The following is a 55,381-nucleotide window of genomic DNA, read 5'->3' as shown; positions in this document are numbered from 1 at the left end:
CTGCGCTGGCTGCCGGAGGACGGCCACGACGCCGGCCCGGCGGCCGCCGGCACGGGCGCTCGCGTGCTGGTCGCCGACGACAACGCCGACATGCGCGACTACCTCGTCCGGCTGCTGCGCGACGACTACGCGGTGACCGCGGTGCACGACGGCGTCGAGGCGTTCGCCGCCGCGTGCGCCGAGCCACCCGACCTGATCGTCAGTGACGTGATGATGCCCCGGCTGGACGGCCTCGGCCTGCTCGCCGAGCTGCGCGGCGACCCGCGCACCGCCGCCGTGCCCGTGCTGCTGCTGTCCGCGCGGGCCGGCCACGAGGCCGCCGTCGACGGGCTGGCCGCCGGCGCCGACGACTACCTCGTGAAGCCGTTCTCGGCGCGGGAGCTGCTCGCCCGCGTCCGCACGACCATCCAGCTCGCCCGGCTGCGGACGCAGCACTCCCGCTGGCGCGCGGCGATGATCGAGTCCCTGCAGGAGGGCTTCTTCGTCTGCGACGGCGACGGCCGGGTCGTGGAGATCAACACCGCGTTCACCGAACTGCTGGGCTTCGGCACCGACGGGCTGCCCTACACCCCGCCGTTCCCCTGGTCGCCGGGCCGGGCCGCCGACCCCGTCGCCCACCGGCAGGTCGCCGACGCACTGGGCCGCGCGCGGGAGGAGCCCGCCGGCAGCTTCGTGCTACCGCTGCGGCACCAGGACGGGCACCGGGTGTGGGCCGCGATCGCCTACAACGAGCTGTACGACGACGAGGGCCGCCGCCGGCTCGTCGGCACGGTCCGCGACGTCACCGCCGAGCGCTACACCGTGCAACGCGAGAGCGCGCTGGCCTCGATGAACCAGCGCCTCGCGGGGATCAGCGGGGTCCCCGACGTGCTGCGCACGGCGCTGAACCTGCTCTGCGAGCTGTGGCAGGCCGAGCGCGTCCTCGCGGTGACCTGGCCGCACGACGGCGAGCCGGCGCTCACCTCGACCCACGCCGGCGACCGGACCTGGACGGACCTCCCCGCCCCGCTGCGCGCCACGCTCGACCGGGTGCGCTCGCTGCCGGCGTTGCACGCGACACCGGCCGGCGACGGGGCCGGCACGACCCTCGACCACCCCGGCGGCCGGCTGACGCTCTGGGTCGAGCCCGCGCCGGGCCGTCCGCTCGGCACCGAGGACCGGACGCTGCTGGCGCTGCTGGCCGGGACGCTCGCCCACGCCCTGCGCCGCGCCCACCGCGACAACCGGCAGCGGGAGGTCGCCCTCGCGCTGCAGCGCTCGATCCTCGGCCCGGCCCTGCTCCCCGACGGCTTCGCGGTGCGCTACGAGCCGGCGAACCCGCCCCTGGAGGTCGGCGGCGACTGGTACGACGTGATTGCGCTGGCGGGTGACCGGATCGGCATCGTCGTCGGCGACTGCGTCGGCCGGGGGCTCGCGGCGGCCGCGGTGATGGGCCAGCTGCGCAGCGCCTGCCGCGCGCTGCTGCTCGAGGCCAACAGCCCGGCGCACACCCTGACCGCGCTCGACCGCTTCGCCGGCCGGTTGCCGGGTGCTTTGTGCACCACCGTCTTCTGCGGCGTCCTCGATCCCGCCACCGGCTCGCTCACCTACAGCAGCGCCGGGCACCCGCCGGCCACCCTCGTGCACCACGACGGCACGGCGGAGTTCCTCGACGCGGGAGGCAGCGTGCCGCTCGCGGTCCGCGTCCCGGCCGGCCGCCCCGAGGCGACGGCGGTCGTCCCGATCGGCTCGCTGCTGATGCTCTACACCGACGGGCTCGTCGAGCGCCGCCGCGAATCGCTGGACGAGGGCATCGACCGGGCCACCGAGGTCGCCCACGGTGCGCGGGACGCCGACCTGACCGACCTCGCGGCCACCCTGATGGGCAGGCTCCGGCCGGCCGACGGCTACGAGGACGACGTCGCGCTGCTGCTCTACCGCCGGTCGGTGCCGCCGCTGACGCTGGAGTTCCCGGCGCACCCGGACAGCCTCGCGTCGATCCGCCACTGGCTGCGGGCGTGGCTGGGCACCGCGGCGCTCGAGGAGGACCTCGCGCAGGACGTGCTCGTCGCGGTGGGCGAAGCCTGCGCGAACGCCGTCGAGCACGCGTACGCCGGCGGCTCCGAGGCGGACTCGCACCTGGCGGCCCGCTTCACCGGCGGGCACCTGGTCGTCACCGTCACCGACCACGGCCGCTGGAAGCAGCCGCCGCCGGACAACCACGTGCTGCGCGGCCGCGGCGTGCCGATGATGGAGGCGCTGGCCGACGCGGTCACCCTCCGGCACGACACGGCAGGCACCACCGTCACGCTGGAATGGAGGATCGGTTCGTGACGACGGTACTCACGCTGGTCGCCGGCCCGGACGGCGACGGGGGCGGCGGCCGCCTCCTCGTCGCGACGGGCGAGATCGACATGGGCAACGCCGCCGAGTTCGGCGCGGCACTGGACGGCGAACTCGCGCCGGGAACCGCGGTCACGGTGGACCTGACCGGGGTCACCTACCTCGACAGCGCGGGCATCGCCGTCCTCTTCGACCGGGCCGGCTCCCACGACCTGCGGCTGGTCGCGCCGCGCCTGCTCGACCGGGTTCTGCGCATCTCCGGGCTCGCCGAGGTGGCCAAAGTGATGATCCGTTAAGGGTTGGCTCCGACCTCACGGGGTAAGCGGGCCGCAGCGACGGTCGCCGGGTGGGTTGTGCTGCCGGCTGTCGTCAGGTGGCCCCGGCGTCAACCCACGACGTTCAGCAGCGAGCGCCGGGCCGGTGCCACCGTCCCGGGTGTTGCGGAATGCGCGACGGACACGAGTAAAGTTCTGCCGTTCCGTTGAAGCCGCAGCGGGCCGACATCCGCCGCAGCCCGTCCGGGACGGAGACGACCAGTGACCGGTGAGCCGATCCTGCCCGAGCACATCGACGAGCTGACCGCCGCCATGGCGGACCTCGCCGGTGCCCTGGAGACCGAACCCGCCGAGGCGGAGATCCTCGAAGCCGTCTGCGCCGAAGCCGTCCGCGCCGTGCCCGGGGCCGACATGGCCAGCATCACCGCGATCCGGGACGGCGAGCCGGAGACCGCCGCCTCCACCGACGAACGCGCCGTCGAAATCGACCGCGCCCAGTACGCGGCGGGCGCCGGCCCGTGCCTGCGGGCCGCGGACACCGGCGAGATCGTCCGGGTTCCCCTCGTCCGGGCCGGCGAGGAGTGGCCCGAGTTCACCAAGCACGCCCGCGCCCTCGGGGTCGGCAGCTACCTCGCCGCGCCGCTGCGCGTCGACGAGAAGCTCTCCGGGGCGCTCAACCTCTTCGGCTACGGCGACCACGGGTTCGCCGAGACCGACTCGCGGCTGCTGCAGCTCTACACCACGGTCGTCTCGTTCGGGCTGCGCACCACGCGGCGCTACCACCAGGCCCGGCAGCGGGCCACCGACCTCGAGGCGGCGATGCGGTCCCGGGCGGTGATCGAGCAGGCCAAGGGCATCCTGATGGCCGTGCACCGGATCTCCGCCGACGACGCCATGAAGCGCCTCGTCGCGGAATCGCAGCACACGAACGTGAAGCTCCGGGACGTCGCCACGCGGTTCGTCGAGGGTCTGTCGTCGGACGCCCGCCCCTGACCGGGGGCTCAGGCGCTGCGGCGGACCGGGAACGGCCAGGTGAGCGTGATGACCGTGCCGTCGTCGGTCGAGCGCAGGTCGAGCCCGTCGACCAGGGCCTGGATGAGGCGCAGCCCGCGGCCGCCGTCGGCGCGCTCGGCCACCGACGTCCAGCGGCCCTGGTCGGCGACGGTGACGATCAGGACGTCCTCGTCGATCCGGGCGCGGACGTCGATCAGCCCCGGCCGGCCGTGGTAGGCGTGGTCCAGCACGTTGGCCATCGCCTCCCAGCAGGCCAGGACGACGTCGTCGGCCTGGCGCCCGACCTCGTCGCCGGCGCGTCGCCGCAGCCAGGACACGAGATGACGGCGCAGGCTCGGCAGGGTCCGCGGCGAAATCGTGCCGCGGTACCGCCAGCCGTCCGATCCGAGCTCTTCCACGTTCACCTCCCCGGGGGACTGTCGGTTTGCTACCCACGTCGCCGGATTCTCAATCACCGGTAACGGCGCGGTGCTGCCGTTCGGACCTGGTGCGCCCGGGGCCGGTCGTGATCGGATGGCGGGATGAGGTCGATGTCGTCCCTGGTGCTCTGCGCGGTGCTGGCCGCGACCCTGCTCCCCGGTCCCGCGGCGCAGGGGGCCACCACCGCCGCCGATCCGGGTCCGGGCGCCGTCTCGCACTTCGGCCTGGCCCGCAAGGACTGCCTGGGCACCGCGCGGAACACGACGAGCAAGGCGTGGTTCACCGTGGCGAACGGCGTGCTCTCGGACGTCTACGCGCCGGTGATCGACAACACGAACGTCGAGACGCTGCAGTTCGCCGTCACCGACGGCCGCAGCTTCACCGACCTCCAGGCGCGCGACATGACCTACACCGTCCGCACGAGCGCGGGTGGGATGGCGTGCGAAGTGACGTCGACCCCGCGCAGCGGCCGGTACCGGCTGGTCACCGAGTACCTGGCCGACCCGGCCCGGACCGGCGTGCTGCTCCGCACGCGCCTGGAACCGCTGCAGGGTTCCGGCCGGGACCTGAAGGTCTACGTGCGGTTCGACGCGAGCGTGAACGGCAACGGCGGGGGCGGCCCGGCGAACGGCGGCGGCGACACCGCCACGGTCGACGCCGCGACGAGCGCGCTGGTCAGCGCCGACGCGAACACGGCGTCGAGCGCGCCGGCCCGCGACTACGGCACCCCGCTGGCCGCCGCCCTGCGCGCCGACCGCCGGTTCCTCGGCACGTCCAGCGGCTTCGTGGGCACAGCGGGCGACGGGCTGGCCCAGCTCGACCGCGACCACCGGCTCACCGGCACGACGTCGCCGGCCGTGAACGGCAACGTCGTGCAGACCGCGCAGCTGGACCTCGAGCCCCGCCGTCCCGCCGTGCTGGCGCTCGGGTTCGGCGCGGACGCGCGTGCGGCCGTGCAGACCGCGGGCGCGAGCCTGCGCACGCCGTTCGACCAGAGCTACCGCCAGTACGCCCGCGAGTGGCGCGGCTACGACGACGGGCTGATCCCGGTGCGAGGCCGGGATTCCGACGCTTACTTCCAGTCGGTCAACGTGCTGAAGGCCAGTGAGGACAAGACTTTCCCCGGCGCGGTCGTCGCATCGCTCGGCAGCCCGTGGGGGCAGGCGGTCTCCGCGGGCGACGCGCCCGGCGGCAAACCCGTGTACTTCGGCTCCTACCGCGAGATCTTCGCCCGCGACCTCTACGAGAGCTTCTCCGGCCTGCTCGCCGCCGGCGACCGCGAGACGGCGCGGGCGAGCGTGCGCTGGCTGTTCACGCGCCAGCAGCAACCGGACGGCCGGTTCCCGCGCAACTCCCTGCTCAACGGCAAGAAGGCGCCCGACTCCGGTGGTGACCAGCTCGACGAGAGCGCGTACCCGGTCCTGATGGCGCTGCAGGCCGGCCTCGACCGCGACCGCACGCTCTACACCGACCACATCCGCGCGGCCGCGGACTTCGTCGTCGCGCACGGCCCGGCGTTCGGGTCGGAACGCTGGGAGGAACAGGGCGGCTACTCCCCCTCGACGATCGCCGCCGAGATCGCCGGGCTCGTCGCCGCCGGCGTGATCGCCGACCGCAACGGCGATCCGGCGCGCGCCCGCGTCTACCGGGCCACCGCCGACCACTTCCAGCGCAGCACCAAGGGCTGGACCGTGACGTCGAACGGGCCGTACGGCGGCCGGTACTTCCTGCGGCTGACGAAAAACGGCGACCCGGACTCGGAGTGGTCCTACAACCTCGGCAACGGCTCGGTCGACGCCGACCAGCGCGCGGTCGTCGACGCCGGGTTCCTCGAGCTGACCCGGCTCGGCGTGCTGCCCGCGGACGACCCGGACGTCGCCGCGTCGCTCGGCGTCGTGGACCGCGTGATCAAGCGGGACACCCCGGCCGGGCCGGGCTGGTACCGCTACGGGACTTCGGCGCCGGGCAGCGAGGACGGCTACGGCGACTGCTACGAGCCCGACCCGACGAACTGCGCCCCGACGGGGGCGCCCTGGCCGTCGACGAACAGCGGGTCCGGGCACCTGTGGCCGGTGCTCGCCGGCGAACGCGGAGAGCAGGCCGTGCAGACCGGCGACCGGGCGGGCGCGGCCGCGTTGCTGCGGGCCATGCGGGCCCAAACCGGCGGCACCGGGCTGATCCCCGAGCAGATCTGGGAAAACCCGGCCGTGCCCGCGTCGCCGTACGGCACCGACCCGCGCACGGCGTCGATCGGCTTCACCCCCGGGCAGTCCGTCGGCTCGGTCGCGCCGCTGAGCTGGGCGCAGTCGCAGTCGGTGCGGCTGGCCAGGGCCCTCGACGACGGCCGGCTGCCCGAGCAGCCCGCCGAGGTGCGCTCGCGGTACGTCTCGCACGCCCCGCCCGCGGCGCTGGCGGTGACGCTCGACGCCCCCGCGTCCGTGTCCACCGCGACGGCCGCGGTCACCGGCACCGCGCCTCCCGGCAGCCGGGTCGACCTCGCCGTCTCCGCCACCGACGCGGGAACCACGACCGTGCTCTCGGTCCGGGCGTCGGCGGCGGGGACGTTCGGCGCCACGGTCCCGACGCCGCTCGGCGCGAACGTCGTCACGGCGACCGCGACCGGCGCGGGCACCGGCTACGCGCAGCGGACGATCAGCTCGGACTTCGTCACCGGGACCGTGCTGCTCGACACCACCGACCCGGACGGCGACGACCACGGCCCCGGCACGTACACCTACCCGACGGCCGGCGACTTCCACGCCGGCGCGTTCGACCTGCAGCGGTTCCAGGTCATCGACTCGGGCACGCAGCTGGTGTTCCGCGCGCAGGTCCGCGACCTGTCGCCGACGTTCGGCTCGCCGCTGGGCGCCCAGCTGCTGACGATCTACGCGCACGACCCGGCCGCGACGACGACGTCGACCGCGCCGCCGTTCCCGAGCCGGGCGTACACGATCGCGCCGGAAGACGCGTGGAGCCGCCGCGTCGAAGTCCAGGGCTTCGCCGAACCGGCGCTCGTCGACGCTTCGGGGGCCACGCTGGCGACGCCGTCCGTGCAGGCTTCGCAGGCGACCCGGTACATCACCGTGAGCGTCGCGAAGCAGGCGTTCGGGACGCCGGGGGCCGGCTGGACGTTCGCCGTGGTGCTCACCGGGCAGGACGGCAACTCCCCCGACCAGGCGCGGCCGTTCACGCCGACGGCCGGGCCGTACACGTTCGGCCTGTGCGCGGCCGGCGGCACCGCGCCCCTCTGCACCGCGGACCCGGCGACCGCGCCGAAGGCGGTGGACGTGCTGACGCCGTCCGGCGTGGACCAGGCCGTGGAGCTGGACCCGGCCCGCGGGCCGGTCGCGGTGCGCGGCGTGCCGGTGGGCTGATCTGGCACGCTGGACGTCGTGATCGACGACTTCGCTAAGCAGTACCTGCACGACGATCTGCAGGAGGCCCGCGAGGCGGTGCTGGGGAAGCTCGAGGGCTTGAGCGAGTACGACGTCCGCCGTCCCCTGACCGCGACCGGCACCAACCTGCTGGGCCTGGTGAAGCACCTGGCGCTGTGGGAGTCCCGGTACCTGGGCGAAGTGTTCGGCCGGCCGTTCCCCGAGCCGCTGCCCCGGTGGGACGACCTCGAGGCCCGCGGCACCGACCTGTGGGCGACCGAGCACGAGACGCGCGCGGAGATCGTCGACCGGTTCCGCCGCGCCGCCGGCCACGCCGACGCGACGATCACCGCCCTCGCCGTCGACGCACCCGGTCACGTCCCGTGGTGGCCCCGCCCGGACGTGCTGCTGTTCAACGTCATGGTGCACGTGCTCACCGAGACGAACCGGCACGCCGGGCACGCGGACATCCTGCGGGAGCAGCTCGACGGCGCGTCGAACGCCCCGGCCGGGGACAGCGGCTTCTGGACGGCCCGGTGCGCGGAGATCGAACGCGCCGCACGGGCCGCCGCCGGCCGCTGAGGTCCACTGTGGACCTCAGGCGGGCAGCCCCGCGTTGAGCCGCGCCAGGATGCCGTGCGGGAACGGCAGTTCCGGCGCGCTCACCTCGGTCAGCCGGTCGAGCTGGGCGCTGGACAGGTCGAGGGCGAGCGCGCCGAGCGTGTCGTCGAGCTGCTCCGGTGACCGCGCCCCGATCAGCGGCGCGGGCATCGACGGGCGGCGCGTCACCCAGTGCAGCGCCACCTGGGCCGGGGTCGCGCCCACCTCGGCCGCGACCTCGCGCACCGCGTCCAGCACGGCCCAGCGGGTCTCGGGCAGCGCGCGGAACGCCGCGGCGTCCGGGCCCGCGAGCCGGCCGGTGCCGCCGCCGTCGCGGGTGTACTTGCCGCTGAGGAACCCGCCGCCGATCGCGCCCCACGGCTGGACCGCGATGCCGAACTCCCGCGCCAGCGGCACGTGTTCCGCCTCGATCGCGCGCTCGACCAGGGAGTACTCCAGCTGCAACGCCGTCACCGGCGGCCCGCCGAGCATCGCGGCCTTCGTCGCGTACCAGGCGGGGACGTCGCTGAGGCCGACGGCGCGGACCTTCCCCGCGCGCACCAGGTCGCCGAAGGCCTCCATCACCTCCTCGGCGGGCGTGAAGCCGTCCCAGATGTGCAGCCAGTAGAGGTCGACGTGGTCGACGCGCAGCCGCCGCAGCGACGCCTCCAGCGACGCGATCATGTTCTTGCGCCCGTTGCTGCGGTGGCGGGGGTCCGACCGCGGCGTGCCGGCGGAGAAGTCGGGCCCGGAGTACTTGGTGGCGAGCACGACGTCGTCGCGGTCGACGTCGCGCAGGAACTCGCCGACCAGTTCCTCGCTGCGGCCGTTGCTGTAGTTGTCCGCCGTGTCGACGAAGTTGCCGCCGCGCTCGGTGTAGGCGCGGAAGATCTTGCGGGCGGTGCCGTCGTCGGCGCAGAAGGATCCGGTGCCGAAGGTCATCGCGCCCAGTGCGAGCGGGGACACCCGCAGCCCGGAGCGGCCCAGCGGCCGGTAGTCGTCCAGTTCGGTCATGCCCCGATCCTGCAACCCGGAGCGCGGTCCGGGTCAAACCCGATCGAGGGCATTCGCGGGCAACATCGGGGAGTCATCCAGGCATACCGCGCATGAGTACCGGATGAATGTCCGGTGTGCGCTAATCTGGCGCGATCATGGTCGGCCGACACCGCATCCCGGCGTGTCGAGGAGTCGAATTCGTGCAACCGAACCTGGGGCCAGGTGAAGATTTCCAGCTCCTGCTCGAGCGGCAGGTCCGGGACATGCAGGCGAAGGCCGCGGCGCTGAACGAAGCGCTTTCCGCGGCCGGCGCGACGGTCCGGACCCGCGACGGCGCGGTCACCGTGACCCTCGCGCCGAACGGCGCGCTGACGAACCTCGAGCTCGGGCACCGGGCGTGCGAGCTGGGGCCGGCGCGGCTGACCGCGGCGATCATGGGCGCGGTGCGCGACGCGCAGCGCCAGACCGCCCGCAGCGTCGCGGACTCCTTCGCCGCCATCAACGGCGACAGCGAGTCGACCGACATGGTCCGGTCGTTCCTGCCGCCGGACCCGCCCGCCGAGGATTTCGCGGCGCCGGAGAACGCCGAGCCCGAGCGGACCCCGCCGCCGGCCGCGGCACCGCCCGCGCCGCCGCGTCCGGCCGCGCCGCCGTCCCCGCCGTCCGCACCGCGTCGCCGTCCCGCGGCCGACGACCACTCCGACGACGAATCGAACCCCTGGTGAGCGGCGGCGGTTTCCGGGTCGACGCGGGCCCGCTGGAGAAGTTCGGCCGGCACCTCGACGAGCTGCAGAGCAACCTGCAGAGCACCGCCGACCTCGTCGGCGGCATGGTCTGCGACCCCGGCATGTTCGGCATCAACCCGGCGTGCCAGCTGATGGCCGCCGGGGCGAGCACCTGGACCGACAAGGCGCACCACCAGTTCGGCGACTACGCCAAGACCATCGGCGAGTTCGCCGACAAGGTCGCCGAGGCCGCGAAGCGGTACAAGTCCGGCGAGGACGACGCCGTCGACTCGATCGTGAGGTTCGAATAGTGGCCGAGGACTACCAGAGCAAGGACGTCAGCCTCCACGGCTCCGAGCTCTTCAACGAAGACAACCGGTCGGCCGGCGCGGGCTTCTTCGAAGCGGCGGTGGGCCTGGACAAGGCCGTCAAGGAAAACGACCAGGTCGCGATCGGCATCGGCGCGGCGGGCATGGCGCTGGAGACCATCGGTCTCGTGCTGGACCCGATCGGCAGCCTGCTGACCGCCGGGATCGGCTGGCTCATCGAGCACATCACGATCCTGCGGTGGCCGCTGGACATCCTGATGGGCGACCCGATCGGCATCGCGGCGGCCAGTGAAGCGCTCACGGCCGAGAAGAAGAAGCTCGAAGAGTGGTCCACGGGTCACCAGCAGGCGCTCGACACGCTCATGAAGGACTGGTCCGGCAACGCCGCCGACCAGTTCAAGAAGGACATGGACGCGGTCACCGAGCAGCTGGGCGCCCTCGGCGGGTACCTCGACCAGGCCGGCAAGAACATGAAGATCGCCGGCGGCATCGTCGGCGCCTTCCGCGGCATCCTCCGCGACCTGATCGCGATGCTCCTGGCGACGATCATCAAGGGCGCCCTGATCGCGGCGGCGCTGGCCCCGGTGACGTTCGGCGCGTCGATCGCGCTGTTCATCACGACGACGATCGGCACGGTCGCGACGGCACTGGGCAAGATCGGCGCGAAGCTGGCCCAGCTGGGCAAGAAGCTGGCCGACCTCGTCCAGGCCCTGGCGAAGATGGGCAAGGCGGGCGACAACCTGGCGGGCGCGAAGCCGCCGTCGAGCAGCCTCACCCCGACGCCCACCCCGAAGCCGGACCCGACCCCGGCACCGCCGAAGCCGGAACCCAAGCCGGACACCACACCGTCCTCGGCCACCCCGGAACCCAAGCCCGACACCACTCCCGAGCCGAAGCCCGACACCACACCGTCCTCGGCCACCCCGGAACCCAAGCCCGACACCACCCCCGAGCCCAAGCCGGAACCCAAGCCCGACACCACACCGTCCTCGGCCACCCCGGAACCCAAGCCCGAACCCAAGCCCGACACCACCCCCGAGCCCAAGCCGGAACCCAAGCCCGAACCCGCGCCGTCGTCTTCCTCGGCGACCCCGGAACCCAAGCCCGAACCGAAGCCCGACACCACCCCCGAACCCAAGCCGGAACCCAAGCCCGAACCCGCGCCGTCGTCTTCCTCGGCGACCCCGGAACCCAAGCCGGAGCCCAAGCCGGACACCACTCCCGAGCCCAAGCCGGATCCCAAGCCCGAGCCCGCGCCGTCCTCGTCGTCGACCACCCCGGAACCGAAGCCGGACACCACGCCGGCCCCGGAGCCCAAGCCGCACAAGCCGTTCACCGACCAGATGACGAACGTCATCAAGGACAAGCTGTCCAAGATGGACGGTGTGACGCCGGAGATCATGCAGAAGTTCGACAAGATCAGCAACTTCTCCGTGCACGAGCTCGGCAAGGTCTTCGGCAAGGAGGGCGCCGAGAAGTTCGAGTCGGCCATCAAGGTCATGACCGACCCGTGGTTCGGCAAGTCGGGGCTGGCCGGCAAGACCGTCGTCGACATGATCAAGGGCGTCCCCGCCAGCGTCGGCAACGTCACCGGTGGCGACGACGAGTAGTCACTCGTCCGAGAGGATCACCGCCCGCGAGGCGAGGTGCAGCGCCAGGCGTTCGTCCGGCCGGGACAGGTCCACGCCCAGCAGCTGCTCGATCCGCGCGACCCGCGCGGCCACGGTGTTGCGGTGCACGCCCAGGACCGTGGCCGTCTCGGCGATCGACGACTCGGCGTCGAGGTAGGCCGCCAGCGTCCGCACCAGGTCGCCCGGTGCCGTCCGCAGCGGCGCGACCAGGGAGCGGGCCGCGGGCTCGAACGTGTCCGTGCGGGTCCATTCGAGCAGCAGCTGGGCCATGCCGAGCTGGTCGACGTGCAGGAAGTGGCCCGTTTCCGGCCGGGTCGCGGCGAGCCGGGCCGCGTCGCGCGCCTCCGCGACCGTCGCGGCGAGGCCCTCCGGACGCGGGTGCGGCCGCCCGACCCCCATGTGCGCGCCCAGGCGCAGCGCCCGGTGGGCGGCCTGCAGCCGGGTCGCCAGCGACCGCACCCGGGCGGCCGTCGGCTCGTGGTCGAAGGTGACCCAGCCGGCCCAGCCGTCGCCGTGCTCGACCACGACCGCCTCGACGTCCTCGGCCCGCAGCGCGCGCACGACCTCCTGCGTGCGCGCCACCGTGTCGACCGCCGCCGGGACGCCGATGTGCAGGCCGACGTGCCAGCCGCCGAGCCGCCAGCCCGCGTCGGCGACCCGGCGGCGCAGGTCCGCGCCCGGCTCGGTGTCCATGCGCAGCAGGTCGCCGAGCAACGCCGTGCGCGAGCGCGCGTCCCGTTCCAGCTCGAGCCGGTTGGCCAGCAGCCAGCGCTGCAGCGCCCCGGCGGCCACGGCGAGCGCGGGCGGGACGACGTCGGCCCGCGCGGCCTCCGTCCCCCGCAGCTCGGCCGCCAGCCACATCGCCGGCCGCTGCAACAGGACCGGGTGGGCCAGCAGGACGCCGCCGTCCAGCTCGGTCCGCTGCGGCACCGCCTCGTCCAGCCGGACGCGCCCGGCGACCTCCCCGGCCAGCGGCGCCCCGCGGTCGTCGAGCACCGCGACCGGTGCGCGCAGCAGCCGCCGCAGCACCGCGACAACCTCTTCGGGCGGGCGCAGCCGGTCGCCGAGCGCGCGGTGCGTGGCCAGCAGCAGGTCCGCCCGGTCCAGTCCGGGGGCGGCGAGCAGCAGCCTCGCCTCGACGAGCAGGTCCAGCGGCGGCGCACCGGTGGTCAGCAGCGGCACGGCCAGGCGGTCGGCGAGCAGGCGGGACGCGGTGAGGGGCTCGGTGCCCGGCAGCAGCACCCCGGTCGCCCCGGCGTCGGCGCAGCGGCGCAGCAGGGCGTCGATCTGCCAGTCGGTCCCGGCGACCGGCCGGACGACGACGGTCAGCTCACCGGCCGCCGGGGCGTGCGAAGCGTCCAATGTGGCCTGTACCGTCGTGAGTGGACGGTCCAGCCCGGTCGCGCCGGCGAGCAACCGGACGTCCTCCGCCCAGCCCGGCAGCGCGAGCACCCGCCGCAGGGTCACGGGAGCCCCACCGGGTCGCAGTCGATGCCGTACGCCCGCGGCCGCACCACCGGCAGCCACCGCGGGTCGGTCCAGAACGGCGCCGCGGCCAGGCGCACCACGTCGACCTCCACGCCGGCGCGGATCGCGTCGCACGAGACCGGCACGCCGGTGCGGTGGTCGAGCACCGACAGCACGTCCGGGGTGGAGGCGACCGGCTCGCCGTCGCGCAGGGCCAGCAGGTACTCGTTCTCCATCTCCAGCCGCAGCAGCTCGCCGCCGCGGTGGTCGGCGAGGGTGACGCTGCCGCGGCCGAACCCGGGGCTGCCGTGCTGCCCCGGTCCGGGGTGCCGCGCCACCTCCAGCACCCGGCCGCGGGCCAGCACCGAGCCGTCCAACGCGGCTTCGAGGGCCGGCCGCGACGGGCTCTCCCCCGCGGCCAGCACCCGGCGGCCGAGGGCCAGGGCGGCGCTGGTGGTGCCCAGTACCGCGCAGCCGCTCAGCTCCGCGGCGGGGATCGGCGCGAGCGCGATCGCCGCCCAGCCGCCCGAGCCGGTGAGGAACGCCCGGGCGCCGCGCTCGATCGTGCCGTCCGAACCGGACGCCAGCACGACGACCTGCCCGCCGGGATCGGCCAGCGCGGCCGGCGCCACCCCGCGGCCGGTCGCGGCGACCGAGAACTGGTCGAGCCGGGGCAGGCCCCGGCCGGAGAGGTCGGCGTCGACGTAGGCCAGTCCGAGCTGGTCGGCCACGACCAGCGGCAGCAGCCCGTTGAGCCCGCCGATCTCGATGGACATCAGCGCGTCGGCGCGTTCGCCGGTCCAGCGTTCGACGGCGCCCACCGCGGCCGCGAACTCGTCGCCGCCGGGCAGCTTCTCGGTGAACGCGGCGGTCGCGCCGACGACGCCGATCGGCACGACCCGCGACGACGGCGCCAGGCCGGCCACCGGCGAAACCCCCAGCGAGCGGCCGTCTTCGAGGAGCCGGCGCAGCAGCACGGCGGCGGTGACGGTGTCCCCGCCACCGCCGGACCCGAGCAGGGCCACCCCGCGTTCGAGGGCGGCCACGTCACCGGCCGTGATGCGCATGGGTGACCACAGTAGACGACGTCAGCGCGGAACGAGCTCTTCCACCGGCACGAACGGGTGGGGCAGCTCGAACGCCTGCGGGCCGAAGGTGTCCAGGGCTTCCGGTGTCCGCATCAAGGGCGGTGTCGAGATGCCGACGACGGTGACGCGCTGGCCGTACCGCAGGGTCTCGGTGGTGATCGGCTCCGCCGTCGCCGCCTCGAGGACGCAGATCAGGTCCGGGACGAGGCACCGCACCTCGCCGTCCACGAAGGCGACCAGGTTCTCGTTCTGGAACACGATCTCCAGCTTGTGCGCGCCGTCGAACGACACCGCCGCCGCGCGGCCGCGCGCGAAGCCCGCCTCCGTGCGCCGCTCCACATCGGACACCTTGCCGCGGAACAGCACCCGGAGGTGCTGGTACGGCGTCTCGACCAGTGCGGCGGCCAGTCGTGAAACCGGGTCTTCGGTGCGCGCGCGGGCTTCGCGGATCGTCCGGCCGACGGTGAGTGCGAGCGAAAGCGTTTGCGGCACCGCGGTCCGCTTCACGTCGGCGCCGCTCATCGCGTACTCGGCGATGTGCGCCACCCCGCCGAGCCGGACGGTGACGCCGCGGGCCAGCCACTCCATCCGCCGGTTGTCCGCACCGGTGTCGATCACCGTCGTCTCGCCGCGTTCGCCGCCGATCGCCATCGGCGAGCCGGGCACGCCGTAGACGCCGAACGTCTCCATCTGCAGCTCCGGGAACGCCCGGCCCATGCCGTCGGCGTCGACCACCGGCAGCCCGAGCCGCGCCCCGACCAGCAGCGGGATCATCGAGTTGATGCCCCCGCACTCGATCGGCATGGTCGCGTCCGCGCGTGTCCCGAGGTGCTTCTCCAGCGTCCGCAGCGCCAGCACGGGCTCCGAGCCGTTGGGCAGCTTCTCGTGCACCACGGTCGGCGCGCCCATCTGCGCGGTCGGGATCACCAGCGCGTCGTCGTCCACTTCGGACGGGTCGAGGATCGTGACCGGCCCGTGCTTCCGGATCGCCTCGCGCACGAGCAGCCGCCCGACGTACGGGTCGCCGCCCCCGCCGGTGCCGAGCACGGCGGCGCCGCGGGCGAGGTCGGGCAGTTCGTCCTCGGTCAGCGTCCAGCTCACCCGGCCACCCCGATCGGGTCGATGTCGTAGCCGAAGTACCGCGGCCCGGCGAGCGCGAGGCCCTCCGGGGTGTGCCACCGCGGGTCGGCGGGCGCGGCGATCACCGTGACGCGCTGGCCGTACCGCAGGCCTTCGGTGGTCACCGCCTCGCCGGACTCGCGTTCGAGCGTGCAGATCAGGTCCGGCACCGACGCGCTCACGACGCCGTCGCGCTCGGCCACCAGGTGCTCGTTCTGGAAGCGCAGCACCAGCTCCGCGCCGGTGTCCCCGTCCATTCCGGACAGCCGGGCCTCGCCGCGGGCGAACCCGGTGACCGTCCGGCGGGCGACGTCGACGACCTTGCCGGTGAACAGCCGCCGCCCGCCGAGCCGTTCGACGACCCGCGCGACCGGATCGGCGTGGTCCGACCGAGCCGCCCGGACCAGCGCGCCCAGCTCGGCGCACAGGCTGAGCGTGCCCGGCACCAGCGACTCCCGCGCCTGGGCGCCGGACATCGCGTAGTTGCTGATCATCGCCGAGCAGCCCATGTCGATGGTGGCCGACCGGGCCAGCCGCTCGGCCCAGTGGTTGTCCACTGTGTCCAGTACCCCGCGGTTGCCCTTCTCGTCCGCGATGGACATCGGCGTCGCGCGGATGCCGTACAACGTCGGCAGCACCATCTGCAGCTCCGGGAACGCGCGGCCCATGCCGTCGGCGTCGACCAGCGGCAGGCCCAGCTGCGCGGCCGCCACGACCGGGATCAGCGAGTTGACCCCGCCCGCCTCGGCGCAGGCGATGTGCGTCAGCTCCTTGCCGAGGTAGCCGGCGAGCGTGCGGGCCGCCAGCCCGACCTGCCCGGCCGAGGGCAGCTTCTCCACCATCACCGTCGGCGCGCCCATCATCGCCACGGGGAGCACGACGGCGTCGTCGCCCAGGTCTTCCAGCGGGACGAGGGGGACCGGGCCGTGCTCCCGCACCGCCGAAGCCGCCAGCAGGCGGCCGATGTACGGGTCGCCCCCGCCGCCGGTGCCCAGGATCGCCGCGCCGCGCGCGATGTCGTCCAGGTCGTTCGCCGTGATCTCGCGCATCACGCCCCCAGCTGCAGGTCGCCGACGGCCTTCGCGCGGATGCGCGTGGCGTTGCCGGGCAGGTACGGGATGGGCACCTCGTCGAAGTCGACGATGCCGACCGAAGCCGGCGACGCGCCGGCCGCGACCGCACGATCGATCGCCTCCTGCTTCGCCTCGTCGACGACGGCCTCGCGGCGGCCGGGTTCGATCACGTAGACGCGGTCGACCTCACCGCCGATCTGGGCGATGGCGGCGCCGATCGCGTTGGCCACGGCGTAGTTCTCCGGCCGGTGCACCGCGCCGCACCCGGCGAGTTCGTCCGGCAGGAGCACCGAACCACCGCCGACGGCGACGACCGGCAGCGGCTCGGCCGACGTCCGCATCCGTTCGACCACATCGGACACGTCCGCGGCGATCTTCTCCAGCGCCGCCCGGACCAGCCCCTTGTCCAGATGGGCCACCAGGGACGCGTCCCCGATGTCCGCGCGACCGGCGGCCACCGCGATGTCGGTCGCGGTGAGCGTGTCCCCGCCGAAGACGAGCGCCTTCGACGTCAGTTCGTAGCCGACCGAGTCCGGGCCGACCGTGACGTTCCCGCGCACCCGGCTGCCGCCGCCGATCCCGATCGACAGCACGTCCGGCATCCGGAAGTTGGTCCGGATGCCGGCGACGCTGACGTCCGTGGTCGCCTCGCGCGGGAAGCCCTGCCGCAGCACGCCGACGTCGCTCGTCGTGCCGCCGACGTCGACGACCGCGCAGGTGTCCAAGCCGGACAGCACGGCCGCGCCCCGCATGGAGTTCGTCGGGCCGGAGGCGAAGGTGGCCACCGGGTAGCGGCGCGCGAAGTCGACGTCCATCAGCGTGCCGTCGTTCTGGCTCAGGTACAGGGGCGCGGTGATGCCCGCGCCGGTGACCGACACGGCCAGCCCGTCGACGATGTGCGCGGCCAGCTCCCGCAGCGCCGCGTTGATCACCGTGGCGTTTTCCCGTTCCAGCAGCCCGATCCGGCCGATCTCGTGGGACAGCGAGATCGCGACGTCCGGCAGCTGGGCGGCGATGATCTCCGCCGCGCGGGTCTCGAACTCGGCGTTGACCGGGGAGAAGACCGAGGTGATCGCGACGCTGCGCACCCCGGCCTCCCCCATGTCGTCGGCGGCCTTGCGCAGCTCGCTCTCGTCGAGCTCCGCGATGTGGCGGCCGTCGAACTCGTGGCCGCCGTGGACGAGGTAGCTGCGCCCCGACACCGCGTCGACGAGCCGCTGCGGCCAGTCGACCATCGGCGGCAGCGACGCTCCTGCCGGCAGGCTCAGCCGCACGGCCGCGGTCGGCGCGAGCCGGTGGGCTTCGACGAGGGCGTTGATGAAGTGCGTGGTGCCGATCATCACCGCCCGCACCGCCGCCGGGTCGAACGCGCGTTGCCGCTGCAGGCCGTCGATCGCGGCGACGATGCCCGAGGTGACGTCCGCGGTCGTGCTGGTCTTGACCGAGGCGAGCACCTGACGGCCGTCGAGCAGGACGGCGTCGGTGTTGGTGCCGCCGACGTCGATGCCGATGCGCACGAGGATTCTCCTTTGTGGACTAGACGGCGGGAGCGGGCTCGGCGGAGTCGGCGGTCCGGCTGCTGCCGATCCCCCGCACCAGGCCGAGCTTCCCGGCGGCGACGTACAGGACGAAGGCCACGACGAGCGAGTTGATGCTCGGCAGGCCCCACTCGACGAACTCGCCGAACAGGGCCGCGGCGACCCAGACGACGATCGTGGCGGGCACCCACACCGGGGCGTCTTCGGGCACGGTGCCCCGCGCGCGAGCCGCTTCCAGGTCCCCGCGCCACTTCTTCACGACGAAGTACTCGGCGACCATGATCCCGGCGATCGGCGGGAACGCGACCCCCAGCACGGTGAGGAAGTCGGTGAACTTCGCCAGGATCCCGGCCGCGGCGAGCACGCTGCCCGCCAGGCCGAGCACGGCGGTGACCAGGCCGCGGTGCGCCTTCCGGCCGGAGACCGTGCCGATGAAGTTCACGACACCCAGGCCCGACGAGTACAGGTTCCAGTCGTTGATCTTGATCGTGCCGGCGATGACGATCAGCAGCCCGACCCAGCCGACCGAGGACGTCACGATGGTGGTGATGCCGGCGCTGCCGACGGCGTGGGCGAGCAGGACGCCGGACAGGCCGATGACGTACTCGCCGAGCGTGATCCCGACGAGTGTCTGCTTGACGACGTCGCCGGTGGTGCGGTTGAAGCGGGTCATGTCCGGCGTGATCACCGCGCCGACGATGAAGCCGCCCGCGACGAGCGTGGTGCCCTGCAGGAGGCTCAGCGACGGCCCGGGCGGCGCCGACGAGACGAGCGTGCCGAGGTCGTGGCGGGTCAGTTCGGAGACGACCGACCAGCCGACCAGGACCAGGAAGGCCGGCACGGTCAGGTACGCCGTCCAGGCCATGGAGTGGAAGCCGCGGACGACGATCGCGGTGACGACCAGGCCGAACACGAGCGCCCAGCCCCACTCCGGCAGGCCGCCGATGAGCGAGACGAGCCCCTGCGCGGACACCGCGGACTGGATGCCGAACCAGCCGATGAGGCTGATCCCGATGGCGAGCCCGATGAGCGCCGAGCCGCCGCGGCCGAAGCCGGTCCAGCGGGCGATCATGGACGTCGAGAGGCCCTCGCGGACGCCGATGACGCCGACGAGGATGGTGATGAGCTCCAGGATGACCGAGCCGAGGGTGAAGGCCAGCACCGCCGTCCAGAAGCTCATGCCGAAGCCGACGGTGGCTCCGAGCAGGAACTGGGACAGGGCGGACACCTGGCCGAACCGCTGGACGGCGACCGACCACCACGAGTACCGGGCGTGGTCCGGCACTCTGGTGAGGGCATAGTCATCGACACCGACTGTTGAGGCCACGCCGACCTCCTAATCCGGGAAGGGAAACGGTTCCCCGCACCGTAGGCAGCGGTTCCGGCGGCGTCACCGTGCGATGTGCACATCAGCGGCGTCGTCGCTGTGCACTCAGCCCAGCGGGTCCACTCCGGTCAGCGTGACACTTTCCGCCCACAGGCGCCCGGCGGCCGCGTCGCCGGTCAGGTTCGCCCAGCGCTCTTCGAGCTTCGGCCGGCCGCGCAGCCCGAACACGCGCGGGCCCCACAACTGGCCTCCGGTGACGTCGGGGCCGAGGACCGCGCGGACGGCGGGCCGGGCGCCGGCGTCCTTGCCGTGGAGCACTGCCCGGGCGGGCAGGCCCTTGAGCCACTGCCCGGCGGTGCGGATGTGCACCGGCGGGCGCGACGGCGTCAGCGAGTCGAGCGCACCGCCGGGGTGGGCGAGGACGCTCAGCCGCTTCGAGCCGGTTTCACGCAGCCGCCGGTCGAGCTCGAGCGCGAAGAGCATCTGGGCCAGCTTCGAGCGCTCGTACGCGCGCTTCGGGACGTAGTCGCGTTCGCTCTGGAGGTCGGCGAAGTCGAGCTTCGCGGACTTCGCCGCGAAGCTGCCGGTGGTGACGATGCGAGCGTCCGGCGCCAGCACCGGCATCAGCCGGGCGACCAGCGCGAAGTGGCCGAGGTGGTTGGTGCCGAACATCAGCTCGTGGCCGGCTTCGGTTTCCCTTCGCGGCGGGCGGTCGAGCATCACCCCGGCGTTGCAGACGACGGCGTCGAGCGGCCCGGGCTCGACCGTGGCGACCTGGGTGAGGTCGGCGAGGTCGAGCCGGACGTGGGTGACGCGCGCGCCGGCGACCCGCGACCGGATCGCCGTGCCGGCGACCTCCGCCTTCGCCGGGTCACGGCTGCCGATCACCACCTCCGCCCCGGCCGAAGCCAGCTGCTCCGCGACGAAATAGCCGATCCCCGCGTTGCCGCCGGTCACCAGCACCCGCATCGACGTCCCCTCCCCGTGCCAAGCTGTCCCGCGTGGACAACGCTACCGGCGACCGGGCCGGCTACCGGCGATCGACGGGGTCACCCCGGGGTGAAGCACGCCGGCGGGAGCTGCTGGCGAAGATCACCGACGACGTCGCCGAGAACGGGCTCGTGGACTTCTCGCTGCGGCGCGCCGCCCGCGCGGCCGGGACGACGCACAAGGTGCTGCTCTACCACTTCGAGGGCGCCGAAGACCTGCTCCGGCAGGTGGTCTTCGCACTGCGGGAGCGGCGGATCGGCAACGCGCTGGCGGCGACCGCTGCTTCGTCCGCCACCTTGGCCGACCGCGTCCGCGCCGCGTGGGTGAGCCTCCGCGACGAGGAGACGCAGCTGCGGCGAGTGCTCGATCAGGCGATGGGCCTGGCGATGTACGACCCCGGCCGGTACGCGGCGCTCGGCCACGGCGCGTCCCAGCAGTACCTGCCGACGCTGGTGTCGTTCTGCCCGGCGGACTGGCCGGAGCGGCGGAAGTTCGAAGTCGCGTCGATGATCCTCGCGACCCTGCGCGGCTTCCTCGTCGACCTGCTGACCAGTTCGGACGGCTCGGGCGCGGAGGCGGGGTTCGAAGCGCTGCTGCGGGCGGTCGAGCGGGAGGAAGCTCTCGACACGTTGTGAACCGCGTGGTTCACTTCCGGCATGGAGATCGAGCTGGGGGCGGGAACCGTCGAGTACACCGACACGGGCGGGCCGGGCCCCGTGGTCGTCTTCGTCCACGGCCTGCTGATGGACGGCACGCTGTGGGACAACGTGGTCGCGTCGCTGGCGGGCTGCCGGTGCGTCGTCCCGACGCTGCCGCTGGGCGCGCACCGGCAGCCGATGCGCCCCGAGGCCGACCTTTCGCTGCCCGGGATCGCCGCCCTGCTCACGGAGTTCCTCGAGCGCCTGGACCTGCGCGAGGTGACTTTGGCCGGCGTCGACACGGGCGGGGCGCTGGTGCAGCTGCTGATGGTGGACGGCGGTTCGGGTTCGCGGGTGGGCCGGGTCGTGCTGGCCTCCTGCGACGCGTTCGACAACTTCCCGCCCGGGCTCACCGGCAAGACGCTGTTCCTGACGGGAAAGCTGCCGCCAGGGCTGTTCGGGGTGTTCATGCAGCAGATGCGGCTGCGCGCGGTCCGCCGGCTCCCGATCGCGTTCGGCTGGCTGACCAAGCGCGGCGACGCGGTTTCCGCGGGCTGGCTCCGGCCACTGCTGAGCCAGGCGGGCATCCGCCGCGACACGGTCCGCGTGCTGCGTGCTTTCGCAGCGACCCCAGGGGTTCTGCTGGAGGCGGCCGACCGGCTCCCGGCGTTCGACCGGCCGGCCCTGGTGGTCTGGGCGAGCGAGGACCGCGTGATGCCGTTGCCGCACGGCAAGCGGCTGGCGGCGTTGCTGCCCAAGGGAAAGCTCGTCGAAGTGGCCGACAGCTACACGCTGCTCCCGCTGGACCAGCCCGCGGAGTTCGCCCGGCTGGTCCGGGAGTTCACAGCCGGCTGAGGCCGTGGAGAATGCGCTTCATCAGGTCGAGGCTGGGCCGGTTCCCCGACCCCATCTTCGCGGTGTGCACGGCAACGAGCCCCCGGTCGGCGAGGTCGGAGAGCAGAACCCGCGCAACCCCCAGCGGCAGCCGCCGCCGCGCGGCGACCTCGGCGACGGACTGCGAAGTCCGGCACAGCACGCAGATTTCCGATTCTTCCGGCGAGCTCCCCCGCACCACGGCCCGGCCGCGCGCGGTGGTCGAGACGAGCGTCTCGACCGGAAGGTCACGCGTCGGCCGGGTCCGGCCGTGGGTGCGGAAGTACGGACGGACGAGCCCCGCCGCCCCTCCGTCGTCGAGCGCGGTCCCCCAGTGCACAGCCAGCTCCTCACGGCGATTATTCCTTGTCGGCGATTATTCGACACGGTGATCGACTCACCCGCAATCGACCGAACAGAGCAACACCGGAGAAGTCGCAGGTCAGGACGGTGACACCGAAAGGGTTCATCCTCCTGGGGGACGGAGGACAGACCCCTGTCATAGGGGTAGTTGTCAGGGTTCTGACAACAAACTCAGAGCCGGATGGGCTTCTTGTTCATGAGGTCTCCAGGCGATTGGCGGGCTTGGGTCGCGACTGGGCGCCGTCCCGAACCCTTCCACTAGGCCCGCTGAGCCTGGTCGCGCCGAGGCGCCTGGCCGTTCAGACGACAGCCTGGCTCCCCGCCGCCTCCTGTGCCATCTGGCCGCCTTCCTCGTCCCCGCCGCCCCCGATCGTGGTCTCATCCGGCGTAACATTGATCGATTGGGCGGCATCTCGGGGAGGCAGGGGGCGAGTGGATCAACCAACCCGCGGTGGCGCGCATACACGGCCGGCTGTCAGCGGGCCACCCGGCGTCCGGAGCGGAGCAGCAGGGCGTCCGTGTCGCACGGAGGCGAGCCCGGCGCGCGTCACCCACTGAACGAGGAGCCAGTCATTGCTTTCGCCGCAAGATGCCCGCGACTTCTGCATTGTCGCCGCGCAAGTTGTACCCACACTTCTCATCGCCCTATTTGTCGTAAATCGAGTGGTTCCCCCTCGCGACAAACAGAGCGAAAGAGTCCACACCGAGTCCTCCGATCTATTGAATGAAATCAACAGCAACAAAGAGTCGATCCAAGAGACTCTTGAGGAAGCGATTGCGCTCCTAGGCACGACAACCGACCTTCGTGAACGAATCGAGATACAAAAGCGGATAACCAGAGCTCTCGAAATGAAGGACAGCATCACAAAGCTCGCGATTGCGGCTCAAGCAAACAAGGACGATGCAGAGAAGCTGGCAGCTGGATCTCAGACTGAGACGCGTCGAACACTCCTGGTGATGAGCATCTATACTGCGGTCGCCTTTGCGGCGGGCATCGCGGCAGAGTGGTGCGCCATCGCCGGAATACTGAAAGTAGTAGACATTCGGACGGCGGCAATATTCGCAGCCGGAACCACCGTGCTGATAACCTGCAATTTAGCAATGGAATCCTGGCGAGCCCTGCTCCTGAACAACCAAAGTTCAGCGGTGAACACGAGAACAGTCAAAATAATATTGGACGGCATCAGCCTGATCATTGCATGCTCACCAGCCGTGTTGATACCACTCTTGACCTATTCATTATGACATCTTGCGTGTTCAAGCCCCGCCGCCCGCCGCAGACGGCCCAGGACTCCGAGACGGCCTGACGACGGCCTGGCGAGGCCAAAAGCAACAAAACAGCAGGTCAGAGGCGTATCGGTTTCTTGTTCATGAACTCCTCGATGCCCAGCGCACCCAGCTCCCGCCCGATTCCCGAGCGCTTGATCCCGCCGAACGGCAGGTCCGCCTCCGAACCGCCTGACTTGTTGAGGTACACCATCCCCGCCTCGATGCGGCGCGCCACGCGCGTTGCCCTCTCCCGGTCCGTGCCGAACACGCTCGCCCCCAGGCCGAACGGTGTGTCGTTCGCCAGGGCGATCGCCTCCTCCTCCGTTTCCGCGCGGAACACCAGGACCACCGGGCCGAAGATCTCCTCGTGGTAGGCCGCCATTTCCGGGGTCACGTCCGTCAGCACCGTCGCCTCCAGGTAGGCGCCCGGCCCGGGGACGCGGTGGCCGCCCGCGCGCAGCGTTGCTCCTTCGCGGATCGCCGTCTGCACCTGGGCCGCCACCTCGTCCGCCGCGGCGATCGAGGCCAGCGGGGGCAACGTCGTCGCCGGGTCCGCCGGGTCGCCCGGGACGTAGTACTCGGTGACGCGCTTGGCCAGCCGGTCGACGAACTCGTCGTACAGCTCGCCCAGCACGATCATCCGCTTGGGCGCGTTGCACGACTGGCCGCAGTTGCGCATCCGGGCGGTCGCGGTGACCTTGACCGTTTCGTCGAGGTCGTCGGTGTCCAGCACGATCAGCGGGTCGGACCCGCCGAGCTCCAGGACGCACTTCTTCAGGTTCCGCCCGGCTTCGGCCGCGACGGAGATGCCGGCCTGCTCGCTGCCGGTCAGGGAGACGCCGGCGATGCGCGGGTCGGCGAGCATCGACGGGACCTGCCGGCTGGACGCGAACACGTTGACGAAAGCGTCCGCAGGCACGCCGGCGTCCCGCAGCACGCTCTCGATGGCGACCGCCGAGCGCGGGCAGATCGACGCGTGCTTGAGCAGGATCGTGTTGCCCAGCACGAGGTTCGGCGCGACGAACCGGGCGACCTGGTAGCACGGGAAGTTCCACGGCATGACGCCCAGCAGCGGCCCGATCGGCTCCTTGGTCAGCACGGCCTCGCCGCCGCGGATCGGGATCGGCTCGTCGGCCAGGAGGGCCGGGCCGCGTTCGCCGTAGTAGCGGAAGATGTCGACGACGACGCCGACCTCGCCCCGGCCTTCGTTGATCCGCTTCCCCATCTCGAGGGTCATGATTTCGGCGAGCTCGCCGGCGCGTTCGGCGAACAGCTCGGCGGCCCGCAGCACGATCGCGGCGCGCTCGGCGACCGGCCGGTCCCGCCAGGCGGCGTACCCCCGCTGCACCCGGCCGATCGCGGCGCGGACCTCGTCGTCGGTCGCGTTCGGGATCTCCTCCACCAGTTCACCGGTCGCGGGGTTGGTGACTGAGTACATGGCGGCCTCCTTTGCCCACGATAGCCTACTGCATACTGTATACACCATTGGATCAGTGATCGACACCCGCGCGGCGGTACCCCTGGCCGCGTGATCGACTATCGTTCCCCCATGACGCTGGAGATCACCGGCGGATCCGATTTCGCCGCGCTGGCAACGAAAAAACCCCGCTGGACCCGTCGCTACGCGCGCGGGACGGTCACTTTCGGCTGCCCGGCCCGCACCGGCGACCGCACGCCCCGCGTGTGGAGCGGCCGCGGTCTCGGCCTGCCGGAAGACGAACTGCCGGGGTTCGCCGCGCAGCTCCGACGCGTCATGAAGCACGAGGCTTACTGGCTCGCGAGGGCGGAATGTCCGGATCACCACGCGGGCGCCGCCGCCCGCTGGTCGCCGGGCCGCTACGACGACGAAGACGGCTTCGTCTACTTCGCGGGACCATGCACGCACGGCGACCCGTGGCCCGGGTATCGACCCACGGCCGCGTTCACGATCGCGCTTCCCCACGTCCGCGGCCTGCGGATCCGGGTGGCCGCCTACCTGGCGGCGGAGTCCGGGCGGACGTGAAGGAGACGTCATCGGCGCGAGGCCGGGCCGCCCGTGCCGCAACCGTGGTGAGCGGCCTACCCTTCACCGCCCACGCCGCCGCGCTCGGCGGCCTTCCCTCCACCGCCCGCGCTGGAGCCATCGCCGCCATCGTGAGCGGCCTACCCTCCACCGCCCACGCCCTGCTCACCGGCCGGGACCTCCTCGCGGCCACCCGCGCCGCGGGGACCCTGATCCCAGGACGGCGCGACCGGCCCGGCGTCGCCGCCGGGCTGGTCGCGCACGTTCTCGTGTCGGCCGGGTGGACCTGGGTGCTCGCGGCCGTGAACCGCCGTCGCCGGCTCGGGGCCGGGGGCGGTGCGGTGGCCGGGCTGGCCATCGCGGCCCTCGACCTCGGGATCGCGGCCCGCGCCTACCCCGCCGTGCGGGCGTTGCCGCGCGGGCCGCAGATCCTGGACCACCTGGTCTTCGGCGCCGTCACCGGCGCGCTCCTCAACCGTCCACAACGGACGGATCAGGGCACGACCTCGACGACGTCACCCGGGCTCAGCGAGTTGTAGAACTTCACCGCGGCCGCGTGCGAAAGGTGCACGCACCCGTGGGACTTCGCCTTCAGGCTGCCCTGGTGGAACGCAACCCCGGTGGTGGTGAAGAACACCGAGTACGGCATCGGCCCGTTGTACTGCTTGCTGTAGTGGTCGATGTCCTTGTACTGCACGTGGAACTTCCCGAGCGGGGTCGGGTACTTCGGCAACCCGACGGTGATCGGGACGCCGCCGTAGGTGACGTTCCCGGCGCCGTCCGTCAGCCACGCGGTATTCGAACCGCGCTGGACGCAGGCCTTCGCTTCGGCACTGCACGGCGTCGACGCCGCTTCGGCCGTTCCCGCGAACGCCACGGTCCCCGCCATCGCGGCGACCCCGCCCAGTAGTGCGATCATCCTCCGGTTCATCGTGTGCCTCCCGTTGTCGTTCGGCTACACGATGTAGGGTGCCCACTCCGGCGATCTTCGAATCGGGGAGATCAGTCCCGCGGCCGGGAAAGTTCGAGGAATTCGTTCTGCTCGCGGTCGTAGCGCTGGGTCAGGCCGTTGCCGTACCGGTCCCACCAGTTCTGCGTGTGGCCGCCCTGGTGGGTCGTCGTCCCGCCGTAGACCTGCCGGTCGTATTCGACGCGGGCGTCGCGGAACTCCTGCTGGAACTGCTCCGGCGTGAGGCCCTGGACGTGCTGGATGGTCGCGTCGCCGAGCGTGCGCGAGCTCCGCACGATGTCCTCGCCCGCCATGTGGTTGAGGATCGCGCGGACGCCGCCGGCGCCGCGCATGTGGGCGCCGGACATGATCGCGGCCTGGGTGCCGGGATCGGTGAAGTTGAGCGCGCCCGCCGTGCGCGCGTTCGCGGTCATCAGGTCGGCGACGACGGCGCGCTCTTCCGCGCTGCCGATCCCGTACTGCTCGCGCGCGGCGATGATCCGGTCGTAGCCGTTGTGCATGTTCTGCCGGAAACCGTAGGCCTCGGGCACCCCGCCCTGCTCCCCCGTCGCGCCTTCGGAGCGCATGATCGATTCGACCACGCGCGGATCGAGCTGCTGAGGCGCCGCAGCCGCGGCCGCGCCGCCACCGCCCTGCGCCGCCTCCTGGCCGCCGCCGTAGGCCCGGGCGACGTCGGAATCGGCGGCGTTGTAGGCGTTCGCGGCCGTCTGGACGTTCTGGTTCACGTTCGTGAGCAGGCTGAGGAGCTTCTGGAGCGCGTTGCCCAGCGTCGAGTGCAACGCCGTGTTCGCGGCGGCGACCCCGCTGCCGATCCCGGCGAAGGACAACGCGTCCAGCACCAGGCCCTCCAGGTCGCGCGTCGCCGACAGGAAGGACGACCCCACGTCTTCGACCGCCTTGACGACCGTCCCCATCTCCGCCGTTTCGGCGCGGTAGGCCCCGGCACTCATGGTCTGCTCCCTCCGGACACCGGCTGTGCGCGTCGAGAATTCCCCACCGCGCCGCGCGCCCCCACGGCCGAATTACCCACTGGCGTACCGGCGAGAGTGACCACTCCGGCGCTATGGTCGACAGATGAGCAAACCCGACGACGACCCGAACGTCCTGGACGGCGAGATCGTCGACGAGACCCCGACCGCCGCACTGGCGATCCCGTCGCCGCCGCTGCCGGACCCCGACTACAGCGAGGGCGGCGTGCCCAGCTTCGACTTCGTCCGGGACAAGATCGAAAACCGGTACACGACGTCACTCGGCGCCGCGGACGTCGCCGGCCTCGGCACGGAGAACACCACCGAAGCCCTCGACAAGAAGATCGCCGACCGCGACCAGGCGGCCAAGGACAGGCTGGCCGAGATCCGCCGTTCGATGCGCGGCGAATAACCCCCTCAGCTCTGGCGCGCGGGGTCCGTACCGCATTCCGGCGCGCCGGTGCCCTGGAGGAAGTGCGCGGCCGCGTAACCGGTGTGCCCGTCCGCGGTGCCGCGCAGCCAGTGGTCGTCGCCGGAGGCGGGCGTGCCGCGCGTCCAGCACTCGGCCAGGAACGTGCGGCCTTCGCCGATCCAGCCGACCCGCCGGCACGTCGCGGCCGCGCAGGACCGGACGTTGAGTCCCTTTTCGCCGGTCCCCACGACGACGTACGGGGTGGGCGTGGCGGCGGCGAGGAGGTCGGTGCCGAACGCCGGGTCCGGCGGCGTCGTGCCGGAGGACCCGGCCGCGCCCGAACCGAGCCCGCTGCCGAGCAGCAGGGCGAGCACGGCGGCCACGAGGGCGGTGACGGCGAGCACCCGGAGCAGCGCGCCCGGCTTCAGAACGACAAGCATGGTGGGTCCCCTCCGCTCGGTGCCGTCCGCCGGCCGGGGCCCGTCCCTCTCGTCGTACCTGGTGCGCTTTCCTTCCGTCGGGTCGAGCCTTGGCTGCGGCTTCTCTGCAAGTGTCACGCGGGAACGGCCCTGTTGCAATTCCCACGGCGGAATCCCACCCCGACGTCACCTGGTCGGCCCAACTCTGGCCCTCAGGCAGCCTCGACCTGCGAGAACGGCAGACAACCCGAACCTTTCGGGGTGTCGCCACCGCCGGGTCACCCCGGAAGGAGTAAGGTCCCGCCGCGATGGGAAACCCACCAACCGGGTCCCATCGGGAACGACCCACCTCCGGAACGAGGTCCCATGGCCCCCATGCAAGGCCCGATCGTGCCGCGCCGCCGGATCGCGGACACGCTCAAGAGCCTGCGTGACGAGTCCGGCCGGACTCTCGAAGAGGTGGCCGAAACCCTGCTCATCTCGACCTCGAAGCTCTCGCGGCTCGAGAACGCGCAGGGCAGCCCGCAGGCCAGGGACGTCCGCGACCTGATCCGGTACTACGGCGTGGACGGCACCCAGCTGGCTTCCCGGCTCATGAACTGGGTCAAGGCGTCCGGGCGTCAGGGCTGGTGGACCGACTACTCGCAGACCACGGCGACCCCGGGTCTCGACGCCCACCTCGCGTACGAGTCCGAAGCGACGGTGGCCCGGATCTACACGATCCCCCTGCTGCCGGTACTCCTGCAGACCCCGGAGTACGCCCGCGCCCAGTACTCGACCCACGAGCCGTGGTGGTCCGGCGAGGAGGTCGAGCGGCTCGTCGAACTCCGGGAGCGGCGCAAGCACGCGCTGGCCGAACGCGACGGCATGGCCCCGCTGCGGCTCGTCGCGGTGACGCACGAGTCGGCTCTCCGCCAGTTCGTCGGGTCCCGCGAGATCATGCACGCCCAGCTGGACCACCTGGTCGAGCGGTCGACCGCGCCGAACATCGAACTGCGCGTGTTCCCGTTCGCCCATCCCCCGCTGTTCTCGATGAGCTGCATGTACGCGTACTTCGAATTCGAGGACGACCTCGACCGCGACATCGTGCACATCGAGACCCACGCCGGTTTCCGGCACATCGAGACCGCCCAGACGGTCGAGTACTACCGCGGCTACCACGAAAAGCTGGTCGCCGCGTCCCTCGAACCCGACGCAAGCCGCGCCCTGATCCGCGCTATCCAGGCCGAACAGTTCGGCTGAGTCCCCCGCAGCACCCGGCCGCGGCCCCCTTTCCTTTCACGTTGGGATGAACGCATGGCGCTCGACCCCGCCGGCACCGTCGGCGAAGACCTCCCGCTCCACTGGAAGCGGCTCGAAACCGACGGCTACCTCGTCGTTTCGGACGACGAGCTCGGCCTCCCCGGCGCCCGGCTCCGCGACCACCTGCTGCGCACGTACTTCACCCCGGAGGTGCTCCGCTGCTACCCCGGCGACATCCCCGCCGACCGTGAACGAGCCCGGGACGTCGTCGAATACGCGTGGCACGGCGAAACCTGCGTGCTGAGCGAACACACCGAGATCGCCATCGAAGACCGCGGCGGCCGGCCCGAACGCCGCGAGTACGCGCGGACCCCCGTGGTGCACGACGCGCTGTTCGCGTCGTGGATCCGCGCCGCCCTGAGCCTGCTGCCGCCCGGACGCCGCCGGCAGCGGGGCACCTTCGGGGTCAACGTCTTCCGGACCTTCACCAACGTCGTGACCCGGCCGCACGCCGACGGCGAAGAGTTCGTCTTCGTCTACGTCGTGGACCGTCTCGGCAGCGGCGCCGAAACCACGTTGTTCCGGCCCGAGGACCCGAGTACCCCGGTCCACTCGCAGCGGCTGGAACCCGGGCAGCTCATCGTGTTCGAGGACGCCCGGTTCCTGCACACCGCCAGCCCGCTGGTCGACCCGCCCGGCGGACGGGCCCGGCGGGACGCGCTCGTGTGCACCGTGGACTACCGGGAGACCTACGGCGTCAGCTGAAGATGGCGGCCGGATCGCCGGTGTACCAGGCGTTTTCGATGACGACCCGGCGCATCACCCAGCGGTCGCCGTCGCGGGTCAGGTCGATGTCGTAGCGGTTCTTCAGCAGTGCGTGCGTTCCGTGGTCCGCGCTCAGCAGGTGCTGGGCCTCGACCAGGGCCGTGAGGCGCGCGGTGTCGCCGTCGAGGGTGACGCGCGGGTTCGTCACCTGGTGGGTCGTGTCGACGCGGCCGTCGAACAGGGCGAGGATCGTGTCCACGATCGCGTCCCGGCCGGTCATCAGCGGCGGGTGCGCACCCCACCGCGCGGCGGCCGGCCGGAAGTCCAGCTCGGCGTCGGCGGCGAACGACGACGCGAACAGCTCGCGGTCCTTGAGGTCCTGGCCGAGGCCGAAGCGGTACAGCGCGTCGACGATCTCCACGCGGTCGTGCAGGTCGGACATCGAAGCTCCTTTTCCGTGGGGTACGCGCTCCAGCCTGCTGAGACGCGCGAAGCCGATCAACGCGCTTCTGTGCCACGATCGTTAAGCGGGAGTTGACGATCGGGGGCGGACATGCCGGAGTGGCGCGAGCTGGAGTCGTTCCTGACGCTGGCCGAGGAGCTGCACTTCGGCCGCACGGCGGAGCGGCTGCACGTGTCGACCGCGCAGGTCAGCCAGACGATCCGGAAGCTCGAACGGCGGATCGGCGTGCCGCTGTTCACGCGGACCAGCCGCCGCGTCGAGCTGACCCCGGTGGGGCGGCAGCTCCGCGCCGACCTCGGGCCGGCCTGGACGGCGGTCGAGGCGGCCCTGGACAAGGCGGCCGAGGCCGGTCGCGGGGTGACCGGCACGCTGCGGGTCGCGTTCGGCGACGCGGCGGGCGGGCAGCTGCTGGCCGGGGTGGCCGAGCGGTTCCGGCAGCAGGAGCCCGGCTGCCGGGTCGAGTTCCGCGAGGTGCGGCCGGCCGAGGTGCTGCCCTGGCTGCGCGAGGGCGAAGTGGACGTCGTGCTGGCCGGGCTCCCCCTCGACGGCCCGGACCTGGTGACCGGCCCGGTGCTGGTGCGCGAGCTGCGGTTCCTCGCCGTCGCGGCGGGTCACCCGTTCGCCCGGCGGGACTCCGTGCCGGTCGCGGACCTCGCGCGGGTGACGGTGCTGCGGTGCTCGCTGCCGGACCCGTGGCTCGACGAGCACGCCCCCGGGGCGGTCCTCCGGCCGCGGGCGGGTCTGCAGGAGCTGCTCACCGTGGCCGGTGCCGGGGAGGGCGTGCTGCCGGTCGGCGCCCACATCCGGCGCTACTACCCCAGGCCGGACGTGGCCTACGTCCCGCTCGGCGACGCACCCCGCCTCGAGTGGGGACTCGTCTGGCGGGCCGCGGGCGCGACGGCGAAGGTGCGCGCGTTCGCCGACGCCGCGGCCGACCTCGTGCGCGAGCCCTAGCGCGCGCACCGCGTCAACCCGGCAGCCACCGCACCTGCGTCGGCTGGGCCGCGGCGATCGCCGTCAACCGGTCCGGGAAGATCCGCAGCCGGTCACCGAGGCCGGTCAGCCACACCACCCGGTCCACCACGCTGCCGGGGGTCATGATCAGGCAGCCGGCGATCCCGCGCTCCCCGCACAGCTCGAGCACGCCCAGCAGGCCGCGGACCCCGCGGACCGACAGGAAGTCCAGCCGCCCGAGGTCGAGCACCAGCAGGTGCGGCGCCGGCAGCTCGCACAGGGCGGCTTCGAGCACCGCCGTCCACCGCAGCACCGAGGCGATGTCCAGCTCGCCGCGCACTTCGACGACCAGCGCACCACTGGTCCGCTCGGGGCCGATTCCGTCCTGGTCGCGCATGGCGCCTCCTCGGGGCCGGCGCGGACCATCTTCCCACCCCGGACCGCGCGTGACGAGGACGCAACCGCCTGCCCCGCAAAGGGAGCCGGTCGGCCCAACCGGCGCCGCCGTCCGGCTCAGCGTCCACTGTGGAGGGACAGCCGGGCCAGCCACTCCTGCAGCAGCGTCGCCTCCGCCCCGCTCATTCCCGGCGGGGCGGTCTCGCGCAGCAGGGCACCCAGCGTCGTGGCCGTCGCGGCCACGGCGTCGTCCGGCTTCGCGGGCTCCTCCGCCAGGATGCCGGCCAGCACGCTCTCCCGGACCCGGACGGAGAACCCGGGATCCGGGTAGAGCGACGGCCGGGTGATCATCGACAGCGCGACCCCCGCGTTGGCCGCCATGACCATCTGCGCGGCGAGCGACGGCGGCAGCTTGAGCCGTCCCGCGGCCGCGCAGCGCTCCAGCACCGCCAGCAGCAGGCTGTGCGCCTCGGCCGACGCGCCGGGCGGCGTCGACAGGCCCGCGTACATCACGCGGTAGTAGTTCGGGTTCTCGAGCGCGAACGCGACGTGGTTGTCCCAGCCGTCACGCAGGTCGCGCACCGGGTCGCCGGACGGCTTCGCGGCCCGCTTGCCCGCGAGGTACCGCTCGAACCCGTGGTCGACGACGGCGGCGAGCAGCCCCTCCTTGTCGCCGAACTGCCGGTACAGCGCCGGCGCGCCCACCCCGGCGGCCTCGCAGACCGCCCGCGTGGAGAAGTCGGCCTCGGCCGACCGCGACAGCAGGTCGGCGGCCGCTTCCAGGATCCGCGTTCTCAGGTCCACAGCAGCGACGCTAGCAGCCAGTATCGCCGATATCAAGAAGATGGTAGCGACGATCCGTAGCACGTGTTAGGCGACCGGGCCCGCGCCGGCACCATGGTGCTGGTCGAGGAGGTCGCGGACGGCGGCTGGGGCATCGGCGGCGACGTGCTCACCCTCGCCAAGCTGCAGGCCGGGTGACGTCAGGCTTCCGTAATCCTCGCGTGGAATCATCGGCCGACCACCGAAGTTGTACGGGTGGAAGCACCGCACGAGGAGAAGGAGTGACGCCGTGACCACGTCAACCGAAAGGGCCGTCCTGGCCGGCGGCTGCTTCTGGGGGATGCAGGAGCTGTTCCGCCGCCAGCCCGGGGTCGTCTCGACCCGGGTCGGGTACAGCGGCGGTGACGTGCCCAACGCGACCTACCGCAACCACGGCACGCACGCCGAGGCCATCGAGGTGATCTACGACCCCGCGCAGACCACGTTCCGCGACCTGCTCGAGTTCTTCTTCCAGGTGCACGACCCGACCACGAAGAACCGGCAGGGCAACGACATCGGCCTGAGCTACCGGTCGGCGATCTTCTTCGAGAACGACGAGCAGAAGCGGGTCGCCGAGGACACGATCGCCGACGTCGACGCGTCCGGGCTGTGGCCGGGCAAGGTCGTCACCGAGGTCAGCCCGGTGGGTGACTTCTGGGAGGCCGAGCCGGAGCACCAGGACTACCTGCAGCGCATTCCGAACGGGTACACCTGCCACTTCGTGCGCCCGGGCTGGAAGCTCCCGAAGCGCGAGAAGACCGCCTGACACCAGTACCACCGAAGGCCCCTTCGCCGATTCCCGGCGAGGGGGCCTTCGTCGTCTCGGACGCAGGGAAGATCACCCGAACGGCGGTGATCCGCCTCCAGTCCTGAGTGGACGATCAGCGGCCGGATCCCAATAGAGACGAATGTCCTGTTTGGGAAGTATTGCGACATCCAGATAAGTCCGTACGTTCGTCGCTTGTTCGCGAGGCTTCGGCACCGGATCCTGATTTCCGCTAAGCCGCACCATTTTCCCCGCCATCCCCGTTCTCGGCCCGGCCTTGTCACCGGGCCGGTTCGCCCTGCCCGGAGGAGATCCTTCGATGCATCTGAGACGTCCACTCGTCTTGGCCGCGAGCGGCGCGCTGATCGCCGCGATGTGCACGACCACAGCCGCCCAGGCCCAGCCCACGACCCCGAACGCCGCCCAGAACGCCGAAGCGCTCGCGGCCACCGGCGCCGCCGCCCTCGTGGCGAGCAAGCCGGCCGCGCTGCACGCCGGCGCGGACGACGTTTTCGTGGCCCACAACGTGATCTCCTCCAGCAACGGGCTGAAGTACGTCCCGTACGACCGCACCTACAAGGGCCTGCCCGTGGTGGGCGGCGACTTCGTGGTCGTGACGAACTCCGCCGGCCAGGTGCTCAGCACGTCCGTCGGCCAGGACCAGACGATCAACCTGGCCAGCACCACCCCGGCGGTGTCGAAGGCGGCGGCCGAAGCGGTCGCGCGGCAGCAGATGTCCTCGGTGGACAGCGTCGGCGGCGCCCAGCTGGTCACCTTCGCGCTGGGCCAGCCGAAGCTCGCGTGGCAGAGCACCGTCGTCGGGCGGGACGCCGAAGGGCCGAGCAAGCTCGACGTCGTCGTCGACGCGGCCACCGGCAAGGTGCTCCACACCCAGGAGCACGTCATGCACGGCACCGGCAACAGCGGCTGGAACGGCCCGGTGACCCTGGACACCACGCAGTCCGGCAGCACGTACTCGCTGAAGGACCCGACCCTCACCAACGTCAGCTGCCAGGACGCGGCCAACAACACCACGTTCAGCGGCCCCGACGACGCGTGGGGCAACGGCAACGCCACCAGCCGGGAAACGGGCTGCGTCGACGCTCTCTTCGCCGCGCAGACCGAGAAGAAGATGCTCACGCAGTGGCTGGGCCGCAACGGTTTCGACGGCAACGGCGGCGGCTGGCCGATCCGCGTCGGCCTGAACGACCAGAACGCCTACTACGACGGCAGCCAGGTCCAGATCGGCAAGAACACCAACAGCCAGTGGATCAGCTCGCTCGACGTCGTCGCGCACGAACTCGGCCACGGCATCGACGACCACACCCCGGGCGGCATCTCGGGCAACGGGACGCAGGAGTTCGTCGCGGACGTCTTCGGCGCCTCGACCGAGTGGTTCGCGAACGAGCCGTCGACCTACGACGCGCCGGACTTCCTCGTCGGCGAGAAGATCAACCTCGTCGGCAGCGGCCCGATCCGCAACATGTACAACCCGTCGGCGCTGGGTGACAAGAACTGCTACGACAGCTCGATCCCCAACACCGAGGTGCACTCCGCGGCCGGGCCGGGCAACCACTGGTTCTACCTGCTGGCCGAAGGCACCAACCCGACCAACGGGCAGCCGACCAGCACGACGTGCAACAGCTCCACCGTCACCGGGCTCGGCGTGCAGACCGCGGTGAAGATCTTCTACAACGCGATGCTGCTCAAGACCTCCGGCAGCTCGTACCTGAAGTACCGCACCTGGACGCTGACCGCGGCGAAGAACCTGTTCCCGGGCAGCTGCGCCGAGTTCAACACCGTCAAGGCGGCGTGGGACGCGATCAGCGTGCCGGCGCAGTCGGCCGACCCGACGTGCTCCTCGACCGGCACGGTCACCGTCACGAACCCGGGCAACCAGTCCACCACGACGGGCGGCTCGGTGAACCTGCCGATGTCGGCCAGCGGCGGCACCGCGCCGTACACCTGGACCGCCACCGGCCTGCCGGCCGGGCTGTCGATCAACGCCTCCACCGGCGCGATCACGGGTACCGCGACCACCGCGGGCACCTCGAACGTCACGGTGACGGCGAAGGACAGCGCGGCCCGCACCGGGTCGACGTCGTTCACGTGGACCGTCGGCACCACCGGCGGCTGCTCCGGCCAGAAGCTGGCCAACCCCGGCTTCGAATCGGGCAGCACCGGCTGGACCGCCAGCAGCGGCGTGATCGGGCAGAACGGCTCCGACCAGCCCGCCCACGGCGGCACCTACAACGCCTGGCTCGACGGCTACGGCTCGGCGCACACCGACACGCTCGCGCAGTCGGTGAGCATCCCGGCGGGCTGCCACGCCACGCTGACGTTCTACCTGCACATCGATTCGGCGGAGACGACCACGACGACCGCCTACGACAAGCTGACCGTCGCCAACGGCAGCACCACGCTGGCCAGCTACTCCAACCTGAACAAGGCCTCCGGGTACGTCCTCAAGACGGTCGACGTCTCGTCGGCCGCCGGCGGCACCCTCTCGCTGAAGTTCACCGGCGTGGAGGACAGCTCCCTGCAGACGTCGTTCGTCATCGACGACGCCGCTGTCACGCTGAGCTGACGCTGAATCACTGAAACGGGGAGGCCGGGAAACCGGTCTCCCCGTTTCTTCGCGTTCCGGAGCAGAATCGGCCGATGGACACCGAAGCGCTGCGCGCGACCCAGGCCCCGTTGAAGGAGCAGTACCGGGAGCGACCCGAAAGCGCTCTCGTCACTTTGCACGCCGACGCCGAGCTCGACGGCCTCGGCATCTCCTGCAAGGTGGAGACCGGCCGCGCGATCGTCGAAGCCGGGCTGCACCCGGCGACCGGCGGCGACGGCACCCTCGCCTGTTCGGGGGACATGCTGCTCGAAGCGCTCGTCGCGTGCGCCGGGGTGACGCTGCGGGCGGTGGCGACGTCGCTGGGCCTCGAGGTCCGCGGCGGGCGCGTGCGCGCCGAAGGCGACCTCGACTTCCGCGGCACCCTCGCGGTCGCGAAGGACGCGCCGGTCGGCTTCCGCGCGATCAGGTTGTCGTTCGATTTGGACACCGACGCCGGTGAGGAGCAGCTCGCCACGCTCAAGAAGCTCACCGAGCGCTACTGCGTCGTCTTCCAGTCGCTCCGGACGCCGCCCGAGTTCGCGGTCACGCTTTCGGCGAACTGACGCGTCTCCGGGAGAAACCCGGAGGACAAAGCGGACAGGGTGGCCTAGCTTGGCGGTGTCACGGAAGGGGAGCCGTCATGCCACAGCCGGAACCGGACGTCGCCGTCCAGGTACGCGGGCTCGTCAAGACCTACGGTTCGACGCGCGCGCTCGACGGCGTCGACCTCGAGATCCCGGCCGGGCGGGTGCTCGGCCTGCTCGGCCCGAACGGCGCCGGCAAGACCACCACCGTCCGCATCCTGACCACGCTGCTGCGGCCGGACTCGGGCGAGGCGCACGTCGCCGGGTACGACGTGCTGGCCGAACCGGACCAGGTGCGGCGCCGGATCGGGTTGTCCGGCCAGTACGCGGCCGTCGACGAGAACCTCACCGGGTTCGAGAACCTCTACATGGTCGGGCGGCTCTACGGCAGGCGGAAGGCCGCGGCCCGCTCGCGCGCGCGTGAGCTGCTCGCGCGGTTCCAGCTCGAAGACGCCGCCGACCGGCCGGCGAAGGGCTATTCGGGCGGCATGCGCCGGCGTCTCGACCTGGCGGGCGCGCTGGTCGCCGAGCCGGCCGTCGTCGTGCTGGACGAGCCCACCACCGGTCTCGACCCGGGCGGGCGGCTCGACACCTGGGCGGTCATCAAGGAGCTCGTCGCCGACGGCACGACCGTGCTGCTGACCACCCAGTACCTCGAAGAGGCCGACCAGCTGGCCGACTCGATCGTGGTGATCGACCACGGCCGGGTGATCGCGCGCGGCACCGCCGACGAGCTCAAGGCCCAGATCGGCGGCGAACGCCTGGAGCTGGTTGTCGCCTCGGCCGCGGACCTGCCGGCCACCCTGGCCGTGCTGCGCGAGGTCGGCACCGGCGAGCCGTCGGGCGACGACCACACCCGGCGCGCCGAAATCCTCGTCGACACCGGACCGAAAGCGCTCATCGAGGCCCTGCGCCGGCTCGACGGCGAGGGCATCGCCGTCCAGGACGTCGCCCTGCACCGGCCGACCCTCGACGACGTCTTCCTGTCCCTGACCGGCCACGGCGCCGAGGAGGCCGCGAAGTGAACGCGTTCGCGAAGGGCATTTCCGACGGCGGCGTCATCACGTGGCGCAACCTGATGAACGTCCGCCGCAACCCGGACTGGCTGATGGCCGCCACCCTGCAGCCGATCATGTTCGTGCTGCTGTTCGCCTACGTCTTCGGCAACGCGATCGGCGGCGAAGCGGGCGGCGCGGCCTACCGCGAGTTCCTCATCGCCGGGATCTTCGCCCAGACGATGGCGTTCAACTCGGCGTTCACCGTCATCGGCTTCGCCAACGACCTGCAGAAGGGCATCATCGACCGGTTCCGGTCGCTGCCGATGTCCCGGATCGCGGTGCTCCTCGGCCGGACGACGTCGGACCTCGTGGTCAGCGTGGTCGCCCTGGTCGTGATGTCGGTGTGCGGGCTGATCGTCGGCTGGCGGATCCGCGGCAGCTTCTGGGACGCGCTGCTCGGCTACCTGGTGATGCTGATGTTCGCCTGGGCGCTGTCGTGGGTCGGCGCGCTCATCGGGCTCGCGGCGCGCAGCGTCGAGGTCGCGCAGAGCCTCGGGCTGATCTGGATGTTCCCGCTGAGCTTCATCTCGTCGGCGTTCGTCCCGACGCAGACGCTGCCCGGGTTCCTCAAGGCGATCGCCGACTGGAACCCGTTCACGGCGGTGATCAACGCGACGAGGGACCTGTTCGGCAACCGGTTCGGCGCCCCGCCGTCGGGCTGGCCCGCGGAGAACGCGGCGCTGTACTCGATCCTGTGCTGCGTGGCGATCATCGCGATCTTCGCCCCGCTGGCGACGTCGCGGTACCGCCGGGTGGCGAGCAAGTAGGACCGTCCGAAGAGGACTTCGTCAGTCCTCTTCGGACAGCTCCACGACCGGGATAAGGCGCTTCGCCTGCTTGGCCTTCGCCCGGTGGTCGGCCAGGAAGGGGTACGCCTTCTCCAGCTCCGTCCACGCCCGCACGTAGTCCGCCCCCAGCAGCGGCAGCGCCTCGGCCTCGAACCGCCGGTCGTCCACCTCCACCGTGACCCGCGGGTCGTCCACGAGGTTCAGGTACCAGTCCGGGTGGCGGGGCGCCCCGACGTTCGACGCCACCACCAGCAGCCGGGAGCCGTCGCGGTGGACCATCATCGGGACCGTGCGGGGCTCCCCCGTGCGCCGGCCCGTCGTGGTGAGCAGCACCAGGCGCTCGCGGTGCATGCCGTCGACCTCGCCACCCGCCCGGAACTGCTCGATCACCCGGCGGTTCGTCTCCCGGACGTCCATGGTCACCGGTCGTAGTAGCGGGTCGGCGGCGGCTCCTGCTGTTGCTGCGGCCACTGGCGCGTCGGCGGGGGCGCCGCGTTCCCCGGGGCGTTCTGCTGCGTGCGGCGCCGGTGCAGCGTCCGGGCGCTGGCCGCCATGCTGTTCACGACCGCGGCGATGACGAGCCCGATCACCAGGTTGATCACGGCCGTGGCGATCTTCGCGCTCGGCGCGACCGCGAGCGTCAGCGGCAGCACCACCGCGATCAGCGTCACCAGCACCATGATCCAGCCGAAGAACTGGGACGGTGCCGGCGTGGCGACGCTGAGCAGGTGCATCAGCCCGGTGGCGAGCAGGGCCACCGCGGCGGCGACCAGCGCGTACGTCGTGGTGCTCGCGTTGCCCCAGACGCCTTCGCCTTTTGGGGCGAGCACTTCGACCTCGAAGATGCCCCGCGCGATCAGCAGCCCGACCACGGCGAGCAGGGCCGCGACCACCGCCGTCGCCACGCCTCCCGCCCACAGCCGGCGCGCGTCGATCCCCGGGCGGACGTCCTGGGGCTGGTTCCCGTAGTAGTCGGACATCAGAGCCTTCCTAGGTCGGCTGCGCCTCTCGCCCCCGATTGTCCCCCGTTTCGGCCCGGTCCGCGATTTGCGCTGGAGTGCACTCCAGCTCGTAGCGTCGGATCATGACCTCCGCACAGCACAAGATCGGTTCGGGTTTCGGCGCCACCACCACGGCCGCCGAAGTCGTCGAAGGCGTCGACCTCACCGGGAAGCTCGCCGTCGTCACCGGCGGCTACTCCGGGATCGGCCTCGAAACCACCCGCGCGCTCACCGGCGCCGGAGCCCGCGTCGTCGTCCCGGCCCGCCGCCGCACGACCGCCGAAGAAGCCCTCGCCGGCCTCGAGAACGTCGAGGTCGACGAGCTGGACCTCGGTGACCTCGAGAGCGTCCGCGCCTTCGCCGAACGCTTCCTGGCGATCGGACGGCGGATCGACCTCTTCATCGCCAACGCGGGCATCATGGCCTGCCCCGAGACCCGCGTCGGCCCGGGCTGGGAAGCCCAGTTCGCGACCAACCACCTCGGCCACTTCGCGCTGGTCAACCGGCTGTGGCCGGCGATCGCCGACGGCGCGCGCGTGGTTTCGCTCTCTTCGCGCGGCCACCACTACTCGCCGATCCGCTGGGACGACGTCCAGTTCACGGCCGGGTACGAGAAGTGGCAGGCATACGGGCAGGCCAAGACGGCCAATGTGCTCTTCGCCGTCCGGCTCGACGAGCTGGGCGCCGGGAAGGACGTCCACGCCTTCGCGCTGCACCCGGGCGGCATCATGACGCCGCTGCAGCGGCACCTGCCGCGGGAAGAGAGGATCGAACGCGGCTGGATCGACGAGGCCGGGAACCTGTTGATGCAGTTCAAGACGCCGGAGCAGGGCGCGGCGACCACGGTCTGGGCCGCGACGTCGCCGCAGCTGGCCGGGCTCGGCGGGCTGTACCTCGAGGACTGCGACGTCGCGGACCTGGCGCCGGACGACGCCGAGGGCCTCGCCGCCTCCGGTGTCCGCCGCTACGCCGTCGACCGTGCGCAGGCCGCGCGCCTGTGGACCTTGTCGGCGCAGCTCACCGGGGTGGACGCGTTCGCCGCGAAAGCGTGACGCAGACGGCACTTCGCGCGATACCCTCTTCGTGATCTTCACACGTTTGCCGTCCACGGGATCGGGGTACATCGGGCGCGTGGTCGACGAAGCCGGCAGAACGGGGCGCTCGCCGATGGGCGACGGGGACGACGTCACGTGCGCTCGCTTCGCGCTCGGCGAGTTCTCCGTGCCGCCGCGCCGGTCCCTCGACGACGAGCGGCCGCCCGGGCTGCTGGCCGGGCGGTACGAGGTCGGCAGGCTGATCGGCAGCGGCGGCACGGCCCGCGTCTACCGGGCCTACGACGTGCGGCTGGCCCGCGAAGTCGCCGTCAAGATCTACGACCGGGACGCGGTGGCGCTCGACCAGCGCCGCCGGCTGCGCGAGATGACCATCCAGGGCAGCATCACCCACCCGGGGGTCGTGGCCCTGCTGGACAGCGGCACCGAGAACGGCCGGACCTACCTGGTGATGCAGCTCGTCGAGGGCGAGAACCTGGCCGAGCGGCTGCTCGCCGGGCCGATGCCGGCGGCCGAGGTGACCGCGCTGGCCGACGGGCTGACCGACGCGCTCGCCCACGTGCACGCGCTGCGGGTCGTCCACCGGGACCTGAAGCCCGCCAACGTGTTCCTGTCCGCGGACGGCCCGCTGATCGGCGACTTCGGCATCGCCCACGCCCTCGACACCACGCACATCACCGGCACCGGCGTGGTCCCCGGCACGGCCGCCTACCTGGCCCCGGAGCAGGTCGGCGGCGAGCCGGCGGGCCCGCCCGCGGACGTCTACGCGCTCGGCCTGATCCTGCTGGAGTGCGTGACGGGCCGGCGCGAGTACGCGGGCACGATGGTCGAGGCGGCGATGGCCCGGCTGACCAGGCCACCCCGCATCCCGGACGACCTGCCGCCATCACTGGCGCACACGCTCCGCCGGATGACGCATCGCGAGCCGGCGGACCGGCCCACGGCCGAGGAGATCCGGCGGCTGCTCCACGCCCCACCGCCTCAGCCGACGGCCGAGCTCGTCCGCCGCCCCCGCTGGCGCCGCCGCTTGACGGCGGCCCCGGCGACGGCAGGCAGCGCCGCACACGAGGGGCTCACCGCCGACGCAGGTGCAGCCGCCGGTTCCGGTGACCAGCTCGCGGCTTCGGCCCTCAACCCCGCCCACCGGCCCGCCGCCGACGCAGGGGCAGCCGCCGGATCCGGGGACCAGCTCGCAGCCTCGGCCCTCAACCCCGCCCACCGGCCCGCCGCCGACACAGGGGCAGCCGCCGGATCCGGGGACCAGCTCGCAGCCTCGGCCCTCAGCCCCGCCCACCGGCCCGCCGCCGACACAGCCTCAACCACCAACCCCCGCGACCGGCTCGCCGCCGACCTTTCCACCAGCCCCGGCCACCGGCTCGCGGGCACCACCTCCGCCCTCCACCCCACCCGGCACGACAACCTCACCCCGGACTCGACCCCGTCCCCCGGCCGCCGTCGGCTCGCTGCCGTGGCCGGGCTGACCGCCGCCGCTGTTGCTGCCGTCTCCGCCATGCTGCTGGCCGCCGAGGAAACCGGGACCGGTGGCCACCCCGCTCAGCCACCGGCCGCGAACTCGCCGGTGACCCCTTCCGCTCCTTCGTCGTCCGGGCCCCTCGCCGAGTCCGGGAACCCGGCTCCGCAGCCGCGCGCGACCGAGTCCGCTTCGCTCGAACCCGCCGCCGTGACCCACGAGAGCCCGGCTTCGCCGGCGAAGCCGGGCAAACAGCCCGGCAAGGCGGAAAAGACCGCCGGCAAGGGGAAGGGCAAGGGCCTCGGCCGCGACTCCTGAGCCGGCCACCGGGGACCTCCGGCAGGCGGATCCGGGCCCTATGGCCCTGGTGCGGGAAACCGTCCGAAACCGCCGGGAATGCGATTTCCCGCATTCGGACTCGAAGCAATAACGACCGGTAACCGGAACCGCCTCCGGCCCGACACACCCAGCGTGTGCCGCGCCGGACGGGCGCCGGCACGGCCGCCGGGAATTGCCGTCCCGGCCGGTTCACCGACATTTCCGGAGGTTGGGATGAGTTTCCACGCTGCCCTCGCGCGGCCGGTTCTTCGCCCGGTGCGCGGCCGGCACGCCAAGCCCCGTCCCGCGTGGCCGCGGGTCGCCGGCCGGGCAGCGTTCCTGGTCATCGCGCTGTTCTGCGTCGCCGCGGTGGTCGGCGCCGGGTGGCCGCCCGTGCTGCTCGTGGTCCCCGCCGCGGCGATGGTGCTGCTCGTCGCGATCGTCGCGAATCTGCGGACCGCGGCCCGGAAGATCGACACCATCTTCGCCGAAGAACTCCCGCGGGAAACGCAGCGCGAAACCGCCGACGCGGTCGAGATCTCCTGACGAACCCCCGGCCCGCACGCAAAGACCGATCACCGCAGGCGTCGACCATCGAAGATTTCCCTCTCCCCGCTTCAACATATAGCCGACCCCGGGGCTTGTGGCAAGACCCCGGCGGGGGTCCACAATGCGGGCTCACCATTTCCGGCGAGGGGATTCCTTGATGCGTGTGCTGCTGTCCACGATCGGCTCGAGGGGCGAAGTGCAGCCGGTCGTGGCGCTGGCTTCGGAACTGAGAGCGCTCGGGCAGGACGTCCGCCTGTGCGTGCCGCCGGACTTCCGCGCCTGGCTCGACGACCTCGGGTTCGACGTCGTGCCGATCGGTCCCGAGCTGCGCGGGACCGCTTCGGCGAGCGGGCCCCGCCCCACGCCCGAGCAGCTGCGCAACGCCGCCGCGGACACCGTCACGACCCAGTTCGAGACGATCGCCGTGGCGGCCGAGGGGTGCGACGTCCTGGTCGCCGCCGGTGCCCTGCAGCTCGCCACGCGCTCGATCGCCGAGCGGACGGGCGCCGCCTACGTCTACGCGAGTTTCTGCCCCGTCACCCTGCCGTCGGACCGCCACGCGCCACCGCCGATGCCATGGCGGACGGCGTCATCAGAACAGGCGGAAAACCGTGCCCTGTGGGCCGAGGACGCGCAACGGTGGAAGCAGCTCTTCGGCGAGCGGTTCGACGAATGCCGGGCGGCGGCGGGACTCGCTCCCGTCGACGACCTGCCGGGTCACGTCTTCACCGAACGGCCGTGGCTCGCCGCCGACGCCGCGCTGGCGCCGTGGTCCGAGCCCGGCGACCCGCGGATCGTCCAGACGGGGGCGTGGATCTGGCCGGACGAGCGGCCGCTGCCGCCCGAACTGGTGGAGTTCCTCGACGCGGGCGAGCCGCCGGTGTACTTCGGGTTCGGCAGCATGCGCGCCCCGGGCGAGCTCGCCGAGGCGATGCTCGCGTCGGCGCGTGCGCACGGCCGCCGGGCCGTCATCGCCCGTGGGTGGGCGGGCCTCGCCGCAGCGGACGGGCAGCCGGACTGCTTCGGCATCGGCGAGATCAACCAGCAGGCACTGTTCAAGCGGGTCGGGGCCGTCGTCCACCACGGTGGCGCGGGCACGACGACGGCGGCGGCCCGCGCGGGCGCGCCGCAGGTGGTGGTGCCGCAGATGTACGACCAGCACTACTTCGCCGGCCGCGTCCGAGAACTGGGCCTCGGCGCGGCGACCGAGCCGGGCGTGCCCACGGCCGAGGCGCTGACGTCGGCGCTGGACGTCGCGTTGCGGCCGGAGGTCGCGGCCCGGGCGCGGCGGTTCGCGGGAAAGGTGCGCGGGGACGGCGCGAGCGTCGCCGCGCACCACCTGCTGGCCACGGCGCCGCTGACGTCGGCCTGAGGGTTTCCCGGGGACCGCCGGCTAGGTCAGCGCGTAGAACTCCTCGAGCACGGCACGGGCCTCGGCGGTGTCGGGTACCGCCGCGTCCCACCGCACTTCGCCGTTCTCGACGGCGATCTCGAAGCCGAAGAAGGGGCAGCACTCCTTCTCGCGGGCGGCGAGGTCACGGACCCAGTCCTCGACGCCCGGCTCGGCGCGGAACCGGAACCGGATGCCGGCCGCGGTGCGCTCCCGGGCGGCGAGGGCGCCGGCGAACAGGCGGCGGTACTCGGCCAGCCGCTCTTCCGGGGTGTCACGGGCGTTCGACATGTCGCAGGCGATGGGCGTCGACGCGGGTGGGATCTGCATGGCGGGCTCCTTGCGGTGTCGGTGCGCCGACCCTGAAGTCCGGACCTGGCTCCAGAGTCAAGGGAGAGCGCGCGCGTGAAGATCGGCGAGGTGGCCCGTTCGGCGGGGGTGAGCGTGGACACGGTCCGCTTCTACGAGCGGCGCGGCGTGCTCCCGGAAGCGGACCGGCGTCCGAGCGGCTACCGGGAGTTCCCGCCCTCGGCGGCCGACCGGATCCGCTCGGCGAAGGCGTTGCAGGACCTCGGTTTCACGCTCGACGAGGTGGTCGACGCGCTGCGCTCCCACGACACGGGCACCGCGACGTGCGAGTCGGAGCGCCGGCGGCTGGAGGCGGTGGTCGCCCGGCTGGACGAGCGGATGGCGCAGCTGGAGGCGGTCCGCGGCAAGGCGGCGGAAAACCTGAAGGCCTGCCGGGCGGGCTGCTGCCGCCTGGTCGGCGACGGGCCACTCGCGTAGGGGCTACCGCAGGTCGAGCCACATGATGCGGAGCCCGACGTCGCCGAGGTCCGGGTGGCGGAACGCGCCGGGCGCCGTTCCGAGCGTGACGAAGCCCAGGCTCTCGTAGAGCCGGACCGCGGCCTCGTTCACGTCGACGACGGCGTTGAACTGGATCGCCGCGAACCCCTTCCGCCGGGCCCAGGCGATCAGATCGGTGGTGAGCGCGCGCCCGACGCCCGCGCCCCTCGCCTCCTTCGCGACCATCACGCTGCCGGAAGCGACGTGGCTCCCGGGCCCGGGCCGGTTCGCGTACATGTTCGCGGTCCCGAGCACCCGCCCGCCCTCGACCGCGACGACCACCCGGCCCGGCGGAGCCGTCAGCCAGATCCGCCGGGCGTCGGACTCGCTCATGGCGGGGTCGTAGGGGAACGTCCGCTGCTCGGTGACGACGTCGTGGACGATCGGCCGGATGCCGGGCCAGTCGTCGTCGCGGGCGTCGCGGATCACGGGGTCTCCTCGTCCATGGTGACCGACGCTAACGGCTCCGCTCGCGGCCGACGACCGGATTACCGGACGGTCCGGAGCCGGGAGACTGAACGGCATGGAGTTCTTCTGCTACCACCGCGACCGGCCCGGGTCCTTGCCGCTGCGGGAGGCGACGCTGGAAGCGCACTGGTCCTACCTGGACCGCTTCGCGGCGCGGATGATCGCCCGCGGCCCGACCTTCGACGACGACGGCGTGCCCACCGGCAGCGTGCACATCCTCGACCTGCCGGACCCGGCCGCCGCCCGGGCGTTCGCCTTCGACGAGCCGACCTACCAGGCCGGCGGGTACCGGGACGTGCTGCTGCGCCGGTGGCGCAACACCCTCGGCCGCCCGATACCGGGCGGGCGGCCCGGTTACCTGGTGCTCGGCCTCGGCGAGGGGCGGCCCGCCGACATCGCCGTGCCGGACGGGCCCGATCCCATCGCCTACGGGCCGCTCCTGTCCGACGACGGCACGGCCTGGCTCGGCACCGCGGCGCTGACCCGGGCGCCCGGTCCCGGCGCGGCACGCGGGCTCCTGACCGCTGAGCGGTACGCCGCCATCGAGGTCCACGCCTGGCAGTCCGGCGGCCGCCGGTAGGCCGGACGGGTTTCCGGCCGACCACTGTGGACAGTCCGCGTTCCCTACCAAAGGAGGTTGACACCGGAAAATCATTCACCCACTCTTTCCGTTGTCCGCCGGTGGTTTCCTGTTGTTCACGGTCCGGACCGCCGAGAGGCACGCACCGGTCCCCTGCCCTGGGCATCATGAGGCGCCCGCACCCTGCCAGCGTTGGAGGACCCATGATCCGCAAGCGGATCTTCGCCGTGTTCGCCGCCGCCACCCTCGTCACCGCCGGGGTGGTCGCGGCGGCCGTCGTCACCGGAACGGACCAGCCCGCCGCCGTGCGGCCCACCGCGTCGACCGTGCCGGCCTTCGACCACATCGTCCTCGTGATGTTCGAGAACAAGAAGTACTCCTCGATCAACGGCAGTTCCAGCGCGCCCTACTTCAACACCCTCGCCTCGCAGAGCGCGAAGTTCACGAACTCCTTCGCGATCACGCACCCCAGCCAGCCCAACTACGTCGCCCTCTTCTCGGGCGCGACGCAGGGCGTCACCGACGACAGCTGCCCGGCCAACCTCGGCGCGAAGGCCAACCTCGGCCAGCAGCTGATCGGCGCCGGCAAGACGTTCAAGGGCTACTCCGAAGCCATGCCGTCGGACGGCTACACCGGCTGCTCCAGCGGCACCTACCGGCGCAAGCACAACAGCTGGGTGGACTTCTCGAACGTCCCGGCCGCGAGCAACCTCCGGTACTCGAGCTTCCCGTCCGACTTCACCCAGCTGCCGACCGTCGCCTTCGTGACGCCGGACATGTGCAACGACATGCACGACTGCTCCATCGGCACCGGCGACACCTGGCTGAAGAACCACCTCGACGCCTACGCCCAGTGGGCCAAGACCCACAACAGCCTGCTGATCACCACCTTCGACGAGGACAGCGGCACGTCGGTCAACCAGATCTTCACCAGCTTCACCGGCGCGCACGTCAAGGTCGGCAGCTACAGCGAATCGATCAACCACTACACCGTGCTGCGCACGATCGAGGCGTCCTACGGCCTGCCGGGCATCGGCGGCGCCGCGAGCAAGTCGCCGATCCTCGACGTCTGGCAGTAACCCGCGTGTACCTCGCCACCATCGGCCGCCGGGAGCACACCGCGAAGGGCAAGCTCTCGGCGGTCGGCGCGAACGTCTTCGCGCTCGGCGCCGTCAGCCTCGTCACCGACGTCTCCTCGGAGATGGTCACCGCGGTCCTGCCGGTGTACCTGGTGCTCGGGCTGCACCTCAGCCCCGCGGCGTACGGCCTGGTCGACGGCCTCTACACCGGCGCGACGGCGTTGCTGCGGGTCGTCGGCGGGTACGTCGCCGACCGCGTCCGGCGGCGCAAGGTCGTCGCCGGCGCGGGCTACGCGCTGTCCGCGGTGGCGAAGCTCGGGCTGCTCGCGGCCGGGGCGTCGGCGGCCGCGATCGGCGCGGTGATCACGCTCGACCGCACCGGCAAGGGCCTGCGGACCGCACCCCGGGACGCGCTGATCACGTTGTCGGCGCCCGAACCGCTGCTCGGACGGGCGTTCGGCGTGCACCGGGCGATGGACAGCATGGGGGCGTTCGCCGGGCCGCTGGTCGCGCTCGCCGTGCTGGCCGCGGTCGGCGCCACCGACCCCGAGGCGTTCGACGCGGTGTTCGTCGTCAGCTTCTGCATCGCCGCGATCGGGGTGCTGCTGCTGGTGCTGTTCGTCCGCGACCGGCGGACCCCGCGGGGCGACGCGAAATCGGTGTCGCCGCGCGCGGCGGCGGCCCTGCTGCGCGGCAGCGGCGTGCGGCGGCTGCTCGTCGCGGCGTGCGTGCTCGGGCTGGCCACGGTCGGCGACGGGTTCGTCTACCTGCTGCTGCAGCACAGGGAGGACATCGCGACCGGCTGGTTCCCGCTGCTCGCGGTCGGCACCAACCTCAGCTACCTGGTGCTCGCCGCGCCGCTGGGCGCGCTGGCCGACCGGGTCGGGCGGCTGCCGGTGGTGCTCGGCGGGTACGGGGCGCTCGCACTGGTCTACCTGCTGCTGGCCGGGCCGGTGTCCGGCTGGCCGTTGTTCGTGCTCGCCCTGGCCCTGTACGGCGCGTTCTACGCCGCGACCGACGGCGTCCTGATGGCACTGGCCGGACCGCTGCTCCCGGAAGCGTTGCGCACCACGGGGATCTCGCTGGTGCAGACGGCGCAGGCCCTCGCCTACTTCGCCTCGTCCGTCCTCTTCGGACTGGCGTGGCAGTTCTGGGGCCCGGACCTCGCGATCGCCGTCGCGGCGGGCGGGGCCGTGGTCGCGATCGCCGTGACGTTCGTGGTGCTCTCCCCGCGGAAGGTGACGGCGTGAGAACCAGGATCCTCATCGCGGTGGCCGGGGTGCTCGTGCTGGCCGGCGCGGCCGTCGCCTACGTCGGGTTCGCGAGCGCGCGCGGCCACGACGTCACCGCGACCGGCGAACTGAGCCTCTCCCCCGGCCCGCGGCTGCTGTTCCGCAGCACCGCCGACGCCGACCGCGGGCACGTCGCCACGGTGTCCGTCGCCGATCCCGGCGGGCCGCGGACGGTGTCACCGCTGTCGTGCACGCGGGTGTACGCCGCCGGTGGCGCCGGGATCTGTCTGCGCCCGGACGGCGACCTGACCACCTACCAGCTGGTGGTGCTCGACGCACGGCTGGCGTCCCGGCGGGAGATCCCGCTGGTCGGGCTGCCGAACCGGGCGCGGGTCTCGACGAGCGGCCGGATGCTCGCGTGGACGGTGTTCGTCACCGGCGACTCCTACAACGGCGGCATGTTCTCGACCCGCGCCGGCATCCTCGACACGGCGACCGGCGACCTGGCGGGCACGCTGGAGGACTACGCGGTGACGGTCGACGGCAAGCCGTACCAGGCGGCGGACCTCAACTTCTGGGGCGTCACGTTCACCCGCGACGACCGCCACTTCTACGCGACGATGTCGACGGCCGGCCACCGCTACCTGGTCGCGGGCGACTTCGCCGCGCACACGATCCGCACGCTGCGGGAGAACGTCGAGTGCCCGTCGCTGTCCCCGGACGGGACGCGGGTGGCGTTCAAGTCCGCTGTGGACGGTGACCCGGCCCGGGGGTGGCGGCTTTCGGTGCTGGACCTGGCGGCGTCGACGGTGACGGCGTCGACGGAGACCCGCAGCGTCGACGACCAGCCGGCGTGGCTCGACGACCACACGATCGGCTACGGGATCCCCCGCGGGCCGGGCCACGCGGACGTCTGGTCGGTCCCGGCCGACGGCTCGGGCGCGCCCCGGCTGCTGATCCCGGAGGCGGAGTCGCCCGCGGCGCTCAGCGACGCCGGTAGCGGGCGATGATGACGCCTTTCGTGGTCGTGACGCTGCCGGTCAGCGTGAACTCGGTCAGCGACGCCGGCCCCTCGAACAGGCGCGCGCCGGAACCGAGGGTCAGCGGGAAGATCAGCAGCGTGTAGCGGTCGACCAGGCCGGCGGCGTGCAGGCGGCGCACGAGCGAGGCGCTGCCGATGACGGACAGGTCCCGGCCGGGCCCGGTCTTCAGTTCGGCGACCGTCTTCTCCGCGTCGCCGCTGAGCAGGACCGAGTTCTGCCAGGCGCCGGCGTCCTCGAGAGTGGTCGAGGCGACGTACTTGGTGGCGGCGTTCAGGTGGGCGGTGAAGGGGTTGCCGTCGTCGCGGTGTGCCCAGGCGCCGATGAAGTCCTCCCAGGTCCGCCGCCCGAAGAGCATGTCACCGGGCCGGCTCATGCCCTTGCCCATCTCCCGGGCCATGACGTCGTCCTGGTACCGCGTACCCCAGCCGCCGTGGGTGAAGCCGCCGCGGGTGTCCTCGTCGGGCCGGCCGAGGCCCTGCACGACGCCGTCGAGGGTGACGTTCATGGTGACGGTGACCGAACGCATCGGAGGTCCTTCCGCTCGCGCGGGCCGCGTCGGGTGGCCCGTCGCCGCCTACACGAACGGGACGGGGCGGGATCGACAGCGGACGCCGAAGTCAGTCCAGCCGGCGCAGGCCGTCGAGGATGCGGCGCATCAGGTCCGTGTCGGGGGCCGCGAACGCCAGCTGGGGCACCAGGACGCGGCCGGTCGGCGGGTCCGGGGGCGGGAGCGTGCGCGGCACCCGCCACGGCAGGCGGTCCGGCGAGGAGTCGCGGCCGGTCTGTTCCGGGATCGGCAGGGTCGGCAGCGCGATCGTCCCGGCCTCGGAGAGCCGGCGCGAAGCCTGCTCGAAGCGGAGCCGGGCCTGGATGCCGGCCACCGTCCAGTCCGGCTCCGGGTCGGGCCCGGCCGGGACGCGGCGCGGACGGCGTTCGAGCGAGATCGCCCAGGCCGCCGCGGCGAACGCCGGGAGCAGCAGCCCCGCGACGATGGCGAGGCCGGGCAGGTCAGCGGCCATCACGTGGCGCCGGTGACGGGTAGGAGCATGGCGTTCACTTCCGGACTTGCGGTTCTTCCGACGCATGGCCGACACCTGGATATTCGTCGTGAACGAATGTTCGCGGACCCCGGAACCCCATGATGAACGAGGAGGCAAAGCTCCCGCAAGCGGCCGAACGGGGTGGCCCGTCCGGCGGTGAAACCGCAGTTCAGGACCGGATTTGGGGTAGGCGGCGACAGCCCCTCACCTGGTAGTACGGGCCCCGGTCCGGTCCGGTTCAACTTTTCTTTTTGTACGTCCCGTGTACACGGCCGCGGCAAAGTGCGGCAATGCGCATTTCGACCTGGCTCGTGGCCGCCGCGCTGGCGCTCACCGGGCTCGCCCCCGCGTCCCCGGCCGTCGCCGCGGACGGCAATCCGCTCGAGAAGACCAGCGGCTTCTACGTCGACCCGGACTCGAACCCGGCGACGTGGGTCCGCGACCACCCGGGCGACAGCCTCGCCGGCCCGATCCGGACGTCGATCGCGAGCAAGCCCGGTGCCCGCTGGTTCGGCAACTGGAGCGGCGACGTCCGGACGGCGGTCGACGAGTTCACCTACGCCGCCGACGTCGCCGACAAGCTGCCGGTCCTGGTCGCCTACAACATCCCCGGCCGCGACTGCGGCGGCGAGTCGACCGGCGGCGCGGGCGGCCCGGACGCCTACCGCGCGTGGATCTCGGCGTTCGCCGACGGCATCGGCGGCAAGCCGGCGATCGTGGTCATCGAGCCGGACGCGCTCGCCCAGCTCGGCTGCCTCACCGGCACCGCCCGCACGGACCGGGTCGACCTGCTGAAGTACGCCGCTCAGCAGTTCGCGCAGAAGGCGCCCAACACCTGGGCGTACCTGGACGGCGGCAACGCCACCTGGATCCCGGCGGCCACGATGGCTTCGCGGCTGAAGTCGGTGGGCGTGCAGTCCATCCACGGGTTCGTGCTGAACGTGTCCAACTTCTACACCACGGCCGAGTCGACGACCTACGGCAAGGCCGTCGACTCGGCCCTGGGTTACGCGGCGCCGTTCGTGGTGGACAGCAGCCGCAACGGCGGTGGCCACGGCACGGACTCCGAGTGGTGCAACCCGCCGAAGCGCAAGCTCGGCGCGCCGTCCCAGCTCGGCGGGGGCCCGGAGATGCAGCTGTGGATCAAGGTCCCCGGCGACTCCGACGGCAGCTGCGGCTACGGGACGGGCGTTCCGGCGGGCACGTTCAGCCCGGTCCTCGCCGACCACCTCGTCAAGGGCGACTGACCAGGTCGCACGACTTCGCCAGCTCCGCCGGGGTCGCCCCGGCGGGGCGGGCGATCGTCGCCGAGGCCGGGGGACGCACTCCGCGCAGCCACCCCGCCAGGGCGTCGAACGCCGTCCGGAAGCACGGGCCCAGCGGGCGCAGCCGGTCCGGGTAGGTGTCGACCAGCCCGTCGACGTGGTTGCCGCCCTCGACGCGGTAGTACCGGTGCAGGTCTCCGCGCCCGGCGTCGGCGATCATCCGGTCGTAGACGTCGGAGTCGAGGGTGATCGGCAGCAGCGTGTCGAGCGTGCCGTGCAGCGTCAGCAGCGGCTTGCCGATCCGCCCGGTCAGCGAGATCCGCTCCACCGCCCGCGTCACCGGCGCGGGCCGGGAGGAATACGCGTAGTCCGCGTCACAGGACGGCGTTCCCGAAGCGCAGAAGGGCGTGCCTGCCAGTACCGGGCCGTCGAACGACGGGTCGAGCTCCTCGCGGTAGATCCGCTGGGTCAGGTCCCAGTAGACGCGGTAGTGGTAGTCCCACAGGAACTCCGACCCCGGCGCGAACCCGGCGTCCAAAATGGACTGGTGCGCCGCCGCCGAACCGGCCGCGTACGCCGGGTAGGCCTTCATGGCCGGCGGCAGGAACGTCAGCAGGTTCGGCCCGTCGGCACGCCACAGCGTCCCCTCCCAGTCGACGCCCCCGTCGTAGAGCCACGGCCGGTTCTCCAGCTGCCACCGCACGAGGTACCCGCCGTTCGACAGCCCGGCCGCCAGGGTCCGCGCCGGCGGGCGGCCGTAGTGCCGGGTCGCCGCGGCCCGGGCGGCCAGCGTCAGCTGCGTGACGCGCGAGTTCCACTCGGCCAGCGCGTCGCCCGGACGGACGCCGTCGGTGAAGAACGCCGCGCCGGTGTTGCCCTTGTCGGTCGCGGCGAACGCGTACCCCTCGGCCAGGGCCTGGTCGCCGATCGCGCGGTCGTTCGCGTACTGCCGCCGCACGCCGGGCGAGCCGGAGACGACGAGGCCGCCGTTCCAGCGGTCCGGCAGGCGCAGCACGAACTGCGCGTCGTGGTTCCAGCCGTGGTTGGTGTTCGAGGTCGACGTGTCCGGGAAGTACCCGTCGACCTGGACTCCGGGGACCCCGCTCGGCGCGGGCAGTCCCGCCGACGTCAGCCCGGCCCAGTCGGCCTGGACGGTGTGGCCCGACACGAGGGTGCCGGTCGTCGTCAGGTCGTCCAGGCAGACGGCGACCTGTTGCTGGGCGCCGGGCACGGCGACCCGGCAGCGCTCGGCCGAAGCCGACGCCGACGCGGGCAGCGCCGCCGCGAGCGCCCCCGCCAGTACCAATGCCAGCCAACTGCGCACGGTCCACCTCCGGTCTCGGATGGAACCAAACCCAAGCGCGTGCGCCGCCCGGGAGCCATCCCGCCGGTCACCATGAATTCGCGCGGCGATGTGGTGGACGGCCACATGGTCCGAACCTTCGCGCCGTCTTAGCGTCGCTGGGGACCCTCTCAACGACGAGAAGGAACTCACGATGCGCAAACTCGCTTTCGCCGGACTCGCCGCGATCACCGCCGCCGTGCTCACCACGGCCGGCCTGGCTTCGGCCGCCGATCCGCCCGCGTCGTCCCTGGTCCAGGTTTCCTCGTTCGGCGCCAACCCCGGCGCGCTCGCGATGTACACCTACACCCCCGCCGGGCTCGAGGCCGGCCGCCCGGTGGTCGTCGCCCTGCACGGCTGCACGCAGAGCGCGGCCGACTACCACGCCCATTCCGGCTGGCCGGCGCTGGCCGACCGGTGGCGGTTCGAGGTCGTGTTCCCGCAGCAGTCGACCGCGAACAACTCGCTGAAGTGCTTCAACTGGTTCTCCACCGCCGACGACACCCGCGGCAACGGCGAGGCGGCGTCCATCAAGTCCATGGTGGACAAGGCGGTCGCCGACCACGGCTCGGACCGCTCCCGCGTGTTCGTCACCGGGCTCTCCGCCGGCGGCGGGATGACCGCCGACCTGCTCGCCGCGTACCCGGACGTCTTCGCCGGCGGTGGCATCGACGCCGGGCTGCCGGCCCAGTGCGCCACGAGCGTCACCGAGGCGACGAACTGCCAGCAGAACGACCAGCACCTGAGCCCGGCGCAGTGGGCGTCGCGCGTGAAGGCGCAGTACCCCGGTTACAGCGGGCCGTGGCCGCGCGTCGCGATCTGGCAAGGCACCGGCGACTACACGGTCTACCCGGTCAACGGCACCGAGCTGCGCGACCAGTGGACCGCGGTGCACGGCGTCTCCCAGACGCCGACGAGCACGCAGTCCCTGCCCGGCGGCACGACGTTGACGAACTACGCCGACAAGGTGCAGCTGTACTCGATCGCCGGGATGGGCCACGGCACCGCGGTCGACCCGGGCACCGGCACGACGCAGTGCGGCAGCACCGGGGCGTACTTCCTCGCGGGCATCTGCTCCAGCTACTACACGGGCGTGTTCTTCGGGCTGGACAAGGGAGCCGGGACCACGACGACGGCCGCGCCGCCGACCACGACCACGACGTCCGCGCCGCCGTCGGCGGTCTGCGTGAGCGCGAGCAACTACGCCCACACGCAGGCGGGCCGCGCGCACCAGAGCGGCGGCCAGACCTACGCCAACGGCTCCAACCAGGCCATGGGGCTGTGGAACACCTTCACCATCCACGCGCTGAAGGAGACGTCACCGGGGTACTGGGTCCTCGCCGACGGGCAGTGCTAGCCGGGGCGTGACGGTCGGCGGGTACTCGTCCGCACCATGGCCGTCCACTCGGCGCCGTGGTCGGGGCCGCGCTCGCCGAGCGCGATCAGGGCGCAGTCCCGGCCCTGGTCGAAGAGCGACTGGGCGATGGTGGTGAGGCCGGCGCCGCCGGCGTCCGGGTCGTCGTCCCACCCGGCGACCGCGAGGTCCTCGGGCACGCGCAGGCCCCGGCGGCGAGCGGCGTCGAGGACGGCGAACGCGAGCTGGTCGCTCATCGCGATCACGGCGTCGGGTTCGCACGTCTCGAGGAGCTCGTCGACCGTCGCCGCGGCTTCCCCCGGTCGTTGCGGGCCACGACGGCCACGGGGAGACGGCTCGGGTCGGCGCAGTGGTCGTAGATGCCGAGGAGGCGCTCGCGGGTGACCGGGAACGCGATGCTCCCGGCGTCGGGCCCGGTTTCCAGCCGTGCACGGCGGTCGCGGTCGAAGGGGAAGCTCAGCACGGCCGGCCGCCGGGCGCCGGCGAAGGTGCGGGCGGCCAGTACGCGGGCGGAGGCGCGGTTGTCGATGCCGACCACGCGGGCCCCCGGGACGGCCGGGCCGCCGTGGATCGCGACGGGCTTGCCGAGCCCGCTCACCACGGCGAGCACCGGGTCGGCGTCGACGGTCGTCCAGACGATGTAGCCGTCGACCGACGCCGACCGCACGCGTTCGACGTCCTC

59 protein-coding genes (2 of these 59 only partly in view) are annotated in these 55,381 nt (G+C 72.4%); 33 read left to right on the top strand and 26 right to left on the bottom strand.

The genetic code is table 11. The annotated features are described in order from the left end of the window. From ACH54P_RS46645 to ACH54P_RS46635, 3 genes are all read left to right on the top strand, one after another. A protein-coding gene (locus ACH54P_RS46645) for a SpoIIE family protein phosphatase (protein WP_489909722.1) crosses the window boundary here: on the top strand, positions 1–2,313 show its 3' portion. It extends 1,755 nt beyond the left edge of the window; the window shows 2,313 of its 4,068 coding nt (coding positions 1,756–4,068); its start codon lies beyond the left edge, outside the window; the stop codon is at positions 2,311–2,313. Continuing rightward, complete coding sequence (locus ACH54P_RS46640; protein ID WP_489909721.1) at positions 2,310–2,618, top strand: STAS domain-containing protein; 309 nt, start codon at positions 2,310–2,312, stop codon at positions 2,616–2,618. The genes ACH54P_RS46645 and ACH54P_RS46640 overlap by 4 nt, the downstream gene beginning before the upstream one ends. Positions 2,619–2,858: 240 nt before the next feature. After that, positions 2,859–3,590, top strand: coding sequence for an ANTAR domain-containing protein (locus tag ACH54P_RS46635; protein WP_489909720.1), 732 nt, complete (start codon positions 2,859–2,861; stop codon positions 3,588–3,590). Between the two features lie 8 nt (positions 3,591–3,598). On the opposite strand, the gene ACH54P_RS46630 is transcribed toward ACH54P_RS46635, so the two are convergent. Then, positions 3,599–4,009: an ATP-binding protein gene (locus tag ACH54P_RS46630; RefSeq protein ID WP_489909719.1), complete on the bottom strand. Its 411-nt coding sequence runs from the start codon at positions 4,007–4,009 to the stop codon at positions 3,599–3,601. A gap of 123 nt (positions 4,010–4,132) precedes the next feature. Here ACH54P_RS46630 and ACH54P_RS46625 point away from each other — a divergent pair, with 123 nt between their 5' ends. Together ACH54P_RS46625 and ACH54P_RS46620 are read left to right on the top strand one after the other, a co-directional pair. After that, positions 4,133–7,405, top strand: coding sequence for a glucodextranase DOMON-like domain-containing protein (locus tag ACH54P_RS46625; RefSeq protein WP_489909718.1), 3,273 nt, complete (start codon positions 4,133–4,135; stop codon positions 7,403–7,405). 18 nt (positions 7,406–7,423) lie between these two features. Next, entirely contained in the window at positions 7,424–7,987 is a 564-nt protein-coding gene (locus ACH54P_RS46620; protein ID WP_489909717.1) for a DinB family protein, read from the top strand. Between the two features lie 15 nt (positions 7,988–8,002). Here ACH54P_RS46620 and ACH54P_RS46615 read toward each other — a convergent pair whose 3' ends face one another. After that, positions 8,003–9,019, bottom strand: a complete 1,017-nt coding sequence (locus ACH54P_RS46615; protein ID WP_489909716.1) for an aldo/keto reductase — start codon at positions 9,017–9,019, stop codon at positions 8,003–8,005. Positions 9,020–9,201: 182 nt separating this feature from the next. Between ACH54P_RS46615 and ACH54P_RS46610 the strand changes: the two genes are divergently transcribed. From ACH54P_RS46610 to ACH54P_RS46600, 3 genes are read left to right on the top strand one after another with little or no spacing between them, the layout of a single operon-like run. After that, entirely contained in the window at positions 9,202–9,726 is a 525-nt protein-coding gene (locus tag ACH54P_RS46610; protein WP_489909715.1) for a YbaB/EbfC family nucleoid-associated protein, read from the top strand. Beyond that, positions 9,723–10,037, top strand: a complete 315-nt coding sequence (locus tag ACH54P_RS46605) for a hypothetical protein (RefSeq protein WP_489909714.1) — start codon at positions 9,723–9,725, stop codon at positions 10,035–10,037. Before ACH54P_RS46610 ends, ACH54P_RS46605 begins: the two co-directional genes overlap by 4 nt. Further along, positions 10,037–11,665, top strand: a complete 1,629-nt coding sequence (locus ACH54P_RS46600; RefSeq protein ID WP_489909713.1) for a WXG100 family type VII secretion target — start codon at positions 10,037–10,039, stop codon at positions 11,663–11,665. Before ACH54P_RS46605 ends, ACH54P_RS46600 begins: the two co-directional genes overlap by 1 nt. Here the strand turns inward: ACH54P_RS46600 and ACH54P_RS46595 are convergent, their stop codons facing one another. From ACH54P_RS46595 to ACH54P_RS46565, 7 genes are all read right to left on the bottom strand, one after another. Continuing rightward, positions 11,666–13,153 carry a helix-turn-helix domain-containing protein gene (locus ACH54P_RS46595; RefSeq protein WP_489909712.1) on the bottom strand — a complete coding sequence of 496 codons (1,488 nt, stop codon included), beginning with the start codon at positions 13,151–13,153 and terminating at the stop codon, positions 11,666–11,668. It abuts the gene before it with no gap. After that, positions 13,150–14,220 (bottom strand): S-methyl thiohydantoin desulfurase family protein, encoded by a 1,071-nt coding sequence (locus ACH54P_RS46590; RefSeq protein ID WP_489909711.1) that lies wholly within the window; start codon positions 14,218–14,220, stop codon positions 13,150–13,152. Before ACH54P_RS46590 ends, ACH54P_RS46595 begins: the two co-directional genes overlap by 4 nt. A gap of 21 nt (positions 14,221–14,241) precedes the next feature. Next, positions 14,242–15,342, bottom strand: coding sequence for an S-methyl thiohydantoin desulfurase family protein (locus ACH54P_RS46585; protein ID WP_489909710.1), 1,101 nt, complete (start codon positions 15,340–15,342; stop codon positions 14,242–14,244). Continuing rightward, positions 15,339–16,409 carry an S-methyl thiohydantoin desulfurase family protein gene (locus tag ACH54P_RS46580; protein ID WP_489909709.1) on the bottom strand — a complete coding sequence of 357 codons (1,071 nt, stop codon included), beginning with the start codon at positions 16,407–16,409 and terminating at the stop codon, positions 15,339–15,341. Before ACH54P_RS46580 ends, ACH54P_RS46585 begins: the two co-directional genes overlap by 4 nt. After that, a complete protein-coding gene (locus ACH54P_RS46575; RefSeq protein WP_489909708.1) occupies positions 16,409–17,950 on the bottom strand; it encodes a hydantoinase/oxoprolinase N-terminal domain-containing protein in 1,542 nt (513 codons plus the stop codon). The genes ACH54P_RS46580 and ACH54P_RS46575 overlap by 1 nt, the downstream gene beginning before the upstream one ends. A gap of 19 nt (positions 17,951–17,969) precedes the next feature. Continuing rightward, positions 17,970–19,298 carry a purine-cytosine permease family protein gene (locus tag ACH54P_RS46570; protein ID WP_489909707.1) on the bottom strand — a complete coding sequence of 443 codons (1,329 nt, stop codon included), beginning with the start codon at positions 19,296–19,298 and terminating at the stop codon, positions 17,970–17,972. Between the two features lie 105 nt (positions 19,299–19,403). Next, the gene (locus tag ACH54P_RS46565) at positions 19,404–20,267 is read right to left on the bottom strand and encodes an SDR family NAD(P)-dependent oxidoreductase (RefSeq protein ID WP_489909706.1); all 864 of its coding nucleotides are present in this window, start codon (positions 20,265–20,267) and stop codon (positions 19,404–19,406) included. A gap of 32 nt (positions 20,268–20,299) precedes the next feature. On the opposite strand from ACH54P_RS46565, the gene ACH54P_RS46560 reads away from it, so the two are divergent. Further along, positions 20,300–20,923 (top strand): TetR/AcrR family transcriptional regulator, encoded by a 624-nt coding sequence (locus tag ACH54P_RS46560; RefSeq protein ID WP_489909705.1) that lies wholly within the window; start codon positions 20,300–20,302, stop codon positions 20,921–20,923. Between the two features lie 21 nt (positions 20,924–20,944). Beyond that, the gene (locus ACH54P_RS46555) at positions 20,945–21,781 is read left to right on the top strand and encodes an alpha/beta fold hydrolase (protein WP_489909704.1); all 837 of its coding nucleotides are present in this window, start codon (positions 20,945–20,947) and stop codon (positions 21,779–21,781) included. Here ACH54P_RS46555 and ACH54P_RS46550 read toward each other — a convergent pair. Further along, complete coding sequence (locus ACH54P_RS46550; RefSeq protein ID WP_489909702.1) at positions 21,768–22,139, bottom strand: DUF742 domain-containing protein; 372 nt, start codon at positions 22,137–22,139, stop codon at positions 21,768–21,770. The genes ACH54P_RS46555 and ACH54P_RS46550 overlap by 14 nt on opposite strands. Positions 22,140–22,735: 596 nt before the next feature. Between ACH54P_RS46550 and ACH54P_RS46545 the strand changes: the two genes are divergently transcribed. After that, positions 22,736–23,407, top strand: coding sequence for a hypothetical protein (locus ACH54P_RS46545; protein WP_489909701.1), 672 nt, complete (start codon positions 22,736–22,738; stop codon positions 23,405–23,407). 100 nt (positions 23,408–23,507) lie between these two features. On the opposite strand, the gene ACH54P_RS46540 is transcribed toward ACH54P_RS46545, so the two are convergent. After that, positions 23,508–24,869: an NAD-dependent succinate-semialdehyde dehydrogenase gene (locus tag ACH54P_RS46540; protein ID WP_489909700.1), complete on the bottom strand. Its 1,362-nt coding sequence runs from the start codon at positions 24,867–24,869 to the stop codon at positions 23,508–23,510. A gap of 111 nt (positions 24,870–24,980) precedes the next feature. Between ACH54P_RS46540 and ACH54P_RS46535 the strand changes: the two genes are divergently transcribed. Then, entirely contained in the window at positions 24,981–25,433 is a 453-nt protein-coding gene (locus ACH54P_RS46535; protein ID WP_489909698.1) for a hypothetical protein, read from the top strand. A gap of 131 nt (positions 25,434–25,564) precedes the next feature. Beyond that, on the top strand, positions 25,565–25,972 hold the full coding sequence (locus ACH54P_RS46530; protein ID WP_489909697.1) for a hypothetical protein: 408 nt from the start codon (positions 25,565–25,567) through the stop codon (positions 25,970–25,972). Here the strand turns inward: ACH54P_RS46530 and ACH54P_RS46525 are convergent. Both ACH54P_RS46525 and ACH54P_RS46520 read right to left on the bottom strand, forming a co-directional pair. Continuing rightward, complete coding sequence (locus tag ACH54P_RS46525; protein ID WP_489909696.1) at positions 25,927–26,364, bottom strand: L,D-transpeptidase; 438 nt, start codon at positions 26,362–26,364, stop codon at positions 25,927–25,929. The two genes, ACH54P_RS46530 and ACH54P_RS46525, sit on opposite strands and share 46 nt — an antisense overlap. Positions 26,365–26,435: 71 nt before the next feature. Next, entirely contained in the window at positions 26,436–27,353 is a 918-nt protein-coding gene (locus ACH54P_RS46520) for a hypothetical protein (protein WP_489909695.1), read from the bottom strand. Between the two features lie 124 nt (positions 27,354–27,477). Here ACH54P_RS46520 and ACH54P_RS46515 point away from each other — a divergent pair, with 124 nt between their 5' ends. Continuing rightward, entirely contained in the window at positions 27,478–27,783 is a 306-nt protein-coding gene (locus tag ACH54P_RS46515) for a hypothetical protein (RefSeq protein WP_489909694.1), read from the top strand. 5 nt (positions 27,784–27,788) lie between these two features. Here the strand turns inward: ACH54P_RS46515 and ACH54P_RS46510 are convergent, their stop codons facing one another. Further along, positions 27,789–28,223: a hypothetical protein gene (locus ACH54P_RS46510; protein ID WP_489909693.1), complete on the bottom strand. Its 435-nt coding sequence runs from the start codon at positions 28,221–28,223 to the stop codon at positions 27,789–27,791. A gap of 345 nt (positions 28,224–28,568) precedes the next feature. Between ACH54P_RS46510 and ACH54P_RS46505 the strand changes: the two genes are divergently transcribed. Both ACH54P_RS46505 and ACH54P_RS46500 read left to right on the top strand, forming a co-directional pair. Further along, positions 28,569–29,444 (top strand): helix-turn-helix domain-containing protein, encoded by an 876-nt coding sequence (locus ACH54P_RS46505; RefSeq protein ID WP_489909692.1) that lies wholly within the window; start codon positions 28,569–28,571, stop codon positions 29,442–29,444. 54 nt (positions 29,445–29,498) lie between these two features. Further along, entirely contained in the window at positions 29,499–30,209 is a 711-nt protein-coding gene (locus ACH54P_RS46500) for a 2OG-Fe dioxygenase family protein (protein ID WP_489909691.1), read from the top strand. On the opposite strand, the gene ACH54P_RS46495 is transcribed toward ACH54P_RS46500, so the two are convergent. After that, positions 30,202–30,651, bottom strand: a complete 450-nt coding sequence (locus ACH54P_RS46495) for a nuclear transport factor 2 family protein (protein ID WP_489909690.1) — start codon at positions 30,649–30,651, stop codon at positions 30,202–30,204. The two genes, ACH54P_RS46500 and ACH54P_RS46495, sit on opposite strands and share 8 nt — an antisense overlap. 111 nt (positions 30,652–30,762) lie before the next feature. Here ACH54P_RS46495 and ACH54P_RS46490 point away from each other — a divergent pair, with 111 nt between their 5' ends. Then, positions 30,763–31,626 carry a LysR family transcriptional regulator gene (locus tag ACH54P_RS46490; RefSeq protein ID WP_489909689.1) on the top strand — a complete coding sequence of 288 codons (864 nt, stop codon included), beginning with the start codon at positions 30,763–30,765 and terminating at the stop codon, positions 31,624–31,626. Positions 31,627–31,639: 13 nt separating this feature from the next. Here ACH54P_RS46490 and ACH54P_RS46485 read toward each other — a convergent pair whose 3' ends face one another. Together ACH54P_RS46485 and ACH54P_RS46480 are read right to left on the bottom strand one after the other, a co-directional pair. Then, positions 31,640–32,023 (bottom strand): STAS domain-containing protein, encoded by a 384-nt coding sequence (locus tag ACH54P_RS46485; protein WP_489909688.1) that lies wholly within the window; start codon positions 32,021–32,023, stop codon positions 31,640–31,642. A gap of 116 nt (positions 32,024–32,139) precedes the next feature. Further along, complete coding sequence (locus tag ACH54P_RS46480) at positions 32,140–32,826, bottom strand: TetR/AcrR family transcriptional regulator (RefSeq protein WP_489909687.1); 687 nt, start codon at positions 32,824–32,826, stop codon at positions 32,140–32,142. Between the two features lie 268 nt (positions 32,827–33,094). Between ACH54P_RS46480 and msrA the strand changes: the two genes are divergently transcribed. From msrA to ACH54P_RS46455, 5 genes are all read left to right on the top strand, one after another. Next, a complete protein-coding gene (gene msrA, locus ACH54P_RS46475) occupies positions 33,095–33,610 on the top strand; it encodes a peptide-methionine (S)-S-oxide reductase MsrA (RefSeq protein ID WP_489909686.1) in 516 nt (171 codons plus the stop codon). Positions 33,611–33,929: 319 nt separating this feature from the next. Continuing rightward, positions 33,930–36,197, top strand: a complete 2,268-nt coding sequence (locus ACH54P_RS46470; RefSeq protein ID WP_489909685.1) for a M4 family metallopeptidase — start codon at positions 33,930–33,932, stop codon at positions 36,195–36,197. 74 nt (positions 36,198–36,271) lie between these two features. Continuing rightward, entirely contained in the window at positions 36,272–36,781 is a 510-nt protein-coding gene (locus tag ACH54P_RS46465) for an OsmC family protein (protein WP_489909684.1), read from the top strand. Between the two features lie 77 nt (positions 36,782–36,858). Further along, the gene (locus ACH54P_RS46460) at positions 36,859–37,827 is read left to right on the top strand and encodes an ATP-binding cassette domain-containing protein (protein WP_489909683.1); all 969 of its coding nucleotides are present in this window, start codon (positions 36,859–36,861) and stop codon (positions 37,825–37,827) included. Continuing rightward, entirely contained in the window at positions 37,824–38,627 is an 804-nt protein-coding gene (locus ACH54P_RS46455; RefSeq protein WP_489909682.1) for an ABC transporter permease, read from the top strand. The genes ACH54P_RS46460 and ACH54P_RS46455 overlap by 4 nt, the downstream gene beginning before the upstream one ends. 21 nt (positions 38,628–38,648) lie before the next feature. Here the strand turns inward: ACH54P_RS46455 and ACH54P_RS46450 are convergent, their stop codons facing one another. Both ACH54P_RS46450 and ACH54P_RS46445 read right to left on the bottom strand, forming a co-directional pair. Then, positions 38,649–39,065, bottom strand: a complete 417-nt coding sequence (locus ACH54P_RS46450) for a nitroreductase/quinone reductase family protein (RefSeq protein ID WP_489917032.1) — start codon at positions 39,063–39,065, stop codon at positions 38,649–38,651. 2 nt (positions 39,066–39,067) lie between these two features. Beyond that, positions 39,068–39,628, bottom strand: coding sequence for a DUF6069 family protein (locus ACH54P_RS46445; protein WP_489909681.1), 561 nt, complete (start codon positions 39,626–39,628; stop codon positions 39,068–39,070). A 104-nt stretch (positions 39,629–39,732) separates the two neighbouring features. Between ACH54P_RS46445 and ACH54P_RS46440 the strand changes: the two genes are divergently transcribed. From ACH54P_RS46440 to ACH54P_RS46425, 4 genes are all read left to right on the top strand, one after another. After that, entirely contained in the window at positions 39,733–40,701 is a 969-nt protein-coding gene (locus tag ACH54P_RS46440) for an SDR family NAD(P)-dependent oxidoreductase (protein ID WP_489909680.1), read from the top strand. 79 nt (positions 40,702–40,780) lie between these two features. Next, the gene (locus tag ACH54P_RS46435) at positions 40,781–42,490 is read left to right on the top strand and encodes a serine/threonine-protein kinase (protein ID WP_489909679.1); all 1,710 of its coding nucleotides are present in this window, start codon (positions 40,781–40,783) and stop codon (positions 42,488–42,490) included. A 234-nt stretch (positions 42,491–42,724) separates the two neighbouring features. Then, a complete protein-coding gene (locus tag ACH54P_RS46430) occupies positions 42,725–43,036 on the top strand; it encodes a hypothetical protein (RefSeq protein ID WP_489909678.1) in 312 nt (103 codons plus the stop codon). A 160-nt stretch (positions 43,037–43,196) separates the two neighbouring features. After that, the gene (locus tag ACH54P_RS46425) at positions 43,197–44,411 is read left to right on the top strand and encodes a glycosyltransferase (protein WP_489909677.1); all 1,215 of its coding nucleotides are present in this window, start codon (positions 43,197–43,199) and stop codon (positions 44,409–44,411) included. A 21-nt stretch (positions 44,412–44,432) separates the two neighbouring features. On the opposite strand, the gene ACH54P_RS46420 is transcribed toward ACH54P_RS46425, so the two are convergent. Continuing rightward, positions 44,433–44,759 carry a hypothetical protein gene (locus ACH54P_RS46420; protein ID WP_489909676.1) on the bottom strand — a complete coding sequence of 109 codons (327 nt, stop codon included), beginning with the start codon at positions 44,757–44,759 and terminating at the stop codon, positions 44,433–44,435. A 75-nt stretch (positions 44,760–44,834) separates the two neighbouring features. On the opposite strand from ACH54P_RS46420, the gene ACH54P_RS46415 reads away from it, so the two are divergent. After that, a complete protein-coding gene (locus ACH54P_RS46415; protein WP_489909675.1) occupies positions 44,835–45,215 on the top strand; it encodes a MerR family transcriptional regulator in 381 nt (126 codons plus the stop codon). 3 nt (positions 45,216–45,218) lie between these two features. Here the strand turns inward: ACH54P_RS46415 and ACH54P_RS46410 are convergent, their stop codons facing one another. Next, positions 45,219–45,704 carry a GNAT family N-acetyltransferase gene (locus tag ACH54P_RS46410; RefSeq protein ID WP_489909674.1) on the bottom strand — a complete coding sequence of 162 codons (486 nt, stop codon included), beginning with the start codon at positions 45,702–45,704 and terminating at the stop codon, positions 45,219–45,221. 94 nt (positions 45,705–45,798) lie between these two features. On the opposite strand from ACH54P_RS46410, the gene ACH54P_RS46405 reads away from it, so the two are divergent. From ACH54P_RS46405 to ACH54P_RS46390, 4 genes are all read left to right on the top strand, one after another. Beyond that, complete coding sequence (locus ACH54P_RS46405) at positions 45,799–46,323, top strand: YciI family protein (RefSeq protein WP_489909673.1); 525 nt, start codon at positions 45,799–45,801, stop codon at positions 46,321–46,323. 203 nt (positions 46,324–46,526) lie between these two features. Beyond that, positions 46,527–47,402 (top strand): alkaline phosphatase family protein, encoded by an 876-nt coding sequence (locus tag ACH54P_RS46400; RefSeq protein WP_489909672.1) that lies wholly within the window; start codon positions 46,527–46,529, stop codon positions 47,400–47,402. A 5-nt stretch (positions 47,403–47,407) separates the two neighbouring features. Beyond that, positions 47,408–48,652, top strand: a complete 1,245-nt coding sequence (locus ACH54P_RS46395; protein ID WP_489909671.1) for an MFS transporter — start codon at positions 47,408–47,410, stop codon at positions 48,650–48,652. Then, positions 48,649–49,644 carry a TolB family protein gene (locus tag ACH54P_RS46390; protein WP_489909670.1) on the top strand — a complete coding sequence of 332 codons (996 nt, stop codon included), beginning with the start codon at positions 48,649–48,651 and terminating at the stop codon, positions 49,642–49,644. The genes ACH54P_RS46395 and ACH54P_RS46390 overlap by 4 nt, the downstream gene beginning before the upstream one ends. On the opposite strand, the gene ACH54P_RS46385 is transcribed toward ACH54P_RS46390, so the two are convergent. Further along, positions 49,619–50,203, bottom strand: coding sequence for a dihydrofolate reductase family protein (locus ACH54P_RS46385; protein WP_489909669.1), 585 nt, complete (start codon positions 50,201–50,203; stop codon positions 49,619–49,621). The genes ACH54P_RS46390 and ACH54P_RS46385 overlap by 26 nt on opposite strands. 91 nt (positions 50,204–50,294) lie before the next feature. After that, complete coding sequence (locus tag ACH54P_RS46380) at positions 50,295–50,696, bottom strand: hypothetical protein (protein WP_489909668.1); 402 nt, start codon at positions 50,694–50,696, stop codon at positions 50,295–50,297. Between the two features lie 311 nt (positions 50,697–51,007). Between ACH54P_RS46380 and ACH54P_RS46375 the strand changes: the two genes are divergently transcribed. Next, positions 51,008–51,964, top strand: a complete 957-nt coding sequence (locus ACH54P_RS46375) for a glycoside hydrolase family 6 protein (protein WP_489909667.1) — start codon at positions 51,008–51,010, stop codon at positions 51,962–51,964. On the opposite strand, the gene ACH54P_RS46370 is transcribed toward ACH54P_RS46375, so the two are convergent. Then, positions 51,951–53,288, bottom strand: coding sequence for a 3-hydroxybutyrate oligomer hydrolase family protein (locus ACH54P_RS46370; RefSeq protein ID WP_489917030.1), 1,338 nt, complete (start codon positions 53,286–53,288; stop codon positions 51,951–51,953). The genes ACH54P_RS46375 and ACH54P_RS46370 overlap by 14 nt on opposite strands. 190 nt (positions 53,289–53,478) lie before the next feature. On the opposite strand from ACH54P_RS46370, the gene ACH54P_RS46365 reads away from it, so the two are divergent. Further along, positions 53,479–54,681: an extracellular catalytic domain type 1 short-chain-length polyhydroxyalkanoate depolymerase gene (locus ACH54P_RS46365; RefSeq protein WP_489909666.1), complete on the top strand. Its 1,203-nt coding sequence runs from the start codon at positions 53,479–53,481 to the stop codon at positions 54,679–54,681. Here ACH54P_RS46365 and ACH54P_RS46360 read toward each other — a convergent pair. Next, complete coding sequence (locus tag ACH54P_RS46360; RefSeq protein WP_489909665.1) at positions 54,678–54,944, bottom strand: substrate-binding domain-containing protein; 267 nt, start codon at positions 54,942–54,944, stop codon at positions 54,678–54,680. The two genes, ACH54P_RS46365 and ACH54P_RS46360, sit on opposite strands and share 4 nt — an antisense overlap. Beyond that, positions 54,941–55,381, bottom strand: the 3' portion of a protein-coding gene (locus tag ACH54P_RS46355; RefSeq protein WP_489909664.1) for a LacI family DNA-binding transcriptional regulator. Its footprint extends 336 nt past the window's final position; only the last 441 of its 777 coding nucleotides appear in the window; its start codon lies off the right edge, out of view — the gene reads right to left on this strand; the stop codon is at positions 54,941–54,943. The genes ACH54P_RS46360 and ACH54P_RS46355 overlap by 4 nt, the downstream gene beginning before the upstream one ends.

This window comes from Amycolatopsis sp. N2S4-7 (genome assembly GCF_058119595.1).
Note: the sequence above shows the minus strand (reverse complement) of the source record. Positions and strands in the feature narration are given on the sequence as shown.

Excerpts from the sequence above, each read along its gene's own strand:
- ACH54P_RS46365 (WP_489909666.1), top strand. The coding sequence starts at position 53,479 with ATGCGCAAACTCGCTTTCGCCGGACTCGCCGCGATCACCGCCGCCGTG.
- ACH54P_RS46535 (WP_489909698.1), top strand. The coding sequence starts at position 24,981 with ATGACGCTGGAGATCACCGGCGGATCCGATTTCGCCGCGCTGGCAACG.
- ACH54P_RS46555 (WP_489909704.1), top strand. The coding sequence starts at position 20,945 with ATGGAGATCGAGCTGGGGGCGGGAACCGTCGAGTACACCGACACGGGC.
- ACH54P_RS46385 (WP_489909669.1), bottom strand. The coding sequence starts at position 50,203 with ATGCGTTCGGTCACCGTCACCATGAACGTCACCCTCGACGGCGTCGTG.
- ACH54P_RS46625 (WP_489909718.1), top strand. The coding sequence starts at position 4,133 with ATGAGGTCGATGTCGTCCCTGGTGCTCTGCGCGGTGCTGGCCGCGACC.
- ACH54P_RS46450 (WP_489917032.1), bottom strand. The coding sequence starts at position 39,065 with ATGGACGTCCGGGAGACGAACCGCCGGGTGATCGAGCAGTTCCGGGCG.
- ACH54P_RS46615 (WP_489909716.1), bottom strand. The coding sequence starts at position 9,019 with ATGACCGAACTGGACGACTACCGGCCGCTGGGCCGCTCCGGGCTGCGG.
- ACH54P_RS46420 (WP_489909676.1), bottom strand. The coding sequence starts at position 44,759 with ATGCAGATCCCACCCGCGTCGACGCCCATCGCCTGCGACATGTCGAAC.
- ACH54P_RS46490 (WP_489909689.1), top strand. The coding sequence starts at position 30,763 with ATGCCGGAGTGGCGCGAGCTGGAGTCGTTCCTGACGCTGGCCGAGGAG.
- ACH54P_RS46375 (WP_489909667.1), top strand. The coding sequence starts at position 51,008 with ATGCGCATTTCGACCTGGCTCGTGGCCGCCGCGCTGGCGCTCACCGGG.
- ACH54P_RS46590 (WP_489909711.1), bottom strand. The coding sequence starts at position 14,220 with ATGCGCATCACGGCCGGTGACGTGGCCGCCCTCGAACGCGGGGTGGCC.
- ACH54P_RS46425 (WP_489909677.1), top strand. The coding sequence starts at position 43,197 with ATGCGTGTGCTGCTGTCCACGATCGGCTCGAGGGGCGAAGTGCAGCCG.
- ACH54P_RS46580 (WP_489909709.1), bottom strand. The coding sequence starts at position 16,409 with ATGCGCGAGATCACGGCGAACGACCTGGACGACATCGCGCGCGGCGCG.
- ACH54P_RS46515 (WP_489909694.1), top strand. The coding sequence starts at position 27,478 with ATGAGCAAACCCGACGACGACCCGAACGTCCTGGACGGCGAGATCGTC.
- ACH54P_RS46430 (WP_489909678.1), top strand. The coding sequence starts at position 42,725 with ATGAGTTTCCACGCTGCCCTCGCGCGGCCGGTTCTTCGCCCGGTGCGC.
- ACH54P_RS46505 (WP_489909692.1), top strand. The coding sequence starts at position 28,569 with ATGGCCCCCATGCAAGGCCCGATCGTGCCGCGCCGCCGGATCGCGGAC.
- ACH54P_RS46495 (WP_489909690.1), bottom strand. The coding sequence starts at position 30,651 with ATGTCCGACCTGCACGACCGCGTGGAGATCGTCGACGCGCTGTACCGC.
- ACH54P_RS46465 (WP_489909684.1), top strand. The coding sequence starts at position 36,272 with ATGGACACCGAAGCGCTGCGCGCGACCCAGGCCCCGTTGAAGGAGCAG.
- ACH54P_RS46500 (WP_489909691.1), top strand. The coding sequence starts at position 29,499 with ATGGCGCTCGACCCCGCCGGCACCGTCGGCGAAGACCTCCCGCTCCAC.
- ACH54P_RS46525 (WP_489909696.1), bottom strand. The coding sequence starts at position 26,364 with ATGAACCGGAGGATGATCGCACTACTGGGCGGGGTCGCCGCGATGGCG.
- ACH54P_RS46520 (WP_489909695.1), bottom strand. The coding sequence starts at position 27,353 with ATGAGTGCCGGGGCCTACCGCGCCGAAACGGCGGAGATGGGGACGGTC.
- ACH54P_RS46565 (WP_489909706.1), bottom strand. The coding sequence starts at position 20,267 with ATGCGGGTGCTGGTGACCGGCGGCAACGCGGGGATCGGCTATTTCGTC.
- ACH54P_RS46510 (WP_489909693.1), bottom strand. The coding sequence starts at position 28,223 with ATGCTTGTCGTTCTGAAGCCGGGCGCGCTGCTCCGGGTGCTCGCCGTC.
- ACH54P_RS46380 (WP_489909668.1), bottom strand. The coding sequence starts at position 50,696 with ATGGCCGCTGACCTGCCCGGCCTCGCCATCGTCGCGGGGCTGCTGCTC.
- ACH54P_RS46440 (WP_489909680.1), top strand. The coding sequence starts at position 39,733 with ATGACCTCCGCACAGCACAAGATCGGTTCGGGTTTCGGCGCCACCACC.
- ACH54P_RS46485 (WP_489909688.1), bottom strand. The coding sequence starts at position 32,023 with ATGCGCGACCAGGACGGAATCGGCCCCGAGCGGACCAGTGGTGCGCTG.
- ACH54P_RS46400 (WP_489909672.1), top strand. The coding sequence starts at position 46,527 with ATGATCCGCAAGCGGATCTTCGCCGTGTTCGCCGCCGCCACCCTCGTC.
- ACH54P_RS46445 (WP_489909681.1), bottom strand. The coding sequence starts at position 39,628 with ATGTCCGACTACTACGGGAACCAGCCCCAGGACGTCCGCCCGGGGATC.
- ACH54P_RS46470 (WP_489909685.1), top strand. The coding sequence starts at position 33,930 with ATGCATCTGAGACGTCCACTCGTCTTGGCCGCGAGCGGCGCGCTGATC.
- ACH54P_RS46405 (WP_489909673.1), top strand. The coding sequence starts at position 45,799 with ATGGAGTTCTTCTGCTACCACCGCGACCGGCCCGGGTCCTTGCCGCTG.
- ACH54P_RS46460 (WP_489909683.1), top strand. The coding sequence starts at position 36,859 with ATGCCACAGCCGGAACCGGACGTCGCCGTCCAGGTACGCGGGCTCGTC.
- ACH54P_RS46540 (WP_489909700.1), bottom strand. The coding sequence starts at position 24,869 with ATGTACTCAGTCACCAACCCCGCGACCGGTGAACTGGTGGAGGAGATC.